Source organism: Marinospirillum alkaliphilum DSM 21637 (assembly GCF_900119735.1).
GTDB classification, from domain to species: domain Bacteria; phylum Pseudomonadota; class Gammaproteobacteria; order Pseudomonadales; family Halomonadaceae; genus Marinospirillum; species Marinospirillum alkaliphilum.
The window spans coordinates 620461-665623 of record NZ_FPJW01000001.1; the positions used below are offsets into that span (position 1 = coordinate 620461).

Consider the following 45163-nt stretch of genomic DNA (forward strand, 5'->3'; position numbering starts at 1 on the left):
TTACAGCTGGTGGCTGGCACAGCAGGGTAAAAGTGATGCACTGCTGGATGAAGTGAACGAAGTATTGCAACCAATGAGTCAGGCGCGGGCTGTATTCTGGTTGTTGCTGGGCTTGCTGGTGCTGGTGGTCAGTGCCCGGTTGTTGGTCTGGGGTGCGGTTGCTATCGCGCAAACCCTGGGTGTCAGTGATTTGGTCATCGGACTGACGCTGGTGGCCATAGGCACCAGTCTGCCCGAGTTGGCGGCCAGTATCGCTGCCGCCCGTCGCAATCAGGCGGACCTGGTGATCGGTAATGTGATCGGTTCAAACATCTTTAACTTGCTGGCGGTACTGCCGATTCCCGCCTTGCTGGTGGTTGGCTCTCTGGACCCTGCGCTGGTGTGGCGTGATTTGCCGGTGATGCTGGGTCTGACGCTGTTGTTGCTGGTGTTTGCAATCGGGCGTCAATGGCAGGGGCGCATCAATCGTTACGAAGGTGTGGCCCTGCTGATGTGTTTTGTGGGCTACCAGTGGTGGCTGTTCGGTTGAATCTGTCGGGCAGTTGCTTAGATAAAGGTGATGCCCACGGCAAACAGCTGCTCCACTTCGCGAATCTTGCGCTTGTCAACCAGGAACAGGATGACCTGGTCGCCGGAGCGGATCACCAGATCGTCATGGGCAATCAATACTTCCTTTTCCCGCACCAGTGCGCCAATGGTGACACCTTCCGGCAGTATAATCTGCTCAATGGCACGGCCCACTATTTTTGAGCTTTTTTCGTCTCCAATGGCCACTGCTTCAATGGCTTCAGCAGCGCCGCGGCGCAGTGAGTGGACATTTTTGACCTGACCGCGACGGATGTGGGTCAGCAGGCTGCCGATGGTGGCCAGTTGGGGTGAAAAAGCGATATCCACTTCACCGCCCTGTACCAGATCAACATAAGCGGCATTGTTGATCAGGGTCATGACCTTGCCTGCCCCCATGCGTTTGGCCAGCATGGAGGACATGATGTTGACTTCATCGTCATTGGTTACCGCACAGAAGATATCGGCATCCTCGATGCTTTCTTCCTGCAGCAGGTTCTTGTCGGTGGCAGTACCGTTGAGTACCACTGTACGTTCCAGCTTGTCAGCCAGTTCCGTACAGCGTTGTGGCGAGTATTCAATCAGTTTGACCTGGTACTCATGCTCCAGGCTTTCTGCCAGACGCTCACCAATGTTGCCGCCACCGGCAATCACAATGCGCTTGTAGCTGTGGTCAACCCGACGCATTTCACTCATTACTGCGCGAATGTCCTGACGAGCGGCTAGAAAGAATACTTCGTCATCCACCTGGATCACTGTATTGCCCTTGGGAATCAGTGCCTGATTCTGCCGATAAATGGCAGCCACGCGAGTGTCTACATTGGGGATGTGCTGGCGCAAGGCTGACAGCTCCTGACCAATCAGCGGGCCGCCATGGTGGGCTCGAACGGCCACCAACTGCACCAGGCCACCGGCAAAATCCAGCACCTGCAGTGCACCGGGATATTCAATCAGGCGGCGAATGTGGTTGGTCACCACCTGCTCGGGGCTGATTAATACGTCGATATCAAAACCGCGTTCGGTACGAAACAATCCCTTGCGTGACAGGTAGGCTGCTGAGCGTACGCGGGCTATTTTGGTGGGGGTGTTGAATAGTGCATGAGCCACCTGGCAGGCCACCATGTTGACCTCATCCGAGTTGGTCACGGCAATCAGCATGTCTGCATCTTCACAACCTGCCTGACGCAGCACTGCAGGGAAGGAGGCCTTGCCTTGAATGATGCGGATATCCAGCTTGTTCTGCAGATCCCGCAGGCGGTTGGGATCACTGTCCACTACGGTGATGTCGTTTTCTTCCCCGGCAAGGTTTTCAGCCAGGGTGCCACCCACCTGACCAGCACCGAGAATGATGATTTTCATCGTAAAACTCCTTAGGCCCGCCAGAAGGCGCGAGTGAACAGGATCATGAAGGTGACAATTTCCAGGCGACCCAGAATCATACCGAGGCACATCAGCCATTTACCGGCATCTGGCAGGCTGGAAAAATTGCCAGCCGGGCCCACGGTATCACCCAGGCCGGGACCCACGTTGGCTACAGCTGTAACTGCCGCGGTAAAGCTGGTGATGAAGTCCAGCCCCATAAAAGACAGTGCCAATGCCAGCGCTGCAATGGTGGCAAAAAAGAAAAAGGCAAACGCCACCATAGAGCGGATAACGTCATCCGGCACAGGCTTGCCGTTGTAACGCTGGGAAAACACCCCTCGGGGATGCAGTAGAGTCATCATCTGGTTGCGCATCAGCATCAGCGATAGCTGGTGGCGGAATACTTTAAAGCCACCGCTGGTGGACCCGGAGCAGCCGCCAATGAACATCAGGTACAAAAAGAAGATAACGGCAAAGTTGCCCCAGGCATTGTAGTCGCTGGAGGCGTAACCCGTGGTGGTGACGACTGAAACAATGTTAAAGGTGGCGTGAGTCAGGGCTTCAAACCAGTCCCAGCCCTGTTGGGTCATCAGGTAGAGGGTTAAAATGCCGACCGCACTGATCAGGATCTTGAACAGGGCTTGCACCTGGCTGTCCATCAGCATGGGCATCGGGCGCCCCTGAATCAGGTGTACAAAAAGCACAAAGGGTAAAGCACCCAGAAACATGAACAGGATGCTGATCCATAAAATACTGGGTGTATCAGCAAAGTGTCCCATGGATGCATCATAGTTGGCAAAGCCACCAGTGGCAGAGGTGGTCATGCCATGCACCACGGCATCAAACAGATTCATGCCAGCCAGCCAGTAGCTGAAAACACACAGCAGTGTCAGGCCCACATATACCTTGCCAATGGCTTTGGCCAGGGTGCCTGAGCGAGGCATGGCTTTTTCCGACCAGTCAGAGGACTCCGACTGGAACAACCGCATGCCACCGACCTGCAGGAAGGGGAGGATGGCCATACCCATGACAATGATACCGATGCCACCTAACCATTGCAGGATCGCACGCCACAGCAGGATGCCGTGAGACATGGTGTCCAGTCCGGACAGGATGGTGGCACCGGTGGTGGTGAGACCGGAAACCGTTTCAAAAACAGCATCAGAAATACTTAGATCGGTGGAGCCAAACAGCAATGGAATGGATGAAAACAGGCTCAGTACCAGCCAGCTTAACGAGGTCAGCAGAAAAATCTGGCGGCCTCGAAGGTTAAAGGGGGCTAAAGAGCCGACCACCACCATCAGACCACCGCTGACCAGGGTGATGGCCATTGAATAGAAAAAAATCTGCATGTCACCCTGCTGCCCTTCAATGGATAGCAGAATGATCGGGGCAAGCTTGAAGGCACCCAGCAATAGCAGCAGCAGGCCCAGAAGTTTAATGATAGGGGCCAGCCATTCAAACCAGTGACGAAGTGGGGATACCTGTTGGCGCCGACTGGAACGACTTTCAGTTTTGGGTATGGTGTGTCTGGACGAAGTGGCCTGCATGAGGATTCCTGACGGAGCGCCTTGTCGTTTTTTGGGGTAGCTTAACGCGGGTGCAGCATTATGACCAGTAACAGTCGCCCAATCGGGCATTATACCTGGGTGTTTTTGTAAACACTCGTTTGAAAATACTTTCGATCAGGCTAGACTGACTGTTTTCCCTGTTGCTGATGGCAGCAACAAGCAGGAGTGCAAGATGCAGACCCGTACCCCAATCAAGATTCGTGGATATCATCTGGACCTTTATGGTCACGTCAACAATGCCCGCTACCTGGAGTTTCTGGAGGAGGCGCGATGGGACTTCCTGGAACAGCAGGTGGACATAGCTACCTTCACCGGCTCCGGTCTGGGATTGGCCGTGGTGAACATCAATATCAACTATCGGCGTGGTGCTTATGTTAACGAAGAAATTGAGGTGGTGACCACGCTGGCTCGCATTGGCAACAAGAGTGCCGTGATGCACCAGGATGTGGTGCTGAAGGGTACAGATGTGCTGGTAGCAGATGCTGACATCACTTTTGTGGTGACCGATCAGAAAGCACAGAAAGCAGTAGCGCTGGAAGGTGAGCTGCGTCAGGTGCTGGAGCAATGGCAAACGCTACAACCGGCTATCTGAAGCGGCAGGCTTTAATGCAATTGTCATCCAAGCGAGTATAATGCGCCCTCAAAATTGCCAGGCTGCAGGATTGCAGCGGGAAACTGCAGGGGGAGACAAGCAATGAGTTCCTTGGATAACAAGGTACCAGTCATCACGCTGGATGGGCCAGGCGGAGCCGGTAAGGGAACGGTCAGTATGTTGCTGGCCCGTGAACTGGGGTGGCACCTGTTGGATTCTGGTGCGCTGTACCGGTTGGTCGGACTGGCTGCTGAGCATCACGGTGTGGCGCTGGATAACGAAGCTGCGCTGGGTGTGTTGGCGGAACATCTGGATGTGCAGTTCCTTACTGCGCGTGAGGATCTGGTGCAGGTGGTGCTGGAAGGTGAGGATGTCAGTCATGAGTTGCGTACCGAGCGGGTAGGCGGTTTGGCATCGCAGGTGGCCGCATTACCGGCCGTTCGCCAGGCGTTATTGGCCCGCCAGCGAGCCTTTCGTGAGTTTCCAGGACTGATTTGTGATGGTCGGGATATGGGCACAGTGGTGTTTCCTGAGGCTCCCTTGAAAATTTACCTGACCGCCAGCGCTGATGAACGTGCCCGCCGCAGGCTGGAACAGTTGCGCGCCAAGGGCGTTGCTGCTAGTCTATTGGACCTTAAAAATGACATTCTGGAGCGTGATGCGCGTGACATGAATCGCACAACAGCGCCACTGCGACCTGCAGATGATGCTGTTGAAGTGGACACCACGTCGCTGAATATCCCGGATGTCGTCGATTTGATTCTTGCTGAGGCGAAAAGCCGCGGCTTGATATCCCAGGCATCCTCCGCCTGAGAAGTGTTCAAGTCGAAGTAGTACGGAGGTCATTCGGGACGGTGTCATAGTTTGTCGGGGTCCTTTAATCTGAAAATCCCGTCAGGCTTAACCGGCGTCAACACCCCCGGATGGAAATCATCAGGCCCGCGTTTGCTGGTGGCGCGGAGGGCGGCAATTCCGCCGCATTAAAGACATTTAATTGAGTGAAATTCATGACTGAATCCTTTGCCGAACTCTTTGAACAAAGCTTGCAGACCGTCAACATGGAGGTGGGCTCCATCATCCGTGCGACCATCGTTGATGTGGATGGTGACTGGGTTACCGTAAACGCGGGCCTGAAGTCTGAAGGTGTGATCCACCGTAGCCAGTTCGAAGGTACTGATGTACTGAACGTGGGTGACGAAGTGCTGGTGGCTCTGGAAACCGTGGAAGACGGTTTCGGCGAAACGCGCCTGTCCCGTGAAAAAGCACGTCGTGCCGAGTCCTGGATCGAACTGGAAGCAGCTTTCGAGAAGAACGAAGTCGTCAAGGGTATCATCAACGGCAAGGTCAAGGGTGGCTTCACTGTTGACATCAACACCATCCGTGCCTTCCTGCCTGGTTCTCTGGTGGATGTACGTCCGGTACGCGACACTGCCCACCTGGAAAACAAAGAGCTGGACTTCAAAGTTATCAAGCTGGATGCCAAGCGTAACAACGTTGTTGTTTCTCGCCGTGCTGTGCTGGAAGCTGAAAACTCTGCTGAGCGCGAGCAACTGCTGGCTAACCTGGCCGAAGGTCAGGAAGTCAAGGGTATCGTCAAGAACCTCACTGACTACGGTGCCTTCGTTGATCTGGGCGGCGTAGATGGCCTGCTGCACATCACTGACATGGCCTGGAAGCGTATCAAGCATCCTTCCGAGATCGTGGCAGTTGGCGACGAGATCAATGTCAAGGTGCTGAAGTTCGACCGCGAGCGCAACCGCGTTTCTCTGGGTCTGAAGCAACTGGGCGAAGATCCGTGGATCCAGATCAAGGCCCGTTACCCGGAAAACTCCGTGATCAAGGCCCGCATCACCAACCTGACCGACTACGGCTGTTTTGCCGAGCTGGAAGAGGGCGTGGAAGGTCTGGTACACGTTTCCGAAATGGATTGGACCAACAAGAACGTCAACCCGAAAGCTGTTGTCAGCCTGGGCGACGAAATCGAAGTGATGATCCTGGACATCGACGAAGAGCGTCGTCGTATTTCCCTGGGTATCAAGCAGTGCCGTGCCAATCCGTGGGAAGAGTTCTCCGGTAAGTACAACAAGGGTGACAAGGTCACCGGCGCGATCAAGTCCATCACTGACTTCGGTATCTTTGTTGGTCTGAATGGTGGTATCGACGGTCTGGTTCACCTGTCTGACATCTCCTGGAACGAAACCGGTGAAGAAGCCGTGCGTCGTTTCAAGAAGGGTGAAGAAGTTGAAACCATCATTCTGTCCATCGACCCTGAGCGCGAGCGCATTTCCCTGGGCATCAAGCAGCTGGAAAGTGATCCGTTCAACGAGTTCCTGGCGCTGAATGACAAGGGTTCCATTGTTAAAGGCAAGGTGGTTTCCATTGAAGCCAAAGAAGCTGTTGTTGCGCTGAACGATGAAGTTCAGGCTGTACTGAAAGCCTCTGAAATCAGTGCTGAGCGTGTTGAAGATGCACGTAACGTTCTGAACGAAGGTGATGAAGTTGAAGCCCGCATCATCAATGTTGATCGCAAGAACCGTGTGATCAGCCTGTCCATCAAAGCCAAAGAAAAGGCTGAAACTGAGCAAGCGATGGCTGCCCAGCGTGATGCCCAGGCTGAAATGGCTGGTCCGACCACCATTGGTGATCTGATCAAGCAGCAGATGGAAAACCAGAACTGATTCACTGAAATCAGTCTGTCAGAAACCGTCACCCCAAGGGGTGGCGGTTTTTTTTTGCCTTCAGCATGGCTATGCTGATACCAGCAGCTTTTGTAATTCAGTTGGGAGGGCATCATGCATTACCCTGGTCTGCTGGTCCTGTGCCTGAGTCTTGTACTGGTTTCGCCAGTTCTTCAAGCGCGTGTACTGGAGAGTGATCTGTATCCTTTGCAGGTTGAGCAACTGACAGATGGCTTGGAAAATCCCTGGTCACTGGTTTTTTTGCCGGAAGGTGAGGTGCTGATTACTGAGCGCCCAGGTCGTTTAAGACGCTTGATTGACGGCCAGTTAATGCCACAGCCAGTCAGTGGACTGCCACCGGTGCATCCAACCGGTCAGGGTGGTTTGCTGGATCTGGCCCTGCATCCTGATTTTGAACAGAACCGGTGGCTGTATTTCAGTTATGTCGATCGCAATCGCGAGGGTTATACCACCCGGGTTGCCCGAGGTGTTTATCGTTCAGGTCGGCTGTCTGCAGTGGAAGTGATTTTTACCGCCGAACCACGCAGCAGTGGTGGGCGGCATTTTGGCAGTCGCCTGGTGTTTGATCATGAGGGGTATTTATACATCACCATCGGTGATCGAGGTGAGATGCAGCGCGCACAAGATCCTGCTGATCATGCCGGCAGTGTCATTCGGCTGCATGCTGATGGCCGAATTCCAGATACAAACCCTGGTGTATTAAAGTCTGGCTGGCGGCCTGAAATTTATGCCATTGGCACCCGTAATGCCCAGGGGATGGCGCTGCATCCTGAAACGGGTGAGGTCTGGTTGCAGGAGCACGGCCCTCGCGGCGGTGACGAGGTGAATCGTATTCAGGCAGGGCTGAACTATGGCTGGCCTGAAGTGACTCATGGCCGCAATTACACCGGCACATCCATCACACCGCATCAGCATTTGCCCGGTATGGAGTCACCACTCTGGCACTGGACACCTTCCATTGCACCTTCGGGCATGATGTTTTACACCGGTGAATTATTTCCAGCCTGGCAAGGTCAGTTACTGGTTGGGGCTTTGGCAGGCAGGCTGATTTCGCGGCTGGAGGTCAGTGGCAGCGGTGATGACTGGCAGGTTGCGGAGCAGGAAAGATTTTTTCAGGTCATGAATGTACGGGTCAGGGATGTGCGTCAGGCACCAGATGGCAGTATCTGGGTGCTGACGGATGATCGAAACGGTCAGTTGTTGCGCTTGAGTCCTGCTGACAGGCTTTAAAGCTCAACCGCCTTGCGCACATGTACACCCCAGAACAGGAAGGGCTGCAGGGGTTTTAACAGATCACTGGAGAGTACTTCAACAATGTTGAATTCTTCCAGCTTGGTATCTCTGGGCGGTGGGTGCATATAAACCTGGCCGCTGATGGCACGAATCCCGGCGCAGATGGGGTGGTGAATACTCTCGCTGCGCTCAGTGACTACGGCGGTATCACCATTTTTCAGTTTCACAGCGGTGCCAGGCGGATAAACACCAATTTGATTGAGAAAGAGCTTGGTCAGTGCCGGACCAACCAGCGTGCCGCGCTCACTGAAAATCTGCCGCAGTGCAACTTTCACCGGCAGTGCCTGACGGTATTCACGTTTGCCGATCAGGGCGATGTAGATATCAGCCAAGGCCAGCAGGCGAGCTTCATTGGCAATCTCGTCGCCTTTCAGGCCTTTAGGGTAACCGCTGCCATCCAGGCGCTCGTGGTGATGAAGCACGGCACGTATCCACATTGGATCTTTAACGCCTATTGCTTCAAGCAGTTCCACCGAGCGCTCCGGGTGGTTGCGAATCTGTTCACGCTGTTCATCCGTTAGAGGTGATTTCTGGCGGTTCAGTTTGTCCTGGACTGTCAGCATGCCAATATTGGCAGTAAGTGCTGCCGCAAGGGTGCAGAATAGCTGTTCGCCATGCATTTTCAGCTTTTGTGCCACCACGGCAATCAGGATGGCACACTGGATCGGGTGATAAATGCTGTAGGAGCCTTCTTCAGCACGTGGCCAGTGTACGGTGCCCAGGAGGGCTTCCGGTGCTCTTTCGGCGAGTCCTATGATCTGGCTGCAGATCATGCGAATGTCGCGCTGAAAGGCCTCAGGAGCACCCGGCGCACCGCTTTTGAGGTGGCGAAATGTGCGGGAGAGCTGATCTTCCAGTTCCAGCACTTCCAGAAATGGGTTAACGTTTGCGCTGTAACGGAAAGGTTTGAATTCGCTGGAATAATCAACGCGGTCACTGGGGTCGCGCTTGACCAGGCCGCGAGCCAGCAGCAGTTCAATCTGCTCCTGATTGCCAATTACGGCTCCTTTGGAGAGCAGTAGCCGACCCCCTCTGGTGTAAATATCCAGAGTAGTTTTTCTGCCTACGGCCAACTCACTGGGGCGTAATTTTTCCAGCATCTTTATTACTCGTAGATAAAAACGGCAACAATCATGAGGTTAGTCCTTTCTCTGTTGTGCGTCTGTTGTTTTTGGATGCGCTGCCGTGAATTCCTGTACAAAAAATGCCATAAACAGCTGCACTTTGATACATACGACTTGCAATAAAGTGTTAAATAATGTCATGCATTTTTGACAAGGTTTTCATACTTTTTTTGTGTGGTCTTGACTAAAATCTGTACATTATGGATATCCAGAGAAGTCAAGCTTAACTGCCGAGGTCTGCAATGCAACAGGTGACGGAAAACAACAGCAAGGACAAGGCCATGCCAGAGCAGGCTTCTGAACCCAATTATTGTATTGCCCTGCAACCCATCTGCAACGCCAATATGCGGCATGTTGCTGATGAGCTTCTTTATCGCTCCAGTGCAACCGCCACTTTTGCCAGAGTTGAAGATCAACTGATGGCAACCGCTCGTGTGGTTAATGCCGCCTTTTTTGAAACCGGCCTGGAAAAACTGATCGGTAACCGCAAGCTGTTTTTTAATGCGCCACGTGAATGGATCCTCAAGCCTGAACTACTACCGCCTAATCCTGATCAAGTGGTGGTAGAGGTGCTGGAAAGTGTCACGGGTGAACCTGAAATTCTGGCGGCGTTAAAAAAGGTTCGCCGCCTGGGTTATGACGTTGCGTTGGATGACTTTATTCTTAATGATGCTACCCGCCCATTATTGGATGTAGCCAGTATCATCAAGGTTGACTTGTTTGAACCGGTTCGTGATGAGGATATTCAGGAATACTGTGATCGAGGCATACGTTTGCTTGCCGAGAAAGTGGAAGACCTGGATACCTTCAAGCGCTTTAAAGAGATGGGGTTTGAGCTGTTTCAGGGATATTTTTATGCGCGCCCTGAGGTTCATGCTGAAACTTCGCGTAAAGGTCGGGGCAATAATCGCAGTGCACAAATACGCATCCTGAGTGAGTTGCAAAAAGAGGAGCCAGATTATCGCATTCTGGAAATGCTGATTGCCCAGGATCCTCAGTTGACCTTTATGCTGTTGAAGTATGTAAACTCAGCATTGTTCCGGCGCGCCAATGAGATCACCACCATTCATCAGGCACTCAACACTTTGGGCTTGGAGCGGGTACGCAGCATTGTTACCACGGTCATGCTGGCTAATAACGGACCTGCCAGCCGCCTATTACTGCCACAGGCATTAACCCGTGCACAAATGTGTGAAAAGCTGGCTTATGGCATGAGTCAGTTGGATCCTCGTTCAGCCTTTATGATGGGCTTGATGTCGATGATGGATGTGCTGATGGGCATGGAAATGCAGCCCTTGATGGAGCAGTTGCCACTGAGCTCTGAAATCAAAGGCGCAATATTGCGGCGTGAAGGGCGACTCGGTCAGTTGTTGAATCTGGTTCTGGCTTTTGAACATGCCCGTATGGGTAGCAAGTCACCTGATCTGGTGGCTCGACTCAATCAAGCCTGGTTGGAAAGCCAGACCTGGTCCAACGAGGTGATGAGTCAGGTGGAATATTGATCAGGAAACTTCAGGCTTTCTTGATCCAGTAGCGATACACTTCACTATTTTCATCCTGCAGCAGTAACTCTTGTTTCAGAAACTGGCAAAACCTGGGAATGTCCCGCGTTGTTGCCGGATCTGTGGCGATCACCAACAATACTTCGCCTGCATCCACTTCATCCAGCTTGCCATGCAATAACATCACGGGCTCTGGACAATAAAGTCCTGATGTATCCAACTGGTGCTGGTGTTCGGGAGCGACTGATTCCGGCATGGGGTTTCCTCTGGAAAAAATATCGGGGCAGGCATAAACTTTATTTTATTTTCAGTGATTTATTCTTTCAGGGCAAGGTAGAGGCCGACAGGAGAAGAGCATGATCAAGGTATTGATAGAGCGGCAGTTGCTGGAAGGGCTGGATGAAGAGTATGGTCATGCAGCAAAAGCCTTGTTGCGAGGCTGCATGGAAATGCCTGGCTACATCTCTGGCGAATCCTTAAAAGATATTCAGCGCCCCACGCATCGGGTGATTATTACCCTGTGGAAGAATGAACAGTCCTGGAAGGACTGGGAGAAGTCTGCAAAGCGGCAACAGCTGTTGGCAGGCATCTGCGGCTTGCTGGCCGCAGATGAGAAAGTCACCTTACTGGCTCCTCTCTGAGCCGGTGATGCGGGGTTGGTTTATTTGCCAACCCTGACTGCCAGCACATCGCAGGGAGCACCATGCAACACGCCGCTGGAAACAGACCCCAGCAGCAGTTGTAAACCATGGCGGCCATGGCTGCCTACAACAATGAGATCAACTTCTTGCTCTTTTGCCAGGCGATGGGTTTCACTGTCCGGCATGCCAACCAGGATATGGCGATTGTCTTCCGGAATATTCATGTCCTCCAGCAGCTCATTCATGCGCTTTCGGGCATGAGCGTCCAGTTGATCCTGGATGCTGGTCAGATCCATTGGTATATCACCACCGTAGGCAAACCCCAGGGGTTCAAGGGTGTGCACTACAGAAATCCTGGCCTGATTGTTACGGGCCGCAATTTCTTTGGCGCGCTGGAGAACTTTACGGGATTCGTCGGAGAGGTCGATGGCGACCAGAATATTTCTGTAGTCGTTACTCATGATGCTTTCCTGTTGCTGGATCGGTGAATTCACTATAAACCAAAATTCGAGGTCATGTCATTGAGTCCCTTCTGGTGGTTTGTTCTTGCTGCGATACTGGTTTTGTCACCCATGAGTATGCTGAAACCCAGTCCGCGCCAGAAGCGTCTGGTGATGCTACGGGAAAAAGCTCGCCATCTGGGAATCAGGGTTACGCTGACTTCCCAGCAACTGGATCCGGGTTTGAAGCTGGAAGGTGCAGCTTACCGTTGGTTGCGCCCTGCTGATGCGCCGGCAATGCCTGGTTATTTGTGTCTGTTGCGGTGTGAGGAGGGGCGGCAGCGCGGGGCACTGTGGACTGATGGATGGGAGCGGGTGCGAGGTGCGCCTGAGTTGTTGACAGAAGCTCAGCGTCAGTTGCTGGATCATTTTTTAACGCTTTTGCCCGCAGATGCACACGCTGTTGAGTGGGGGAGTGCTACGCTGAGTTTCTGGTGGCATGAGCGAGGAGATACCGGGTTGCTGGAGGTGTTGCACCCTGTGGTACAGGCAATGCTGGCTGAACCGGTGCGCCCGGTGCCACGCCCTAATCTGTCCAATCGATTAGCAGGAGGAAGTTAAGATGACTTTATTCGCAGAGCACCATTCCGGGCAGCGCCTTGTTGATCCGGATGCTTTTCCCTTGCCGCCTGAGCTGGAGTTGATGGATGGTGCTTATGCAACAAGGGATGTGCAGCGACTGGTGCTTGGTGGCGGGTGTTTCTGGTGCGTTGAGGCCGTGTTTAAATCTTTGACTGGCGTCCTCTCTGTCACCTCGGGTTATGCTGGGGGTAGTGCTTCAGATGCCAGTTACCCGCTAGTTTGTACCGGTCAAACGGGGCATGCAGAAGTGGTGGAAATTTGTTATGACCCAGCACTGATCCGGCGTGGGCAGTTGTTACGGGTGTTTTTTTCTGTGGCGCACAACCCCACTCACCTGAATCATCAGGGAGCCGATCATGGTCCTCAGTACCGTTCAGTGGTGTTTTATACCAGTGAAGCGGAGCGCAGGCAGGTAGAGAGCTATATCCATGAGTTAAATCGTCTGCCTGCCTGGTCAGCGCCCATTGTGACTTTTGTGGAGCCTTTGGATGCTTTTTATCCTGCCGAGCAAGAGCATCAGAATTATGCTGCGCTTCATCCGGGACAGCCTTATATCCAGGCCGTGGCTTTGCCAAAAAAACAATCGGTGGAGCAGTTTTTTCAGGCTTTATTAAACAAATAAAAACGGGTGAGGGAATTTTTCGCACATGCGATTAAGGCTAAAGTTGCACTTTTACCCTCTTGGTCAGCCAACCCAATCAACCTAAACTCGGTGTTTGGCTGACTTGGATTATTGCCAGATTAAGTAGCGCAATAATTAAGAAACGGCTGATTAGCTGATAATAAAAAGCAACACACAATAAAAAAGACAGACAGGGGCTTCAGAATGACCAACTCTCTACGGCTGCTTGGGTGGCTGTTTCTGCTGGGTACGCTCGGTTTAGTCTGGCTGGTGGGTGATGCCTCCTGGACTTTGCCCGTTGCCAGCTTATTGCTGTTATTGGCAGGAGGCCTCTTATCTTTTTCCCCGGCTGCTGGTGCGGGCAAGTCAGGAAAAACAGTTGATGATCCTTTGGTGCAGATTTACAAGGCTCGATCGGCCGATCTGGAGCAGATCAACAGCCAGCAACTGGATAAACCGGCAGCAGAATACCTCTCGTTAAAGAAAATGGCAGCTCAACTGGCAGGTCGTGCCAGCTTGACTGCCATTTCCACCGCTGAAGTCTCACACCATGCTGATGTGATGGATAAGCGTCTGGATTGGCAGGAGAATGCAGTATCCAGCATTACCCATACCATGGGCTCCATTTCCGTGGCCATTGAGCAGGTATCCGTTAATGCCGGCAATGTTGCTGCCATGGCTGCACATGCACGGGATGACAGCTTCCACAGTCGTGATGCCCTGGCTTCCCTGATGAAGGACATGCGAGATCTGTCAGAGCGCTCTGAGCAGGCTCTGGATTTGATTGAGCTGCTGAATGAAAAGAGCTCCAGTATCCAGAAGGTCACTCAGGTGATCGAAGGCATTGCGGAACAGACCAACCTGTTGGCACTGAACGCAGCCATTGAAGCTGCGCGTGCCGGTGAGCATGGTCGTGGTTTTGCTGTCGTGGCGGATGAAGTGCGCAGTCTGGCAAGTCGCACCTCTGAGTCAACGCGCCAGGTGGAAGAGATCGTACATGAGATTCAGAAGAGCACCCATGAAGTGGTGGATAGCATTGGTCACCTGATGAAGCAGGTGGCTGGTGGTGCCGGAGCCGTTGAAGAGGTGGGTGGTCGCCTGGAATCCATGGCTGGTCAGTTTGATGAAGTGGAGCAGCAGATCAACTCGATTGCGGGTGCTGTGTCAGAAAGTCATCAGCATGTGCAGCAGATCGCGGGGGAGCTGGTGCAACTGACCGAGCAGATCACCAGTGGTAATGGTGACATGCATCAGTTGGCCAGACAGGCTCAGCAGTTGATGGATGCTGCAGAAAGCATTAATGCCGAGTTGGCCGTTCAGCGCATCGACTCGCGTCATCAGCAGGCTTACAAGCTGGCGCGCCAGGCTGCAGATCGGGTGTCTGAAATGCTGGAACAGGCGGTGCAGCGCGGTGACTTTTCCGAGCGAGACCTGTTTGAGCCTGATTACAAGCCGGTACCGGGAACTGACCCTGTGAAATACCGCACGGCTTTTGATGCCTTCACCGACAAAAACTTGCCAGGGTTGCAGGAGCCACTGCGCAAATCCTTTCCGGGTGGTCTTTCATATGCCATTGCTTTTGACCGCAAGGGTTATGTGCCAACCCATAACGACGATTATGCCCATGATCCGACCGGTGATCCGGCCGTTGATCTGGTGAAAAGTCGCAGCAAGCGAATTTTCAAAGATCCAACAGGCAGTCGTTGCGCCCAGAATACCCGTGAGCTGCTGGTGCAGACCTATAAGCGGGATACTGGGGAAGTGGTGCACGACCTTTCCGTACCCATTTTTATTCGTGGCAAACACTGGGGTGGTTTTCGGGTGGGCTACGCACCGCAAAGCTGATTGATCAGGCCCATAAAAAAATGCCGACTCCATAGAGTCGGCGTTTTTGTTTGGCGGACAGGTCTCAGTTTCAGACGCAGCCCTGCTGGATCATGGCATCAGCAACCTTGCGGAAGCCGGCAATGTTGGCACCCAGCACCAGGTTGGTGGGCTGATCAAACTCTTTGGCAGTTTCATGGCTGCGCTCAAAGATGCCTTTCATGATGCCTTGCAGGCGAGTGTCAACTTCTTCAAAGGTCCAGCGGGTCATGCTGGCATTCTGGGCCATTTCCAGTTGGCTGGTTGCAACGCCACCGGCATTGGCAGCCTTGCCCGGGCCATAGGCAATGCGTGCGTCCAGGAACAGGTCCACCGCCTCTGCTGTGGAGGGCATGTTGGCACCTTCACTGACACAAACCACGCCATTGGCCAGCAGAGCCTTGGCATCAGCAGCAGTCAGTTCGTTCTGAGTGGCAGAAGGGAAGGCTGCCTGAGCTTCAAAGCGCCATACCGCGTGGCCATCCTTGGGGTAATCAGCAACTGGGATGTAGCGGGCTTTCGGATGGGCTTTAACATACTCTTCCAGCGAAACGCGGCGTACTTCTTTCAGGTCTTTCAGCAATGGCAGGTCAATGCCATCGGCATGATAAATGGTGCCTTGCGAATCGGAACAGGTCACCGGCAGTGCGCCCATCTGATAGAGCTTTTCGATGGTGTAGATGGCTACGTTACCAGCACCGGAAACCAGGCAGGTTTTACCATCCAGGCTGTCGTTACGGCTGTTCAGCATGTTTTCAGCAAAATAAACCGCACCATAACCGGTGGCTTCAGTGCGCACCAGTGAACCACCCCAGTTCAGGCCTTTGCCGGTCAGTACACCCTCATAGCTGCCGGTCAGGCGCTTGTACTGGCCGTACATGTAGCCGATTTCACGACCACCCACACCAATATCACCAGCTGGTACGTCAATGGTGTCGCCGATGTGGCGATAGAGCTCGCTCATGAAGGATTGGCAGAAGCGCATGATTTCTGCGTCGGAGCGGCCCTTGGGGTTGAAGTCGGAACCGCCCTTGCCGCCGCCAATGGCCAGGCCGGTCAGGGAGTTCTTGAAGATTTGTTCAAAACCAAGGAATTTGATGATGCCGGCGTTAACGCTGGGGTGGAAGCGCAGGCCACCCTTGTATGGGCCAATGGCAGAGTTGAACTGTATGCGATAACCCTTGTTGACCTGAATTTTGCCTTGGTCGTCCATCCAGGTGACACGGAACATGATCTGGCGCTCAGGCTCAACAATACGCTCAACGATGCTGGCTTCACGATAACGTTTGTCGCTATCCAGAAGTGGGCGGATGGACTCAAGCACTTCTTCAGCAGCCTGATAAAACTCAGTCTGAGCCGGGCTGCTTTTCTGAAGGCGGGCAAGGGTATCGTGAACGTAGGGCATGAAGGTTCCTTGGTAGATTGAAGTAGTTGGCATGCTTTAAATGCATGCTCCAGTTTTGTGCAAAAATTTGCCGATATTGAATCAGCCATGCAAAAAGCAGCTATTCTCAATCCCTTGTATGACGCGCTCCTTAAAACCACTGCTTTTTAAGGTGCATTAATATAGCGCATCACAATACTATGCGTCTAGAGTATGCACTATGCTGGTGCGGCATGGGCTGATTGGCAGCAAACGAAAAAAAAGCAGCCATCAAGGCTGCCTTGTATGAAGGGGGAGGTCTCAGCTGTTTTCTAATATTTCCTGCAAGGCTGTGATCAGTGCCTGATTTTGTTCTGGCGTGCCCAGGGTGATGCGTAAAAAGGCATCAATGCGGGGTTTGTTGAAGTGGCGTACCAGCAGTGCGCGCTCCCGCAACTGTTGGGCCAGCCAGGCGCCCTCGTGGGCCGGATGGCGGGCGAACACAAAGTTGGCACCGGAAGGCAGTACTTCAAAACCCAGTTGAGTCAGTGCCTGGCTTAATGCTTCCCGTGAGTCCATGACCTTACGGCAGCTTGCACGCATGTGGTCAGCATCCTGCACTGCGGCAATGGCTCCAGCCAGTGCCAGACGATCCAGTGGGTAGGAGTTAAAGCTGTCTTTCACACGATTCAGTGCTTCAATCAGGTCTGGATGCCCTGCAGCAAAACCAACACGCAGGCCGGCCAGCGCCCAGGATTTGGAAAAGGTCTGGGTGACCAGCAGGTTGGGGAACTCTGGAATCAGGGTCAATGCTGACTCGGTGCCAAAATCAACATAGGCCTCATCAACCAGGACCACTGAGTTGGGGTTGTTTTCCAGCAGCTTACGAATGGCATTCAGTGGCAACGCCTTGCCGGTGGGGGCGTTGGGGTTGGGGAAAATAATGCCGCCGTTGGGCTGATTGTAGTCATCCGGGTTGATGCTGAAGTCCTGGGTCAGCGGAATCTGGCGGTACTCCACTTCGTAAAGCTGGCAGTAAACCGGGTAAAAACTGTAAGTGATATCCGGAAACAGCAGGGGCTGCTGCTGTTTTAACAAGGCCTGAAACGCCAGTGCCAGCACTTCATCCGAGCCATTGCCGACAAAAAGATGGTCGGCTGTCAGCCCGCAGTAGTCTGCCAGCACGTTTTTTAAATCTTGTGCCTGAGGATCAGGATAGAGTCTTAGTGTATCCTGCGCAGCATCGCGAATCGCCTGAAGGGCACGTGGTGAAGGGCCGTAAGGGCTTTCATTGGTGTTCAGTTTGATCAGGTTGGGGATTTTCGGCTGCTCTCCGGGAATATAGGGGGTCAGGCGGTGAACAATTGGGCTCCAGAAGCGGCTCATGAAATAACCTTTTGTGCGTCATTGGCAAAGTAAAAGAAGAGAAGATTAAACCCTATGTCTGGGAAAACTCAACGTCTGGATAAATTTCTGTCGACCACCACTGGTTTGACTCGCAGTCTGGCTAAAAAAGCACTGCATCGGGGTGAGGTGAGTGTTAATGGTGTGGTGGAGAAAAATTCCGGACGCCAGGTGGCTTCGGAAGATCAGGTGTGCTGGCTGGATCAGCCGCTGGTGGAAGTGGGTTTACGTTATCTGCTGCTGAATAAGCCGGTGGGTTATGAGTGCAGCAGTAAAAGCAGTCATCATCCACTGGTGACGGACCTGTTGCAGGATCTTCCTGCGCTGGAACGAATCAACCCGGTGGGGCGGCTGGATGTGGATACTTCCGGCCTGATGTTGCTGACGGATGATGGTCAGTGGCTGCACCGCATCACTTCGCCGCGTCATCGCAAGCCCAAGGTATACCGGGCGCTGCTGGCTGAGCCGCTGGTGCTTGATGCTGAACAACGAGTGCTGGAGGGGCTGCTGCTGGAGGGTGAAGATACACCAACGCTACCGGCCATTTTGCAGCGTCTGGAGGATCAACAGGTGCGCCTGACCATAACGGAGGGGCGTTATCATCAGGTGCGCAGGATGTTTGCAGCTTTGGGTAATCATGTGCAGGCACTGCATCGAGAGGCGATCGGTGATTTGTGGCTGAATGAAAGTGAACTTGCACCCGGGCAGTGGCGCGAACTGACGCAGGAAGAGGTGCAGCAGCTTGGGGCTGCTGGGTAAGGTTTTTTCAGGGGCTTCGGGTTATACTCGCTGCCAGGGTAACATCAGGTTGACTGACAAGAAGGAATTGGCATGAAAAATCGCCTGCTGATCGAGCTGGAAACACTGCGCAAAAGCATTAATCGAGACATTATCAACCCGATGGTTCCGGAGTTGGCGCTGGAGGATTTGCGTCCGTTATTAACCATGGTGGCGCGTGCGCGCGCAGATTACGTCAAGGAACTGCTGGACCTGGCGAGTCGCACAGGTTCTGATGCGCCAACCCTGGAAGCGGTTCACGAGTTGCAGAATCGCCGTATTGTTTTCCAGGAGTTGGTGGATGCTGTGAATGCACTGGAAACAGTGATACAGCGTGAGTACATGGATGTAAAAACGGGTCGTAATAAATAGTCCCGGTTAAAAAGTACACTTAATCACCCGCCGGGCAGGCGGGTGGTGTTTTTAACGGGCAGTTCCCGTGAGACTGCTTTTCCATTAAGTTCGTATCCTCTCTTCCCTGTAGTCGGGCGGCACAGCTCAGTGCCCTGGCTGCTTCTGCCTTGCATTCAGTATGTTGCGTTAATACTTGTCCAAAATTGTGCCAGGCTGCAACCAGGCCGGGCTCCAGTAGCAGCGCCTCGTTTAACAGTTCAGCGACTCTGGCGGGGCGTTCAAGCTGGTATTCAATATTGGCCAATAGCAGGCGTGGTAAAGGTGCTTCAGGCCAGCGCAGCATGCTGACTTGATAAGCTGTGGCCGCTATCTCGGGTTGGCCAGCTAGCTCCAACTGATGGATGGCTTTCAAGCTGGTGGTCAGCTCTGTGGATACGGGTAGTTGGTCTGGTGGCAAGAGCAGCCAGGCCCAGTTGCCACCGCGCTGCCAGGTGTGGTGAAAGGTTGAAAAGTCAGTGACATGATTTTGCCGGGTGCCGGAGTTGAGATAAAACACCCGCTGTTCCAGGTCGTAACCACTGATGACAGCAAAGTGCCAGACAGGTTGCAGACTCAGGCCAAGGTTTTGAAAGACCAGCACTGGGTGTCCGGCAGCAACTTCCTGCAGCAGTTGTTGGTGGGTCTCCAGTGGGTAAGGGATCAGGCCCCGCTGACGGGCACTGGCTAACAACTCTATTTGTAATGAGCCCTGGCGTGCCGGTAAATAAACCTGGTCAATCAATTCCTCCGGTGTGATATCAATATCCTGAAAAACCAGGAGTGTGGCCAGTGCAGCGGGCCCACACTGGAACGCCTGTTGTGGGAAAAAAGGCAGGGTTGTGATGAGGTGCCGGGTGGGTAAGGCCTGCCCGTCCGGTGTGGTGGGCGGCACGGTGGATTGAGTGGTGCACCCGATCAGCCATGCCGTCAGTAAAAGCAGCAATAGACCGTAGCGGGGTGTTTTAATCATTGATACTGCGGACAAAAGGGAAAATGTCTGTAGCACCCAGCATGTCGGTAATAACAAACAGCACAAAGACGATCAATGCAGCACCCAGTAGGCCTGAGCCAGCGGGTAGCTCGTCCAGTTGTTGTTCCAGTAATGCAATTTCTTCCGGGGTCAGGCGACTGATGCGCTCTTCAGCCAATTGTGGCGCAACACCAAGGCTTACCAGTTGCTGTTGCAGTGTTTGTTGGCGTTCTGTCAGTGAAGCTGTGGTGCTGGCCGTCAGGGCGGACTGCTTGTTTGATGGTTGCTGCTGCTCCAGAAGCTGCTGATTGCTGATCATTGTTGCCTGTAGTGGTGAAAGCATTAACAGGCTGATCAGTACAAATGCCAGGGTTTTGAAAAAGAATTTCATGGTGTCGACTCCGGGGAATGAGTTTCATCAAACTATCAATTTTGACCAAAAAAGCAAGAACGACGCTAGCTGGCAACGGGGCTGGTGTTCTTTGTTGCCACCAAAAAAACCAAAAGCAGGCAAGAAGCATAGCCTTCTGCCGAGGCTGTGCTAGAATGCGCGCCCATGATACTGAGCTGAGTACAGGAATAAGGTGACTTATGGCTTCTACCCTGGCCTTTATTTTCCCCGGACAGGGCTCCCAACAGATCGGGATGCTTGCTGAACTGGCCGAGCGTTATGCGGTTGTGCGCTCAACTTTTGAAGAGGCGTCCACTGCGCTGGGTTACGACCTCTGGCAACTGGTGCAGGAAGGTCCGGCAGAACAGCTGAATCGTACTGATATCACCCAGCCGGCCATTCTGGCTGCCAGCGTTGCTGTATGGCGCGTCTGGAAAGAACTGGAAGGCGCACGTCCTGACTGGGTTGCCGGTCACAGCCTGGGTGAGTATTCTGCACTGGTTTGCAGTGGTGCGATGGATTTTGCTGACGGCCTGCGCCTGGTGCGTGCCCGTGGTGAGTTCATGCAGGCTGCAGTGCCACAGGGGCAGGGTGCCATGGCGGCTATCCTTGGTCTTGAAGCTGCACAGATTGAGCAGGCCTGTGCTGAAGCGGCACAGGGTGAAGTGGTTGCTGCAGTTAACTATAATGCGCCTGGTCAGATCGTGATTGCCGGTTCGGTAAAAGCGGTTGAGCGTGCCATTGCGGCCTGTCAGGCTGCGGGTGCCAAAAAAGCCATGCCGCTGCCGGTCAGTGTGCCTTCTCACTGTGAGTTGATGCGTCCTGCTGCAGAAAAACTGGCCAACGAATTAAACCTGATTCAGTTGAATAGGCCGCGTGTTCCGGTGGTGCAAAATGTTCATGCTGCCCCGGAAACTGAAGTGGCAGCCATCCGTGAAAACCTGGTGGCACAGCTTTATCGCCCAGTGCGCTGGATTGAAAGCATCGAATTCATGGCGGCCCAGGGTGTGGATACCTATGTTGAGTGTGGCCCTGGCAAAGTGCTGGTCGGTCTCAACAAGCGTATTGTCAAATCAGCCCGCTCACTGGCAGTGAATGATCCGGAATCGGTTCAGGCTGCACTTGAACTGCTGCGTGCAGAGTAACGGAGGACGCAATGAGTCAGAATTTGGAAGGTAAGGTTGCATTGGTTACTGGTGCCAGTCGTGGTATCGGTCGTGCCATTGCGCTGGAACTGGGGCGTATGGGTGCCACTGTTATTGGTACTGCTACCAGTGAATCCGGTGCTGCCAATATAACCGAGGGTTTGAAGGCTGCTGGTGTGACAGGTGAAGGCATGTTGCTGAACGTCACCGATGCCGAATCTGTTGAAACGGTTATCAAGGCGATCACTGAAAAGTATGCTGCACCGCTGATTCTGGTAAACAATGCCGGCATCACTAAAGATAACCTGATGATGCGTATGAAAGACGAGGAGTGGGATGATGTTATCGACACCAACCTCAAGTCTGTTTACCGCACCAGCAAGGCCTGCCTGCGTGGCATGACCAAGGCACGCTGGGGTCGCATCATCAATATCAGTTCTGTGGTTGCCACCATGGGTAATATGGGGCAGGCCAACTATGCTGCTGCCAAGGCCGGTATGGAAGGTTTTACCCGTTCGCTGGCGCGTGAGCTGGGCTCTCGTAACGTCACTGTGAATGCTGTGGCACCGGGCTTTATTGCCACCGATATGACCGAGGTGTTGCCGGAAGCTCAAAAGGAGTTTCTCAAGCAGCAGGTGCCGCTGGCACGTCTTGGTCAGCCGGAAGAAATTGCTGCTGCAGTGGGCTTTCTGGCCAGTGAGCCGGCTGCTTATATCACCGGTGAAACCCTGCATGTTAATGGCGGCATGAACATGCGTTGATTTTCTTCGGGGTGGACTTTTTTAACTGGAAAACCTGTTTTCCTGTTGCAACAGTCCGCTCCGGTTTATAAACTACCGTGCAATTTCTACCAATCGCACGGCAAGACTCTAACCAGGAGTAACCTAACGTCATGAGTACCATCGAAGAGCGCGTAAAAAAGATCGTCGCCGAACAACTGGGTGTTAAAGAAGAGGAAATTCAGAACTCTTCCTCCTTCGTCGAGGACCTGGGCGCTGATTCTCTGGACACTGTAGAGCTGGTTATGGCTCTCGAAGAAGAATTCGAGACCGAAATTCCGGATGAAGAAGCCGAGAAGATCACCACCGTACAGGAAGCCATCGACTACGTTCTGGCTCACCAGTAAGCTTCTCCGGACTCAGGTCCATCAGGTACAAAGCCTCCTGGCTTTGATACTTGCCGAAAACCGCTTCACCTCAGGGTGCAGCGGTTTTTCATTTTCTGGGGTATAATTCCCGCCAATTTTTCTGACTCACTGATTCGTATAGGAGAAGGGCATGTCGCGCAGACGAGTGGTAGTGACGGGCATGGGGCTGGTTAGCCCATTGGGAAACACCCTGAAAGAAACCTGGGACGGCATATTGGCTGGCCGCAGCGGTGTGGCACCCATTGAAGGTTTTGATACCTCTGCCTTCAGTACCCGCTTTGGTGCGCAGGTCAAGGGCTTTGATGTTGAGCAATACATGCCGATCAAGGATGCCCGCAAAATGGATACCTTTATCCAGTACGGCATGGCCGCTGCGGTGCAGGCCATTGAAGATTCCGGGCTGGAGTGCACTGAAGCCAATGCTGACCGCATCGGTTGTGCCATTGGTTCCGGTATTGGCGGTCTGCCAATGATTGAAAAGAACCACGAATCCCTGCAAAAGGGTGGTCCTCGCAAGATTTCTCCCTTCTTTGTGCCGGGTTCCATCATCAACATGATTTCCGGCAATCTGGCCATCCGTTATGGCTACAAAGGCCCAAACATTGCCATTACCACCGCTTGCACCACCGGTACCCATAACATCGGTTATTCAGCGCGTACCATTGCTTATGGTGATGCAGATGTGATGGTTTGTGGCGGTGCCGAGTGTGCCAGTACTCCACTGGGTCTGGGTGGTTTTGCTGCTGCCCGTGCGCTGTCTACCCGCAATGACGACCCTCAGGCGGCCAGTCGTCCCTGGGATAAAGACCGTGACGGTTTTGTGTTGGGTGATGGTGCTGGTGTGCTGGTGCTGGAAGAGTACGAGCATGCCAAAGCTCGCGGTGCTCGTATTTATGCGGAACTGACAGGTTTTGGCATGAGTGATGATGCTTATCACATGACGCTGCCACCGGATGATGGGCGCGGTGCTGCTGCTTCCATGCGTAATGCCATCCGTGATGCCGGACTGAACTCAGAAGTCATCAACTACATCAATGCTCACGGCACTTCCACACCGGCTGGTGATATTGCTGAAAGTCGTGCGGTGGAGTCTGTGATGGGTGCAGCAGCCAGCCAGGTGGCTGTCAGTTCCACCAAGTCCATGATCGGTCACCTGTTGGGCGCTGCTGGTGCGGTTGAAGCGGTGTTCAGCGTATTGGCCATTCGTGATCAGGTCGCACCACCGACCATCAACCTGGACAACCCGCAGGAAGGCTGCAATCTGGACTATGTGCCGAACACTGCACGCCAGATGAAAATTGACCATGCCCTGTCCAATTCCTTTGGATTTGGTGGTACCAACGGCAGTCTGATTTTCAGCAAGATCTGAGTGCTTGATGAGCGGCCAGACTGTTATTTTGCTGGACGGCCACGCACCTTCACCGGCTGATCTTGACTGGTTGTTGGTCAGTCGAGCACTGGCTTTTGGTGAGGGTGTTTTTACCAGCCTGCGAGTTGCTGACGGGCAGGTGGTATTCCTTGAGGATCACCTCTGGCGTTTGCAGTCTGGTTTGCAAGCCTTACGCCTGCCGCTGGATGTGATTGACTGGATGCTGCTGCAACAAGAAATGCAGCAGTTGGCCACTCAGCAGCAAGATGGCATGGTCAAGGTCATGCTATTGGCAGGCCCCGGTGGGCGAGGTTATCAGCGCTCACCAGATCTGGTCTGGCACCGCTTTCTTCATGCTCGCCCACTTACCATCCAGTCAGAGGCCTATCAAGGCATCAGTTGCTGGTGGCAACCCTCTCCTGGTATTGCTGCTGAAACCAGCAGTAAACACCTGAATCGTTTAACTCAGGTGTTGGCATCCATCAATTGCCCCAGCGGCTACAATGAAGCTCTGCACCATGATGAAAAGGGTCAGATCACGGAGGGAATTGCCCGTAACGTGTTCTGGTTTGCCAGGGGGTGCTGGCATACCCCTGCATTGGCAGCGGGCCCTTTGGCAGGTGTGATGCGTCGCCAGATATTGGCAACACTGCAGGACGAAGGTGTTGAGGAAGGTTTTTACCAGCTGCAGGATTTGCTGGATGCAGAAGAAGTATTGCTTTGCAACAGCCTTCAGGGTATCTGGCCGGTTACAGAGCTGCATGGCACAGCAGGCTGTCTGGCGCGCTGGCGGGTGGGGCCACAAACCCGCAGATTAATGGCAGACTTCCATCCTTCGCTGGGGCTTCCCCTGATCTGACAGGCAGGTGACATGATCAAAAAGTTTTTTTCAGGTATTGGCTTGTTGCTGCTGTTTGTAATGGCTGTTGCTGTTGCCGGCACTGCCAGCTGGTTTTTCAAACACCTGAACCCCGAGTTGAACCTCGAATCATCCCAGGTGCTGGAAGTGGCACCCGGGCGCAGTTTCATCAGCCTGCTGAATCAGTTTGAGCAGGAAGGTGTGATTGCCACTGCGCTGCCAATGCGGATCTGGCTGCGGCTCAACAGTGATGTGGCTCCCATTCGTGCAGGTGAGTACCGTCTTGAATCGCCTTTGACCCTGCGAGAGCTGCATCGTCGCATGCAAGCCGGTGAGGTCATCACCTATCGTCTGACATTGCTGGAAGGCTGGACCTTTCGTGAGTTTCGTCGTGCTCTGGCACAGGCTGAAAAGCTGGAAGCAGTCACCGCTGAGTGGTCTGAAGCTGAAATCATGGAAGCGGTGGGCATGCCGGGAGAGGCGGCAGAAGGCTGGTTTTTTCCGGATACCTATACCTACCACAAAGGCATGAGGGATCTGGATCTGCTCCGGCTGGCCAATCGCCGTATGCGGCAACTCCTCGAAGAAGTCTGGGACACTCGCCAGGCAGGCTTGCCTTACCGTAATGCTTATGATGCCTTGATCATGGCCTCCATCATTGAGCGTGAAACCGGCGCACCTCATGAGCGTCGGGACATCTCGGGTGTGTTTGTGCGTCGACTGCACAAGGGCATGCGCCTGCAAACAGATCCAACGGTTATTTATGGCATGGGTGAGCGTTATCAAGGGCGCATCACTCGCAGCGACTTGCGTGAAGCCACGCCCTGGAACACCTATGTGATTCGTGGTTTGCCACCGACACCGATTGCCATGCCGGGTGAGGCGGCCTTGCGTGCCAGTGTTGATCCGGCTGAAGGCGAGACGCTGTTTTTTGTGGCCCGGGGCGATGGCACCCACCAGTTTTCCCGCACCCTGGAAGAACACAACCGAGCGGTGCGCGAGTTTCAGTTGAATCGGCGTGAAGGCTATCGCTCCTGGCCTGCAGCACCAGATAACCAGGGTGCCGGGGGTGGTGAAAATGAATAACCGGCATGGCCGCTTCATCACTCTGGAGGGTGGGGAAGGGGTCGGCAAGACCACCAACCTGAATTGGCTCTGTGAGCAGTTAACGACTGCCGGTATTCCTTTTATCCGTACCCGTGAGCCAGGCGGTACCCCACTTGCTGAAGCGATTCGTGGATTGCTGCTTAACCGGGGTGATGAAACACCTGCAGACATCACCGAGCTGTTGTTGATGTTTGCGGCGCGTGCCCAGCATCTGGCAAGAGTCATTCAACCAGCTCTGAATGCCGGTCAGTGGGTGGTCTGTGATCGCTTTACGGATGCCACCTATGCTTATCAGGGTGGCGGGCGGGGTCAGGATCAGCAGGTCATAGAGCAGCTGGAATCACTGGTGCAACAAGGGCTGGAACCAGACTTGACGCTACTGCTGGATATGCCAGTGGAACTGGCTTCTCAGCGTGTTGACCAACGTGGACAGCAGCGTGACCGCTTTGAACAGGAGCAGCAGGCATTTTTCCAGCGTGTACGTGATGCCTACTTGCAGCGAGCCCTGGAGCACCCCCTACGTTTTCGGGTCGTGGATGCTTCACTGGCCTTGCCTCAGGTGCAGGCACAGTTGACTGAGTACCTGCAGCCACTGTTGAGCGAGTGGATGAATGAGGTAAGCGACTGATGAAGCCTGCTCAGGCATTACCCTGGCATGCCGAGATCTGGCAGCAGTGGATGCAACAATTGCATGAAGGCCGCCTGCCGCACGCACTGTTGATTACCGGCCTGCCTGGGCTGGGCAAGCGTACGCTGGCGCGTGCACTGGCGCATCAGGTGCTTTGTCGTCAGCCTGATGGCGGTCATCCCTGCGGCCATTGTCAGGATTGCCAGTTGTTGGCCAGTGGTTTTCACCCTGACTTGCACCAACTGGAACCTGAAAGTGAAGGCAAGGCGATCAAGGTTGATCAGGTGCGGGAAGTCAGCAGTCAGGTGCAGAAAACAGCTCAGCAGGGGGGCTACAAACTGGTTTTGCTCTGGCCTGCTGAAGCCTTGAATATCAATGCTGCCAATGCATTGCTGAAAACCCTTGAGGAACCTGAACCGCGTACTTTGTTTCTGCTGGTCAGTGACCGGCCTTCCGGTTTGCCCGCCACATTACGCAGTCGTTGCCAGCAGTGGGCAGTGAAAGCGCCGACTTTAGTCGAGGGTCAGGCATGGTTGCGTGCTCAGTTGAGTGAGGACCAGAGCCCGCAGATACTGTTAAAAGCGGCCAGTGGCCGCCCCTTGCAAGCGCTGAAACTGGCTGAAGGTGAAGCAGAACACCAGCGACAGGCAATCCAGCAGGTGATTGAATCGCTGGTGCGAGGCGCTGATCCAGTGGATCTGGCGGCACGTCTTAAAAGCATTCCTTTAAGAGACTTGTTAAACTGTCTGCAAGCCTGGCTGGCGGATAGCCTGCGTTTGAGGCTGCTGGGTGATGCTGCTGTGCAGGACAGCCGTCAGTTGCCCCTGTATCAGCAGTTGAATGCGCTGTTGGGTGTCCGGCAGTTATTAAATCTGGAACAGGGGCTGCGCCAACTGCATCTGCAGCTTCAATCCAATCCGAATACTGAGCTGTTTTTAGAAAACCTTTTGATCAGCCTGACACAGGAGATGGGTCATGAGTGAAGTCAAACCCTTGACGTTGGTTCTGAAAGACAAGCAGTCCTTGAATGCTCATTACATGCCTTTCCTGAAGCGGGGTGGCCTGTTTGTGCCCACCAGCCGTACCTTCCGGCCCGGTGATCTGGTTCATGTTACGGTGCAGATGCCAGAGGATGAACCGCCGCTGGAAATAACCGGCACCATGGTCTGGCATACCCCAGTTGGTGCCCAGGGCCGTAAATTGCCTGGTGTAGGTGTTCATTTTGTGGAAGATGAGGATTCTCCGCGCCGTTATATCGAAGGTCTGCTGGCAGGTTTGCTGAACAGCGATAAACCCACACATACCATTTAATTGTAAAAACTGGAGAACTCATGTGGTTGGTTGATTCCCACTGCCATCTGGACATGCTGAAATTGTCTGCAACCCGCAGTGGTGAGGCCACTGGTCTCTCCGGAGTGCTCGATACCGCACGTCAGCGGGGCGTTGGGCACTTTCTCTGCATCAATGTGAATCCCTGGCAGATCAGCCACCTGCGCGACATCAGCAAGCCCTTTGATGATGTCAGTCTGACGCTGGGGTTGCATCCCTTGCACGAACCCGAACAGCCGGTATCGACTGAGCAGTTGATTGAGTGGGGGGCTGCAGCCGATATCGTGGCACTGGGTGAAACCGGGCTGGATTATTATTACGGCGCTGAACAGCAGGCACTGCAGAAAGACTATTTTCAGCGCCATCTGGATGCTGCGCTGGTGTTAAACAAGCCTGTGGTGGTGCATACCCGTGACGCCCGTGAAGATACCCTGGCATTGCTGAAACCCTTCTGTGAAAAAGGGGGGCAGGGGGTCATCCACTGTTTCACCGAGGATCTGGACTTTGCCCGTCAGGTGATTGGCATGGGCCTGTATGTGTCCTTTTCCGGCATAGTGACCTTTCATTCGGCGGATGCCTTGCGTGAAGTGGCTGCATTGGTCCCGCTGGATCGTTTGCTGGTGGAAACCGACTCTCCCTATCTGGCACCGGTACCGCATCGCGGCAAGCAGAATGAGCCAGGTTATGTTCGTGATGTGGCTGAGTTCATCGCCAAACTGCGTGGTATTGATGCTGAATTCCTGGCGCAACAGACCACAGAAAACTTCTTTCGCTTGTTCCCACTGGCCCTGCGCCAGTCTGCGGCCACGTCTCGTCCCCTTGCCTGAGTGAGCAAAGGCAGGTAATCTGGTGACTGAAAAAGATAAAAAAGTCACATTCTGAGGAGCAGGACATGGCTGAATCACCAGTCGAAAAACAGGCCCGGCGGGTCAGAGAGTTCCGGCAGCGTGAAGCCCGCATACTCGAAGCTGCACTGGAGCTGTTCCTGGAGCAGGGTGAAGACAAGGTTACGGTGGAAATGATTGCCGAAAAGGTCAACATCGGCAAAGGCACCATCTACAAACATTTCAGCACCAAGGCAGAAATCTACCTGCGCCTGATGCTGGATTATGAGCGTGAAATGGCGGCTTTGTTCAAACTGCCGAACATTGCTGAAGACAAGGAAGCCCTGTCTCGCGCCTATTTTGAATTCCGCATGCAGGAACCGGCCAAGTACCTGTTGTTCAACCGGCTGGAAGAAAAGCTGGTGAAGGCCAATGTGATTCCAGACATGATCGAGGAGTTACACCGCTTCCGGGCGCAAAACCTGGAAAGCCTGTCCGATCTGATTGGCGGACGCATGGAAGCGGGTCTGCTGGAAGAAGTGCCACCCTATTTCCATTACTGCGCCTCCTGGGCCTTTGTGCACGGTGCCGCAGTGTTGTATCAATCCGAGTTCTTTCAGGATGTGATTCAGGACAAGGATGAGTTTTTCCGCTTTATGATGGATATTGGTGTGCGCCTGGGTAACCGGGGTCAGCGTGGTAAAAAACGCACTGAAAACCCAGTGGGCCAGCCTCCAGTCAGTCACTGATGTCTTTATCCATCCTGCAACAACTGGCAAGCCGCATCGAGCAAAACCCCGGTGAAAAGGGTTTGCCACCCATCCATGCCTGGCATCCTGAACGGGTGCTGGATATCGGTCTTGGCATTGATGCTCAGGGTCGCTGGTTTCACCAGGGCGACCCTTTTGAGCGTACGGCTTTGGTTCGTTTGTTTTCCACACTGCTCAGGCGTGATGCAGATGATGAATATTATCTGGTGACACCGGTGGAAAAAGTCCGTGTTGCGGTGGCCGAAGTGCCTTTTCTGATCGTCACGGCAGACCTTCAACAAACAGCAAACACCCCTCAGATCAGCCTGACCAGTAACGTCAGTGATACTTTTCTGCTGGATGCAGACCATCCCCTGCGTGTGGTGACCGATGAAGCGGGTCAGCCACGCCCTTATGTGCGTGTGCGTGACCGCCTGGAAGCCAGGATTTTGCCTCAGGTGTTTTATCAGCTGGTTGATGCTGCACAGATGGTGAGTATCAAGGGTCGCAACTGCCTGCAGTTAAACAGTTGTGGCTGCGCTTTTGTACTGGGTGAACTGGACTCATGAGCGCACGGTTGACGCCTGAGCAGCAGGCGGTGATTCAGCATACCGAGGGCCATGCACGGGTACGTGCGGTGGCGGGTTCCGGCAAGACCACCACGCTGGTCGAGCGGGTGGTGCAACTGCTGCGGCAGGGTGTACCTCCGTCACGTCTGCTGGTGGTGATGTATAACCGGGCTGCCCGCGAAGATTTCCAGCAAAAACTCCAGCATCGTTGTGCCGAAATCCTGCGTGAAGAAGGCCTGCAGCTGTTGTTGCCGGATATACGCACTTTTCACTCTCTGGGGCATCGTTTAACCCAGACTTTCTGCCGCTGGGGTGTGTTACAGCCTCGCCAGCTGCAGCAGGAAGACTGGATGGTGGATCGACTGACCCGTCAGGCCCTGAACCAGCTGGCTGAACAGCAGGGTGAAGAAGCCCAGGCCTGGCTGGAAGAAGATGCACTGGAAGCCTTCAAGGCCTTCTGTACGCTGGTTAAAAGTGGGTTGGATGAACCGGAACAAGTGTTGGAGCGTCTGGAGACCGGCCAGAAGCACTTCACTGCTGCTTTTGAAGCGCTGGAAAACCTGCTGGAAGAACAGCGACTGATGTTTTTTGATGATCTCTTGTGGCGTCCGGTGCGGCTGTTGCAGCAACAACCGGCGTTTATTAACCGTTTGCAGGGGTATCTGGATCATCTGATCGTGGATGAATACCAGGACATCAATGAAGTGCAGCAGGTGCTGTTAAAAAGCCTTGCTGGCCAGGCCCAGGTGATGGTTGTCGGGGATGTGGACCAGTGTATTTATGAGTGGCGTGGTGCCCGTCCTGAATACATGCTGCGGCGTTTTCAGCAGGATTTTTTACAGGTCAGGGACTACCCACTGACCCGTACCTTCCGCTTTGGTCACGGTCTGGCGCTGGCCGCCAATCAGGCGATCTGCCATAACCGTGAGCGCCCTGATCAATTAACCCTGGCGGCAGACACCAGCCCGCCCACCTACCTGCAGCAGGGGCAGGGCGCTGAGTGGTTACTGGAGCAACTGGATGGCTGGCGGACAACACATCCGCAGGGTCAGGCCGCAGTGCTGGTGCGCAGTTGGTCACAGAGTCTGGATGTGCAACTGGCCTTGCTCAAGGCTCATAAACCTTTTTCGCTGGCACGCCAGGAACACTTTATTTTCAATCGTCCGCAGATTCGCGGCCTGCTGGCTTATGCCCGGTTGGCACTGCACAGTCAGGAAGGCATGCAGATCAACTACAGCCACCCGGATGCACAGCAGGATTTTTACCAGTTAATCAGCTTTCCCACACTCTACCTCAGTGAGCAGGAGCGCCAGGCGCTGTTACAGGCTCGCATTCAGGGGAAAGCCGCTTTGTCAGCCTGCATTGAACGCATGCCTGCGGCAAGGGCGCGGCGCATCAACGAGCGCCTGAAAGTGTTGCAGCGTCTGGCTCGACTGGCCACCCGCCTGCAACCGGCTGCTTTTATTCGCCGTGTGTTGCAGGAAACCGATGCACTGGAGCAGCTACGCAAAACAGCATCCAGCAAAGAAGCTGCGGAAGAAGCCTTGCGACTGATTGAAGGGCTCAGGCGTTATGCTGAAAAAAGTGCCGCTGAAAATCTGCAGCAATGGATAGAAGAGCTGGAGCTGGCACGTCAGGAGGGTATTGCAAATCAGTCCGGACAACAGCAGCCGGGTGTGGTGATCCTCACCGTTCATGCGGCCAAAGGGCTGGAATGGGACTGGGTGGCCGTGTATGGCCTGAATGAAGGGGATTTTCCCTACACCTCCGGTTTCAGTCGCTTGACACCGGCTGAAGAAGAGGCCGAGCGTCGGCTGTTTTATGTTGCCATGACGCGTGCACGTCATTGGTTGCTGTTAGTGCGCAGTGATGCCACCGGGCAACCCAGCCGTTTTCTTGCCGAAGCAGCTCTGGAGGATGCCCGGCAATTGGCTGCCTGCCTGGAGGTTCAGGCAGAAACAACCAGGCCTTCAACCTTGCAGGTACGTGATCCTGCACTGCTGCGCCGTTACTGGCAGGCGGTCAGTGAGCGACCCCTGCCAGAACTGCAATCTGCTCCAGTAGCAGAGTCTGGAGTCAGTTAAGCCTTTCGCAGTTAAGCACCCCAGCTGTTCAGGCGCGCCCGGGCATACTCAGCCTGCTGACCGGAGCCACCCTGTTGCAGAAAACTCTGGAAAGCTGCTGTTGCTTCCGGGATCTGCTGCAGGCGCTCATGGCTGACACCGATGAAAAAGTCGGTGTTGGGATTGCCAGGCAACAGGCGCTTGTACGTCTGAAAGCGATTCAGTGCTGCATCCGGTTTGTTTTGCTGCAGTAATGCAACACCGGAAAGGTGCTGTGCCTGAGCTTCTTGCGGATAAACGCGGATGGCGTCCTGTAACCAACGATCAGCCTGGTCATAACGCTCCTGCATCATCCAGGCTTTGCCCAGCATCACCAGCCCGGTGTAATCCTGTGGGGCCACTTGCAGCGATGACTCCAGTGCGGTTACCGCATCAGCATGGCGTCCCTGGCCAAGGTGCATTTCTGCCAGTTGCTGGCGCTGGATGGCAGAGCTGATACGGCGCAGCCCAGCGGTATTGTCCATGTAACGCTCGCGGTGCATGGGTTTGCTGCGATGACTGGCATAACGGCCGGTGGCCTCACGCTGGGCATCCCGGTAACGCTCGGAACTCATCGGATGCGAAGAAAACATTTGTTCAATGGCGCTGGGCTGGCTGTTCGACAGGCTTTGCAGCATGTTCATCAGGTCAACCATGCCATCCGGTGAATAACCGGCACGTGTCATGTATTCGATACCCAGTGAATCAGCCTGGCGCTCATCGGAACGGCTGTAAGTTGCCAGCAGGGCACCGGCAGCAATACCGCCAAGACCCAGCGCCAGGGCGGTGGTGGTATCACTGGTACGACTGCCGATAGCAACACCAGCCCCTGCAACAGCAACACCTGCCAGGGTTTGTTTGGTCATGCGCTGGGCCGTATGACGAGCCGTCACATGGCCTACCTCGTGACCAATTAAAGCCGCCAGCTCTGCTTCACTGTCCATGGCCAGTAGAATACCGCGCGTGATGCCAATGGTGCCGCCAGGGAAGGCGTAGGCATTGATGTAGTTGGCATTCAGAGCGTTATAACTGTAATCCACTTCCGGTCGATGGGAGCGGCGACCGATGGATTGACCGATGCCGGCAACATAAGCCTGAAGTTGAGCATCCTGCGTCACACCATAGTCAGCGGAAATCTGGTGTGGTGCATGTTGCCGGTCAATTCGGCGTTCATCAGAGGCAGACATCAACACCAGTTCACGCTTGCCGGTGACCGGGTTCACCGAGCAACCAGTCATCACACCACCACTGGCAATGGCCATCAGCCACAGCAACTGCCGACGGGTCAGCTTGCCATCGGCCAGATTCATGGATTGGAGTTCCTGATCTTTCATCTGTTGTGTCCTCTTTAACAGTATTGAAACCTGATCCAGTTGACTTCCGGTTCAGGATTGAAGGCGGCACAGGTTGTCACATATGACTGCAGCAGCCACGGCCACGTTCAGTGATTCTGCAGCACCAAAGGCTGGAATGGTGATTCGGTGGGTTACAAAGGGTGCCAATGCACTACTGATACCATGGGCTTCACTGCCCATCAACAACACACCGCCCTGGCCAGCACTCTGGAAATTATGGATGCAAGCGCCATCCAGATAAGCACCTAACACCTGGGTATCTTGTGGCAGGGATGCAAAAAAGGCATCCAGTGGCTGATAACTGACGGCAACCCGTAAAAAAGACCCCTTGGAAGCGGCAATCACCTTGGGATTAAACAACTCCGCTGTTTCCGGAGAACACACCAACTGGCGAATGCCATACCAGTCAGCAATGCGCAGCAGGCTGCCGAGATTACCGGGATCATTGATACCATCCAATGCCAGTATCCAGGGGTTTTCAGCAAGGGAGGTGAAGCTGGCAGTGGCAGGGCAGTTGACCACCGCCAGTGCCGCATCATTGCTGATCAGGGTACTGATGCTGGTCAGTTCATCTGCTGTGCATGCTACGGCAGTGATGCCAGCCTGCCGGATCAGGGCGCTGTAACTGTTAATGAACTCAGGGGTGGCATAAAGGGCCTGTACTGGCCAGTTGGAAGCCAGTAATTCAGCCACCACCTTTTCACCTTCCACCAGAAACCGGCCTTCTTCACGACGCATTTTTTTGCGGTGCAGGGCACGCACCTGACGGATCTGGTTCTTGCTGAGCATGGCAGTCACTTGATGGCTGTAAAAGCGGCCCATTATCAGCCAATCAGGGAGTGAAGTCATCAGGCCGGTGGATTCCGACCTGATGACTGAGGGAGGTTACAGCCGGTGTTTCAGAGCGGCTGCTGGCGATTGCGGCGTAATTTACGCAACAGTGGCAGCAAGAGTGACAGGGCAGCCAGCAGCAGTAGGGTGAGTGCTATGGGTTTACTGAGAAAAATGCTCCAGTCACCGCCGGAAATCTGCAGTGCCCGGCGCATGGATTCTTCCATCAGTGCACCAAGAATCAGGCCCAGAATCAGTGGTGCAGCCGGGAAGCCGTAAAGCCTCATGGCCAGACCGATCAGACCAAAAATCAGCAGCATCACCAGATCAAAGGTATTAAAACTGATGCCATAAACACCTACCATGCAAAAAATCAGGATCAGTGACAGCAGCAGCGGGCGAGGGGCATCCAGGATTCTGGCAATGTAGGGAATCAGTGGCAGATTCAGCACCAGCAGGAACAGATTGCCGACATACATGCTGGCAATGACTCCCCAGAAAACCTCCGGGCGTTGTTCCAGCATCATCGGGCCAGGTGTGACTCCCATCACCAATAAGGCACCAAGCAATACGGCTGTGGTTCCTGAGCCAGGTACACCCAGCGTCAGCAGTGGCACAAAGGAGCCACCACAGGCTGCATTGTTGGCAGCCTCCGGTGCTGCAACACCCTTGATATTGCCTTTGCCGAAGGTATTGCCATCCTTTGCCAGGCGTTTTTCCATGCTGTAACCCAGAAAGGAGCCAATGGTGGCACCGGCACCGGGCAACACCCCGGTGAAAAATCCCAGAATGGAGCTGCGGCCGATGGGGGCCGCAATCTCTTTCACTTCTGCTCCGCTGAGCTTCAGTGACCCGATCTGATTGCGGGGTGTATTTTTTCTCTGCGGGTTCAGCAGCATGTAAAAGACTTCTGCCAGGGCAAAAATACCCAGGGCCACCACCAGAAAATCGATCCCTTCGATCAGTTGCAGGGTGCCGAAGGTGTAGCGTTCAGTCCCGGTCTGCAGATCCATGCCCACAATCGAAATCATCATGCCCAGCACAGCAGCAATCAGGCCTTTTATCAGGGATTTGTCAGACAGGCTGACCACTGCCGTGAGCCCCAGCACCATCAGTGCAAAATATTCGGTGGGACCAAAGCTGACAGCAACCTTGGACAACAGCGGAGCAATCAGCATCAGACCAAGAATCGACAGGGTTCCACCGATAAAAGAGGCATAAGCAGCAATGGCCAGTGCCTTGCCGGCCTTGCCCTGGCGGGCCATGGGGTAGCCATCAAAGGAGGTTGCCACCGTCCCGGCCACACCAGGTGCATTCAGCAGTATTGAAGAAGTGGAGCCGCCGAAAATGGCACCATAATAAACCCCGGCCATCAGAATCAGACCCGTGGCCGGAGGCAGATTAAAAGTGATCGGAATCATCAGTGCCAGTGCACTGATCGGGCCCAGTCCTGGCAACATACCGATCAGGGTTCCGGCAAATACACCGATGAATACGTACATCAGGTTGATCGGATCCAGCGCGATGCCGAACCCGAACATCAAATTATTCAAAGCATCCATCATTCAGTAACCTTGGAAGCGAGATGTCAGGGTTCAGAAAGGCAGTGGACCGGTGGGCAGGTAAATGCCCATCACCTTGCTGAGCAACAGGTAGAGCGGCAGTACCACCAGGCACATGGCCAGCAGGTTGATGCCATGGCGACGGTAGCCATACAGCCATGCAAGCCCTGTACCCAGTAGCAGGGATGCCAACACAAATCCAAGCGGCTCAATCAACAGGGCATAAACAGGAATACTCACGGCTGTAAGACCCAGTTGCACAATTTCTTTGCGGCCACTCACCGGATGTTGTGATGTTGTCTCGGAATCCTGCGGCGCGGCTGCCGCAGGTTTTTCCAGAAACAACAGTAAGGACAGCCCCAGCATCAGGAAGCCCAGCAACTTGGGAAAGGCATCGGAGTCCACTGGTCTCGGAATCGCAAAGGCTGGAATCTGGAATGCCAGAATCAGGTAACCGATCGAGAAGGCCAGCAGTAACAGAGCCAGCAACTGGTTGATGTTGAGTCGAGTCATGATGGATTTCCTCAGCGCAGCAGGCCCAGCTCAGCCAGTACCGAACGGAACTGATCCTGTTGCTGGTCAAGGAATTCGCCGAAAGTGGCACTGTCCTGCCAGGCATCCAGCCAGCCAAGACGCTCGGTGGCTTCACGCCAGCTGTCAGTTTCCATCATCCGGGAAAACAGCTGTTCGTAATAACGCACGGCTTCAGGGCGCATGTTTTTGGGGCCCATCACACCACGCCAGATATCAAAGGTGTAATCAATGCCCTGTTCACGGTAGGTGGGCACAGCTGCCAACGGGCCTTGCAGGCGCTCAGGTGCAGAAACTGCAATGGCACGCAGTTGACCACCGGCCAGTTGTCCCTGGGCTTCGCCAGCACCAGTGATGACCGCTTCGATGTGTCCACCCAGCAGATTGGTCATGGCCTCACCACCACCGGAGAAGGCGATGTAATTCACCTGTGCGGCAGGAATGCCTGCAGCAGATGCAGCACCAGCCAGTGAAATGTGGTCCATGGATCCGGCAGCAGAGCCACCGCCGACACTCAGACGCGGATTGGCTTTGATGGCTGCAAACAGATCATTGGCGGTCTGATGCGGTGAGTCCTTGTGGACCAGCAGGATCGAGTAGTCGGTGATCAGGCGGGCCAGCGGTGTGAAATCCTGATGGTTAAAACGGGACGTGCCGGCCAGTGGTACCAGAATGATTGGTGGGCTGGTGGCAAAGATCTTGTGGTCATTGCGGTTGTCGCGGGCAATCTGTGCCCAGGCCACAGCACCGCCACCACCGGGAATGTTGATGGGCGCCAGGTTACGATCCGCCAGGCCTTCGGCCTGAATCACCGCAGAGGTGGTGCGAACCAGGGTATCCCAGCCGCCGCCGGGATTGGCCGGGGCAATGTATTCAATGGCGCGGGTTGGCTTCCAGTCAGAGGCATGCAAGGCAGGTGCAAGCAGAGTGGCACAGGCAAGCGCCACGGCAGACAGGGTTTTCATGGAATCTCTCCGTCGTTTGTTGTCGTTATAAGGTGTAACGGAAAGAAATTTAAGAAGCGGGGTTCAGTTCAACAAGATTGTGACCATTGAATGCAAAGGATGCATAAAGTGCTTAAAGTTCATTTTGTTCATGAGCGGGCCTGTAGCCCTCTCAAATCAGGCGATAACAGCGTTCGGGGCGGCCTACCTCGCCATAATCCAGTTCGGCGTGGAGCTGTTGCTCGGCAACCAGATACTCCAGATAACGGCGAGCGGTGGAGCGGCTGACACCCGATGCCTCAGCCAGTTGCAACGCAGTCATGCCGCCTGGGTGTTGTTGCAGGATTTCCAGCAACCGATCCAGTGTCAGGCGATCAATGCCCTTGGGCAGGCGACGGGTATCACCGGAAGGTTTGCTGCTGCGCCGCAAGGCCTGATCCAGCTCATGCTGTGACACTTCCTGTTTCAGTGCCATGAAACTGTGTTCGTCACAAAAGCGTTGCAACATCTGCTGCATGCGCTCCTGTTCCACTGGTTTGATCAGGTAATCAAAAATACCGCCGCGCAAGGCTTCCTGAATGGTTTCTACTTCCTTGGCGGCAGTAACCATGACAATTTCCAGATGGCGGTATAACCGGCGAATTTCCCACAGCAGTTCCAGTCCTTGTACATCCGGCAGGTAAGCATCCAGCAGTACCAGATCAATATCAGCGGCCTTGCCGGACAGGCACTCCAGTGCTTCCTGGGCGCAACTGGCCCGTGCCACCACATGAAAGCCCTTGGCCTGCTCAATGAACTGCCGGTTGATGTCGGCAATGCGAAAATCATCCTCGATGATCAGCACACCAAAATTTTTATTCGTCATGAGGTGTTTCATCTTCTGTTTTGCAAATTCTTGTTTTATCGAAGCGGATGACAAAACAGGCACCACCCAGCTCACTGTCTTCAAGGTATAGCTCACTGTTCAGTGTTCGACACAGACTGTTGACCAGTGATAGCCCCAAGCCCTGATGTTGACCGGTTTTGGTCGAGAATCCCTGCTCAAACACCAGCCTGCGCATGGCATCAGGAATACCGGGGCCATTGTCTTCCACTTCCAGCAACAGCAGGTTGCCCAGATCCACAACCGCCAGTCGTACCCTTGGTTGATCACCCTGACACTGGCGAGCTGCATCCAGGGCGTTGTCCAGTAGGTTACTGAGAATTTTCAGCAGGGCATCCTGGCCGCGTGCGCTGAGTGGCAGTTGCAAGCTACTGTCAGCATCCATTTCCAGTTGTACACCCAGTTGCTCGGCGCGCAGCAGCTTGCCCAGCAGCATGGCACTGATCACCGGGTCTGACCAGTGCTGCAGTACTGATGCAACCTGTTGCTGCGCCAGCTGTTTGTCCTGATGAATCAGTGCCAGGGCCTGTTCGGTCTGTCCCAGCTGCAGCAGCCCGGAAATGGTGTAGAGGCGATTGGAAAACTCATGGGCCAGTACCCGCAGGTAGCTCACATCAGCATTGGCTTCCTGCAGTGCACGTGATAGTTCCAGCAATTCCTGCTGGCTACGGAAAGTGGATACCGCACCGGCCACCTGGCCTTGTGCATCACGAAAGGGAATGCGGTTGACGATGTAGGGCGTGCCCCGGATCCAGATCAGTTGATCCAGTTGCTGTTGCCCGGTTGCCAGTACTTCAGGCAGGCTGGACTCGGGAATCAGCTCGGCAATTCGGTGCCCGACAGCTTCAGAGGTGTCATCCAGTCCCAGAATCCGTTGGGCAGTCTGGTTCACCTCAGTGATTTCACCTTGCGGGTTCACTGCAATCAGACCTTCATGGATGGACTGCAGGATGGTTTCCTTCTCACCGACCAGCTTGGCAATGTCCTGGGGTTCCAGCCCCAGAATCAACTTTTTGACGTGCTGAGCTATCCAGACAGCACCGGCCAGGCCTGTCAGTAGTGAAACAGCCAGCAACACCCAGCTGAAATAAAGGGCGTCACGGATCAGACTGCTGACCTCATCCAGCAGAAACCCCACTGACACTACACCAATGATGTCGCCTTCCGCATTGATGACTGGTGTTTTACCGCGAATGGCCACGCCCAGCGTGCCTTCAGCAACGGAAATGTAGGACTCTCCGCGAAGCAGTGCCGGTTCATTGTCATCACCGGACATGCGTTGCCCAATGCGTTCCGGAACCGGGTGGGCATAACGGATTTCCTGATGGTTACCGACCACCACGTATTCCGCGCCAGTAGCCAGACGTATGCCTTCGGCAAGGGGTTGAATGACAAGGCTCGGTTGTTCCCGTTCAAATGCTTCAATCAGTTCCGGCAGGCTGGCCACGGCTTTGGCCACACTTAGCGCCCGCAGCCCGATTTGCTCTTCCAGCAGGCTGGCTTTGCTGAAGTTCAGATAACTGCCCTGCAGGGTCAGCATCAACACCAGCAAACTGCCGATCAGAGCCATCATTTTTGAGCGTAGGCTCAGTTGCATGGTGTGCCTCTGCCAGTGATGGATAGCCAAGGGTTGTTTTCTGAACATGATATAAGAAGCGGACCTGATGTAAACTCCGGCAAGGTTTTTCCACTCCATCTCAGACAAGGGCAAGGCAGATGACACAGATCGGCACACCATTTTCATCCACGGCAACCCGGGTATTGCTGCTGGGCAGCGGTGAACTCGGGCGGGAAGTGGTCATTGAATTGAAACGGCTGGGCTGTGAAGTGATTGCGGTGGATCGTTATGCCAACGCACCAGCGATGCAGTTGGCTGATCGCAGCCATGTCATCAGCATGCTGGATGCTTCAGCCCTGCGGGCAGTGGTGGAGCAGGAGCAACCCCACCTGATTGTGCCGGAAATTGAAGCCATTGCCACGGCAGAACTGCTGAATCTGGAGCAGGAGGGTTATACCGTTATCCCCAGTGCTCGGGCGGCACACCTCACCATGAACCGTGAAGGCATCCGCCGCCTGGTTGCTGAGGAACTGGATTTGCCGACGTCTCCTTACCGTTTTGCTGCCACGGAAGTGGAATACCAGAGCGCCATTGCTGAAATCGGTCTGCCTTGTGTGGTGAAACCCATCATGTCCTCTTCCGGCAAGGGTCAGAGTCTGGTGCGCGGTGCGGATCAGGTACAGGCCGCCTGGGACTATGCTCAAGCGGGTGGTCGGGCAGGCAAGGGCAAGGTGATTGTGGAGGGATTCATCGACTTTGATTACGAAATCACCCTGCTGACAGTGCGCACTGCATCCGGCACCTGTTTCTGTGAACCCATTGGCCACCGCCAGGAAAAAGGGGATTACCGTGAGTCCTGGCAGCCGCAGCCCATGTCTGCAGCGGCACTGGACAAGGCACAAGGCATCGCCCGCAAGGTCACGGATGCACTGGGTGGTTGTGGCCTGTTTGGTGTGGAGCTGTTTGTGAAAGGGGATCAGGTGTGGTTCAGTGAAGTGTCACCACGCCCGCATGATACCGGCATGGTCACCCTGATCTCCCAGAACCTGTCCGAATTTGCCCTGCATGCCCGAGCCATTCTGGGGCTGCCGATTCCTGTCATCCGCCAGCATGGCCCTGCTGCATCCGCCGTGTTGCTGGTGGAAGGTCATTCCAGTCAGATGGCTTATGAAGGGTTGGCTGAAGCATTACAAGAGCCGGATACCGACCTGCGCCTGTTCGGCAAACCGGAAGTACAAGGGGAGCGACGACTGGGTGTGGCACTGGCACTGGATCAGAATGTGGAGCAGGCGAAGGAAAAAGCCCTGCGGGTGATTTCCAGAATCCGTGTGAATCTATAAAATCAGCGCTCTTTTTCTGACAAACCCCTGCTGGAGCACAAGACATGTTGAAGGTGAACGAATATTTTGATGGCAAGGTGAAGTCCATTGCCCTGAATAACAGCGAAGGCCAGCTGACTGCCGGTGTGATGGAAGCCGGTGATTATGAGTTTGGCACCAGCCAGCAGGAAGAAATGACCGTGGTTTCCGGTGCACTGCAGATCCAGTTGCCAGGTGAAAGCAGCTTCACCACCTACAGTAAGGGGCAGCGTTTTAACGTGGCGGCAGGTGTGAGGTTTCAGGTGAAGGTGGTTGAGCAGACGGCTTATCTCTGCCGTTATTTTGACTGATCAGCCCATTTTGCCTTGCCTGAGCGCTGTACATGACACAGGTCGGCTCTGGTGATTGTGCTTGCTGATACAGCGTTGAAATGGCAATAAAAAAAAGGAGGCCTCAAGGCCTCCTTTTTGTTTTTACGTCTTTTGTTTTTACCCCTTACATGTTGGGGTAGTTGGGGCCGCCGCCGCCTTCTGGTGTTACCCAGATGATGTTCTGTGCGGGGTCCTTGATGTCACAGGTTTTACAATGCACGCAGTTGGAGAAGTTGATCTGGAACCTGGGTTGCCCCGCATCATCTTCCACCACCTCATACACACCGGCCGGGCAATAACGCTGTGCTGGCTCGTCGTATTTTGGCAGGTTCTCACGAATTGGCAGTTCCGGGTCTTTCAGGCGCAGGTGTACCGGCTGATCTTCTTCATGCACGGCGTTCGACAGAAACACGGAAGACAACTTGTCGAAGCTCAGTTTGCCATCGGGTTTCGGGTAGTCGATCTTCTTGCATTCACTGGCCGGTTTCAGCATTTCATGATCCGGCTTGGTGTCATGCAGGGTGATCGGCAGCTTGCCGCCAAAAATATTCTGGTCGATGAAGTTAAATGCACCGCCCAGGAAGGTACCGAACTTGTGCATCGCCGGACCAAAGTTACGAGAAGTCTTCAGCTCAGCATAAGCCCAGCTGGCTTCCCACTTGTCGGTATAGCTTGTCAGCTCCTTACCACCTTCATCACCGCCTTTTAATGCCTCAAATACGGCTTCAGCGGCCACCATGCCAGACTTCATGGCGGTGTGCACGCCCTTGATCTTGGAGAAGTTCAGGGTGCCTGCATCACAACCGATCAACAGGCCGCCAGGGAAGGTCATTTTTGGCAGGCAGTTATAACCACCCTTGGTGATGGCGCGGGCACCGTAAGAAATGCGTTTGCCACCTTCCAGATACTGCTTGATCACCGGGTGGTGCTTCAGGCGCTGGAACTCATCAAAGGGCGACAGGTGCGGGTTGGAGTAGGAGAGGTCAACAATCAGACCCACTTCCACCTGGTTGTTTTCATCGTGGTAGAGGAAAAAACCGCCGCCAGTATCGCTGGGCAGCGGCCAGCCAGAACCGTGTACCACCAGGCCCTGCTCATGCTTGGCCGGGTCGATGTCCCACAGCTCCTTGATGCCAATACCGTAGTGCTGTGCATCCTTGCCTTCATCCAGCTTGAACTTCTCGATCAGGCGCTTGCCCAGGTGGCCACGGACACCCTCAGAGAAGAGGGTGTACTTGGCCCGCAGTTCCATGCCTGGTGTGAAGCTGTCTTTCTGTTGACCATCAGCGCCAATACCCATATCACCGGTGATCACACCCTGCACTTCGCCCTTCTCACCATAGATGATTTCAGCAGCAGGGAAGCCAGGGAACACGTTAACTTCCAGGGCTTCGGCCTGCTCAGCCAGCCAGCGGCACAGGTTGCCAACACTGACAATGTAATTGCCGTGGTTGTGCATGGTCTTGGGAACAGCAAAATTCGGTAGTTTGCTGGCAGCAGTTTCACTGCGCAGCAGGTAAACGTCATCACGAGTGGCTGGAGTATTCAGTGGCGCACCCAGCGCTTTCCAGTCGGGGATCAGTTCATTCAGGGCGCGAGGCTCAATCACTGCGCCTGACAGAATATGGGCACCTACCTCGGAACCTTTTTCCACCACACAGACTTCCAGCTCCTGGCCGGCCTCGTTGGCTTGCTGCTTCAGGCGAATCGCGGCAGACAGGCCTGCAGGCCCGGCACCGACGATCAGCACATCAAATTCCATAGATTCGCGTTCCACGGCTTTCTCCTCAAATTGCACAGGCTTGTTATCTTTGTTTCACTCGGCTAGAGTGTATTTAAAACGGTCGTTTGCTTCCGGTCAATACCCGGGTCCAGTGAAAGACCTTGAAGCTCAAGAGTCAAGCCTTGTCACGGGATTTTAAGACGGTGTCATTATAAGCTTAAAAATGTGACCGGTCAGTTTACGGCCAAGTTTGACTGAAAGGACGCTTGCAGTCATCATTCGCAAGTCATCTAACAGCATGTAACTTTTTTATGAGGCAGGCAGCAGTGATGTTGCCTGCAGGTTTCAACCACAGAGAAAACGGAGAATCCATGAAGGTTCTTGTCGCTGTCAAACGTGTCGTTGATTACAACGTCAAGGTTCGTGTCAAAGCGGATCAGTCAGGCGTTGACCTGACCAATGTCAAAATGTCCATGAACCCCTTCTGCGAAATCGCCGTTGAAGAAGCGGTACGCCTGAAGGAAAAAGGCATTGCCACTGAAATCGTTGCTGTTTCCATCGGTCCTAAAACCGCTCAGGAACAACTGCGTACCGCCATGGCGCTGGGTGCTGACCGCGGTATTCTGGTCGAAACCGATGAACAGCTGGGCTCACTGGCGGTTGCCAAAATCCTCGCCAAGGTCGCTGCAGAAGAGCAACCGCAGATCCTGATGATGGGCAAACAGTCCATTGATACCGATAACAACCAGACCACCCAGATGCTGGCTGCGCTGACCGGTTATGCCCAGGGCACCTTTGCCTCCGAGCTGACTGTTGCAGGCGACAAGGCCACCGTGAAGCGTGAAATTGATGGGGGTCTGCAAACCGTTGAGCTGAAACTGCCCGCCGTGATCAGCGCTGACCTGCGTCTGAACGAGCCGCGTTATGCCAAGCTGCCGGACATCATGAAAGCCAAGAAAAAGCCGCTGGATACCAAAACCCCGGCTGACTATGGCGTGGACACGGCTTCCAAAGTCAAAACCCTGAAGGTTGAGCCACCGGCAGAACGTGCTGCGGGCATCAAAGTGGGTAGCGTGGAAGAACTGGTCAACAAACTGAAAAACGAAGCGAAGGTGGTCTAATGAGCATTCTGGTTATTGCTGATCATCATAATACTGATCTGACCCCGGTGACTGCCAACGTGGTGGCTGCGGCCAAAGCCATCGGTGGTGACATTCATGTGCTGGTTGCCGGTGCGGGTGCTCAGGCTGCTGCTGATGCTGCGGCCAAGCTGGAAGGTGTGAGCAAGGTACTGCTGGCTGATAACGCTGCTTACGGCCATCAGCTGGCTGAAAACGTGGCTGCACTGGTTGCTGAGCTGGGCAAGGGTTACAGCCACATCCTGACCGGTGCCACGGCCAACGGCAAAAACATTGCCCCACGCGTTGCTGCACTGCTGGATGTTGAGCAGATTTCTGAAATCATCGCTGTCGAAAGCGCTGACACCTTCAAGCGTCCCATCTATGCCGGTAGCGCGATTGCCACCGTGCAAAGCAGTGATGCCATCAAGGTGATCACCGTACGCGGTACAGCCTTTGATGCCGTGGCTGCCACTGGCTCTGCTGCCGTTGAAGCTGTTGCTGAAGCCAAGGATGCTGGCCTGTCCAGCTTTGTCGGTGAAGAGCTGGCTGCTTCTGACCGTCCGGAACTGACTGCCGCCAAGGTGGTGGTTGCTGGTGGTCGTGGTGTGGGCAGTGCCGAGAAGTTCGACATCATCTACAAGCTGGCTGACAAGCTGGGTGGTGCTGTGGGCGCTTCCCGTGCTGCGGTGGATGCCGGTTATGTCCCCAACGATCTTCAGGTCGGTCAGACCGGCAAAATCGTTGCACCGGAGCTGTACATTGCTGCCGGTATTTCCGGTGCCATCCAGCATCTGGCCGGTATGAAAGACTCCAAGGTCATCGTGGCCATCAACAAGGACGAAGAAGCCCCGATCTTCCAGGTGGCAGACTACGGCCTGGTGGCAGACCTGTTCGAAGCCGTACCGGCGCTGGAACAACAGCTCT

46 protein-coding genes (1 of these 46 cut by a window edge) are annotated in these 45163 nt (G+C 54.3%); 29 read left to right on the plus strand and 17 right to left on the minus strand.

Going from position 1 to position 45163, the window contains the following annotated elements:
• Positions 1-529, plus strand: partial view of a calcium/sodium antiporter gene (locus tag BT114_RS02955; RefSeq protein ID WP_072324790.1) — the 3' portion only. It extends 422 nt beyond the left edge of the window; 529 of the gene's 951 nt are visible here — the last part of the coding sequence; its start codon lies beyond the left edge, outside the window; its stop codon occupies positions 527-529.
• Positions 530-546: 17 nt separating this feature from the next.
• Here BT114_RS02955 and trkA read toward each other — a convergent pair whose 3' ends face one another.
• Together trkA and BT114_RS02965 are read right to left on the minus strand one after the other, a co-directional pair.
• A complete protein-coding gene (gene trkA, locus BT114_RS02960; protein ID WP_072324791.1) occupies positions 547-1923 on the minus strand; it encodes a Trk system potassium transporter TrkA in 1377 nt (458 codons plus the stop codon).
• Positions 1924-1934: 11 nt separating this feature from the next.
• The gene (locus BT114_RS02965; RefSeq protein ID WP_084661824.1) at positions 1935-3476 is read right to left on the minus strand and encodes a TrkH family potassium uptake protein; all 1542 of its coding nucleotides are present in this window, start codon (positions 3474-3476) and stop codon (positions 1935-1937) included.
• Positions 3477-3669: 193 nt separating this feature from the next.
• Here BT114_RS02965 and BT114_RS02970 point away from each other — a divergent pair, with 193 nt between their 5' ends.
• The 4 genes from BT114_RS02970 to BT114_RS02985 all read left to right on the plus strand — a co-directional run bounded on the left by BT114_RS02970 (position 3670) and on the right by BT114_RS02985 (position 8018).
• Positions 3670-4089 (plus strand): acyl-CoA thioesterase, encoded by a 420-nt coding sequence (locus BT114_RS02970; protein ID WP_072324792.1) that lies wholly within the window; start codon positions 3670-3672, stop codon positions 4087-4089.
• 102 nt (positions 4090-4191) lie between these two features.
• On the plus strand, positions 4192-4902 hold the full coding sequence (gene cmk, locus BT114_RS02975; protein WP_072324793.1) for a (d)CMP kinase: 711 nt from the start codon (positions 4192-4194) through the stop codon (positions 4900-4902).
• Positions 4903-5096: 194 nt separating this feature from the next.
• The gene (rpsA, locus tag BT114_RS02980; RefSeq protein WP_072324794.1) at positions 5097-6767 is read left to right on the plus strand and encodes a 30S ribosomal protein S1; all 1671 of its coding nucleotides are present in this window, start codon (positions 5097-5099) and stop codon (positions 6765-6767) included.
• Positions 6768-6881: 114 nt separating this feature from the next.
• Complete coding sequence (locus BT114_RS02985; protein WP_072324795.1) at positions 6882-8018, plus strand: PQQ-dependent sugar dehydrogenase; 1137 nt, start codon at positions 6882-6884, stop codon at positions 8016-8018.
• Here BT114_RS02985 and BT114_RS02990 read toward each other — a convergent pair.
• Complete coding sequence (locus BT114_RS02990) at positions 8015-9181, minus strand: HD-GYP domain-containing protein (protein WP_072324796.1); 1167 nt, start codon at positions 9179-9181, stop codon at positions 8015-8017. The genes BT114_RS02985 and BT114_RS02990 overlap by 4 nt on opposite strands.
• A 266-nt stretch (positions 9182-9447) precedes the next feature.
• On the opposite strand from BT114_RS02990, the gene BT114_RS02995 reads away from it, so the two are divergent.
• Positions 9448-10707: an EAL and HDOD domain-containing protein gene (locus tag BT114_RS02995; RefSeq protein ID WP_218163440.1), complete on the plus strand. Its 1260-nt coding sequence runs from the start codon at positions 9448-9450 to the stop codon at positions 10705-10707.
• Positions 10708-10717: 10 nt separating this feature from the next.
• Here BT114_RS02995 and tusA read toward each other — a convergent pair whose 3' ends face one another.
• Complete coding sequence (gene tusA / locus BT114_RS03000) at positions 10718-10963, minus strand: sulfurtransferase TusA (protein ID WP_072324797.1); 246 nt, start codon at positions 10961-10963, stop codon at positions 10718-10720.
• A 100-nt stretch (positions 10964-11063) separates the two neighbouring features.
• On the opposite strand from tusA, the gene BT114_RS03005 reads away from it, so the two are divergent.
• Entirely contained in the window at positions 11064-11348 is a 285-nt protein-coding gene (locus BT114_RS03005; RefSeq protein ID WP_072324798.1) for an antibiotic biosynthesis monooxygenase family protein, read from the plus strand.
• Positions 11349-11368: 20 nt separating this feature from the next.
• On the opposite strand, the gene BT114_RS03010 is transcribed toward BT114_RS03005, so the two are convergent.
• On the minus strand, positions 11369-11809 hold the full coding sequence (locus tag BT114_RS03010; protein ID WP_072324799.1) for a universal stress protein: 441 nt from the start codon (positions 11807-11809) through the stop codon (positions 11369-11371).
• Positions 11810-11920: 111 nt separating this feature from the next.
• On the opposite strand from BT114_RS03010, the gene BT114_RS03015 reads away from it, so the two are divergent.
• The 3 genes from BT114_RS03015 (at position 11921) to BT114_RS03025 (ending at position 14897) form a co-directional block, all read left to right on the plus strand.
• A complete protein-coding gene (locus BT114_RS03015) occupies positions 11921-12409 on the plus strand; it encodes a hypothetical protein (RefSeq protein WP_072324800.1) in 489 nt (162 codons plus the stop codon).
• Position 12410: 1 nt separating this feature from the next.
• Positions 12411-13052, plus strand: a complete 642-nt coding sequence (msrA, locus tag BT114_RS03020; protein WP_072324801.1) for a peptide-methionine (S)-S-oxide reductase MsrA — start codon at positions 12411-12413, stop codon at positions 13050-13052.
• A 204-nt stretch (positions 13053-13256) separates the two neighbouring features.
• Positions 13257-14897, plus strand: coding sequence for a methyl-accepting chemotaxis protein (locus tag BT114_RS03025; RefSeq protein ID WP_072324802.1), 1641 nt, complete (start codon positions 13257-13259; stop codon positions 14895-14897).
• 70 nt (positions 14898-14967) lie between these two features.
• On the opposite strand, the gene gdhA is transcribed toward BT114_RS03025, so the two are convergent.
• A complete protein-coding gene (gene gdhA / locus BT114_RS03030; RefSeq protein WP_072324803.1) occupies positions 14968-16320 on the minus strand; it encodes an NADP-specific glutamate dehydrogenase in 1353 nt (450 codons plus the stop codon).
• Positions 16321-16599: 279 nt separating this feature from the next.
• Complete coding sequence (gene hisC / locus BT114_RS03035) at positions 16600-17664, minus strand: histidinol-phosphate transaminase (protein ID WP_072324804.1); 1065 nt, start codon at positions 17662-17664, stop codon at positions 16600-16602.
• 54 nt (positions 17665-17718) lie between these two features.
• Between hisC and BT114_RS03040 the strand changes: the two genes are divergently transcribed.
• Both BT114_RS03040 and BT114_RS03045 read left to right on the plus strand, forming a co-directional pair.
• Positions 17719-18441, plus strand: a complete 723-nt coding sequence (locus BT114_RS03040) for a pseudouridine synthase (RefSeq protein WP_072324805.1) — start codon at positions 17719-17721, stop codon at positions 18439-18441.
• A gap of 72 nt (positions 18442-18513) precedes the next feature.
• Positions 18514-18831, plus strand: coding sequence for a hypothetical protein (locus BT114_RS03045; RefSeq protein WP_072324806.1), 318 nt, complete (start codon positions 18514-18516; stop codon positions 18829-18831).
• Positions 18832-18850: 19 nt separating this feature from the next.
• Here the strand turns inward: BT114_RS03045 and BT114_RS03050 are convergent, their stop codons facing one another.
• Positions 18851-19822 (minus strand): PA2778 family cysteine peptidase, encoded by a 972-nt coding sequence (locus BT114_RS03050; protein ID WP_072324807.1) that lies wholly within the window; start codon positions 19820-19822, stop codon positions 18851-18853.
• The gene (locus BT114_RS03055) at positions 19815-20213 is read right to left on the minus strand and encodes a DUF6627 family protein (RefSeq protein ID WP_072324808.1); all 399 of its coding nucleotides are present in this window, start codon (positions 20211-20213) and stop codon (positions 19815-19817) included. The genes BT114_RS03050 and BT114_RS03055 overlap by 8 nt, the downstream gene beginning before the upstream one ends.
• 200 nt (positions 20214-20413) lie before the next feature.
• Here BT114_RS03055 and fabD point away from each other — a divergent pair, with 200 nt between their 5' ends.
• From fabD to BT114_RS03120, 13 genes are all read left to right on the plus strand, one after another.
• Positions 20414-21358 (plus strand): ACP S-malonyltransferase, encoded by a 945-nt coding sequence (gene fabD / locus BT114_RS03060; RefSeq protein WP_072324809.1) that lies wholly within the window; start codon positions 20414-20416, stop codon positions 21356-21358.
• Between the two features lie 11 nt (positions 21359-21369).
• Complete coding sequence (gene fabG / locus BT114_RS03065; protein WP_072324810.1) at positions 21370-22119, plus strand: 3-oxoacyl-ACP reductase FabG; 750 nt, start codon at positions 21370-21372, stop codon at positions 22117-22119.
• A gap of 131 nt (positions 22120-22250) precedes the next feature.
• Entirely contained in the window at positions 22251-22484 is a 234-nt protein-coding gene (gene acpP / locus BT114_RS03070; protein ID WP_072324811.1) for an acyl carrier protein, read from the plus strand.
• A gap of 151 nt (positions 22485-22635) precedes the next feature.
• Positions 22636-23874, plus strand: a complete 1239-nt coding sequence (gene fabF / locus BT114_RS03075; RefSeq protein WP_072324812.1) for a beta-ketoacyl-ACP synthase II — start codon at positions 22636-22638, stop codon at positions 23872-23874.
• A 7-nt stretch (positions 23875-23881) separates the two neighbouring features.
• On the plus strand, positions 23882-24733 hold the full coding sequence (locus BT114_RS03080; RefSeq protein WP_072324813.1) for an aminotransferase class IV: 852 nt from the start codon (positions 23882-23884) through the stop codon (positions 24731-24733).
• A gap of 12 nt (positions 24734-24745) precedes the next feature.
• Complete coding sequence (gene mltG / locus BT114_RS03085) at positions 24746-25819, plus strand: endolytic transglycosylase MltG (RefSeq protein ID WP_072324814.1); 1074 nt, start codon at positions 24746-24748, stop codon at positions 25817-25819.
• Complete coding sequence (gene tmk, locus BT114_RS03090; RefSeq protein ID WP_072324815.1) at positions 25812-26468, plus strand: dTMP kinase; 657 nt, start codon at positions 25812-25814, stop codon at positions 26466-26468. Before mltG ends, tmk begins: the two co-directional genes overlap by 8 nt.
• Entirely contained in the window at positions 26468-27451 is a 984-nt protein-coding gene (locus BT114_RS03095) for a DNA polymerase III subunit delta' (RefSeq protein WP_072324816.1), read from the plus strand. Before tmk ends, BT114_RS03095 begins: the two co-directional genes overlap by 1 nt.
• Positions 27444-27779: a PilZ domain-containing protein gene (locus tag BT114_RS03100; protein ID WP_072324817.1), complete on the plus strand. Its 336-nt coding sequence runs from the start codon at positions 27444-27446 to the stop codon at positions 27777-27779. Before BT114_RS03095 ends, BT114_RS03100 begins: the two co-directional genes overlap by 8 nt.
• A gap of 20 nt (positions 27780-27799) precedes the next feature.
• Positions 27800-28624: a TatD family hydrolase gene (locus BT114_RS03105; protein WP_072324818.1), complete on the plus strand. Its 825-nt coding sequence runs from the start codon at positions 27800-27802 to the stop codon at positions 28622-28624.
• A gap of 65 nt (positions 28625-28689) precedes the next feature.
• On the plus strand, positions 28690-29370 hold the full coding sequence (locus BT114_RS03110) for a TetR/AcrR family transcriptional regulator (RefSeq protein ID WP_072324819.1): 681 nt from the start codon (positions 28690-28692) through the stop codon (positions 29368-29370).
• Positions 29370-29939: a DUF1285 domain-containing protein gene (locus BT114_RS03115; RefSeq protein ID WP_072324820.1), complete on the plus strand. Its 570-nt coding sequence runs from the start codon at positions 29370-29372 to the stop codon at positions 29937-29939. The genes BT114_RS03110 and BT114_RS03115 overlap by 1 nt, the downstream gene beginning before the upstream one ends.
• Entirely contained in the window at positions 29936-32023 is a 2088-nt protein-coding gene (locus BT114_RS03120; RefSeq protein WP_072324821.1) for an ATP-dependent helicase, read from the plus strand. The genes BT114_RS03115 and BT114_RS03120 overlap by 4 nt, the downstream gene beginning before the upstream one ends.
• An 11-nt stretch (positions 32024-32034) precedes the next feature.
• Here BT114_RS03120 and BT114_RS03125 read toward each other — a convergent pair whose 3' ends face one another.
• The 7 genes from BT114_RS03125 to BT114_RS03155 all read right to left on the minus strand — a co-directional run bounded on the left by BT114_RS03125 (position 32035) and on the right by BT114_RS03155 (position 39744).
• Positions 32035-33375, minus strand: coding sequence for a M48 family metalloprotease (locus tag BT114_RS03125; protein ID WP_084661826.1), 1341 nt, complete (start codon positions 33373-33375; stop codon positions 32035-32037).
• Positions 33376-33426: 51 nt separating this feature from the next.
• Complete coding sequence (locus BT114_RS03130; RefSeq protein WP_072324901.1) at positions 33427-34185, minus strand: TrmH family RNA methyltransferase; 759 nt, start codon at positions 34183-34185, stop codon at positions 33427-33429.
• A 110-nt stretch (positions 34186-34295) separates the two neighbouring features.
• Entirely contained in the window at positions 34296-35789 is a 1494-nt protein-coding gene (locus BT114_RS03135) for a tripartite tricarboxylate transporter permease (protein ID WP_072324902.1), read from the minus strand.
• A 33-nt stretch (positions 35790-35822) separates the two neighbouring features.
• The gene (locus BT114_RS03140; RefSeq protein WP_072324822.1) at positions 35823-36302 is read right to left on the minus strand and encodes a tripartite tricarboxylate transporter TctB family protein; all 480 of its coding nucleotides are present in this window, start codon (positions 36300-36302) and stop codon (positions 35823-35825) included.
• A gap of 11 nt (positions 36303-36313) precedes the next feature.
• Complete coding sequence (locus BT114_RS03145; protein ID WP_072324823.1) at positions 36314-37285, minus strand: tripartite tricarboxylate transporter substrate binding protein; 972 nt, start codon at positions 37283-37285, stop codon at positions 36314-36316.
• 151 nt (positions 37286-37436) lie between these two features.
• Complete coding sequence (locus BT114_RS03150) at positions 37437-38129, minus strand: response regulator (RefSeq protein ID WP_072324824.1); 693 nt, start codon at positions 38127-38129, stop codon at positions 37437-37439.
• Positions 38119-39744 (minus strand): ATP-binding protein, encoded by a 1626-nt coding sequence (locus BT114_RS03155; RefSeq protein ID WP_245770375.1) that lies wholly within the window; start codon positions 39742-39744, stop codon positions 38119-38121. Before BT114_RS03155 ends, BT114_RS03150 begins: the two co-directional genes overlap by 11 nt.
• 119 nt (positions 39745-39863) lie before the next feature.
• Between BT114_RS03155 and purT the strand changes: the two genes are divergently transcribed.
• Together purT and ppnP are read left to right on the plus strand one after the other, a co-directional pair.
• Positions 39864-41045, plus strand: coding sequence for a formate-dependent phosphoribosylglycinamide formyltransferase (gene purT / locus BT114_RS03160; RefSeq protein ID WP_072324826.1), 1182 nt, complete (start codon positions 39864-39866; stop codon positions 41043-41045).
• Positions 41046-41089: 44 nt separating this feature from the next.
• Positions 41090-41374 (plus strand): pyrimidine/purine nucleoside phosphorylase, encoded by a 285-nt coding sequence (gene ppnP, locus BT114_RS03165; protein ID WP_072324827.1) that lies wholly within the window; start codon positions 41090-41092, stop codon positions 41372-41374.
• A gap of 145 nt (positions 41375-41519) precedes the next feature.
• Here ppnP and BT114_RS03170 read toward each other — a convergent pair whose 3' ends face one another.
• Entirely contained in the window at positions 41520-43157 is a 1638-nt protein-coding gene (locus BT114_RS03170) for an electron transfer flavoprotein-ubiquinone oxidoreductase (RefSeq protein WP_072324828.1), read from the minus strand.
• Positions 43158-43489: 332 nt separating this feature from the next.
• On the opposite strand from BT114_RS03170, the gene BT114_RS03175 reads away from it, so the two are divergent.
• A complete protein-coding gene (locus tag BT114_RS03175) occupies positions 43490-44239 on the plus strand; it encodes an electron transfer flavoprotein subunit beta/FixA family protein (RefSeq protein WP_072324903.1) in 750 nt (249 codons plus the stop codon).
• Positions 44239-45163, plus strand: a 925-nt coding sequence (locus BT114_RS03180) for an electron transfer flavoprotein subunit alpha/FixB family protein (protein ID WP_072324829.1), incomplete at its 3' end; no start/stop codon positions are given. The genes BT114_RS03175 and BT114_RS03180, both read left to right, overlap by 1 nt.

Excerpts from the sequence above, each read along its gene's own strand:
- trkA (WP_072324791.1), bottom strand. The coding sequence starts at position 1,923 with ATGAAAATCATCATTCTCGGTGCTGGTCAGGTGGGTGGCACCCTGGCT.
- BT114_RS02965 (WP_084661824.1), bottom strand. The coding sequence starts at position 3,476 with ATGCAGGCCACTTCGTCCAGACACACCATACCCAAAACTGAAAGTCGT.
- BT114_RS02970 (WP_072324792.1), top strand. The coding sequence starts at position 3,670 with ATGCAGACCCGTACCCCAATCAAGATTCGTGGATATCATCTGGACCTT.
- cmk (WP_072324793.1), top strand. The coding sequence starts at position 4,192 with ATGAGTTCCTTGGATAACAAGGTACCAGTCATCACGCTGGATGGGCCA.
- rpsA (WP_072324794.1), top strand. The coding sequence starts at position 5,097 with ATGACTGAATCCTTTGCCGAACTCTTTGAACAAAGCTTGCAGACCGTC.
- BT114_RS02985 (WP_072324795.1), top strand. The coding sequence starts at position 6,882 with ATGCATTACCCTGGTCTGCTGGTCCTGTGCCTGAGTCTTGTACTGGTT.
- BT114_RS02990 (WP_072324796.1), bottom strand. The coding sequence starts at position 9,181 with ATGCTGGAAAAATTACGCCCCAGTGAGTTGGCCGTAGGCAGAAAAACT.
- BT114_RS02995 (WP_218163440.1), top strand. The coding sequence starts at position 9,448 with ATGCAACAGGTGACGGAAAACAACAGCAAGGACAAGGCCATGCCAGAG.
- tusA (WP_072324797.1), bottom strand. The coding sequence starts at position 10,963 with ATGCCGGAATCAGTCGCTCCCGAACACCAGCACCAGTTGGATACATCA.
- BT114_RS03005 (WP_072324798.1), top strand. The coding sequence starts at position 11,064 with ATGATCAAGGTATTGATAGAGCGGCAGTTGCTGGAAGGGCTGGATGAA.
- BT114_RS03010 (WP_072324799.1), bottom strand. The coding sequence starts at position 11,809 with ATGAGTAACGACTACAGAAATATTCTGGTCGCCATCGACCTCTCCGAC.
- BT114_RS03015 (WP_072324800.1), top strand. The coding sequence starts at position 11,921 with ATGAGTATGCTGAAACCCAGTCCGCGCCAGAAGCGTCTGGTGATGCTA.
- msrA (WP_072324801.1), top strand. The coding sequence starts at position 12,411 with ATGACTTTATTCGCAGAGCACCATTCCGGGCAGCGCCTTGTTGATCCG.
- BT114_RS03025 (WP_072324802.1), top strand. The coding sequence starts at position 13,257 with ATGACCAACTCTCTACGGCTGCTTGGGTGGCTGTTTCTGCTGGGTACG.
- gdhA (WP_072324803.1), bottom strand. The coding sequence starts at position 16,320 with ATGCCCTACGTTCACGATACCCTTGCCCGCCTTCAGAAAAGCAGCCCG.
- hisC (WP_072324804.1), bottom strand. The coding sequence starts at position 17,664 with ATGAGCCGCTTCTGGAGCCCAATTGTTCACCGCCTGACCCCCTATATT.
- BT114_RS03040 (WP_072324805.1), top strand. The coding sequence starts at position 17,719 with ATGTCTGGGAAAACTCAACGTCTGGATAAATTTCTGTCGACCACCACT.
- BT114_RS03045 (WP_072324806.1), top strand. The coding sequence starts at position 18,514 with ATGAAAAATCGCCTGCTGATCGAGCTGGAAACACTGCGCAAAAGCATT.
- BT114_RS03050 (WP_072324807.1), bottom strand. The coding sequence starts at position 19,822 with ATGATTAAAACACCCCGCTACGGTCTATTGCTGCTTTTACTGACGGCA.
- BT114_RS03055 (WP_072324808.1), bottom strand. The coding sequence starts at position 20,213 with ATGAAATTCTTTTTCAAAACCCTGGCATTTGTACTGATCAGCCTGTTA.
- fabD (WP_072324809.1), top strand. The coding sequence starts at position 20,414 with ATGGCTTCTACCCTGGCCTTTATTTTCCCCGGACAGGGCTCCCAACAG.
- fabG (WP_072324810.1), top strand. The coding sequence starts at position 21,370 with ATGAGTCAGAATTTGGAAGGTAAGGTTGCATTGGTTACTGGTGCCAGT.
- acpP (WP_072324811.1), top strand. The coding sequence starts at position 22,251 with ATGAGTACCATCGAAGAGCGCGTAAAAAAGATCGTCGCCGAACAACTG.
- fabF (WP_072324812.1), top strand. The coding sequence starts at position 22,636 with ATGTCGCGCAGACGAGTGGTAGTGACGGGCATGGGGCTGGTTAGCCCA.
- BT114_RS03080 (WP_072324813.1), top strand. The coding sequence starts at position 23,882 with ATGAGCGGCCAGACTGTTATTTTGCTGGACGGCCACGCACCTTCACCG.
- mltG (WP_072324814.1), top strand. The coding sequence starts at position 24,746 with ATGATCAAAAAGTTTTTTTCAGGTATTGGCTTGTTGCTGCTGTTTGTA.
- tmk (WP_072324815.1), top strand. The coding sequence starts at position 25,812 with ATGAATAACCGGCATGGCCGCTTCATCACTCTGGAGGGTGGGGAAGGG.
- BT114_RS03095 (WP_072324816.1), top strand. The coding sequence starts at position 26,468 with ATGAAGCCTGCTCAGGCATTACCCTGGCATGCCGAGATCTGGCAGCAG.
- BT114_RS03100 (WP_072324817.1), top strand. The coding sequence starts at position 27,444 with ATGAGTGAAGTCAAACCCTTGACGTTGGTTCTGAAAGACAAGCAGTCC.
- BT114_RS03105 (WP_072324818.1), top strand. The coding sequence starts at position 27,800 with ATGTGGTTGGTTGATTCCCACTGCCATCTGGACATGCTGAAATTGTCT.
- BT114_RS03110 (WP_072324819.1), top strand. The coding sequence starts at position 28,690 with ATGGCTGAATCACCAGTCGAAAAACAGGCCCGGCGGGTCAGAGAGTTC.
- BT114_RS03115 (WP_072324820.1), top strand. The coding sequence starts at position 29,370 with ATGTCTTTATCCATCCTGCAACAACTGGCAAGCCGCATCGAGCAAAAC.
- BT114_RS03120 (WP_072324821.1), top strand. The coding sequence starts at position 29,936 with ATGAGCGCACGGTTGACGCCTGAGCAGCAGGCGGTGATTCAGCATACC.
- BT114_RS03125 (WP_084661826.1), bottom strand. The coding sequence starts at position 33,375 with ATGAAAGATCAGGAACTCCAATCCATGAATCTGGCCGATGGCAAGCTG.
- BT114_RS03130 (WP_072324901.1), bottom strand. The coding sequence starts at position 34,185 with ATGCTCAGCAAGAACCAGATCCGTCAGGTGCGTGCCCTGCACCGCAAA.
- BT114_RS03135 (WP_072324902.1), bottom strand. The coding sequence starts at position 35,789 with ATGGATGCTTTGAATAATTTGATGTTCGGGTTCGGCATCGCGCTGGAT.
- BT114_RS03140 (WP_072324822.1), bottom strand. The coding sequence starts at position 36,302 with ATGACTCGACTCAACATCAACCAGTTGCTGGCTCTGTTACTGCTGGCC.
- BT114_RS03145 (WP_072324823.1), bottom strand. The coding sequence starts at position 37,285 with ATGAAAACCCTGTCTGCCGTGGCGCTTGCCTGTGCCACTCTGCTTGCA.
- BT114_RS03150 (WP_072324824.1), bottom strand. The coding sequence starts at position 38,129 with ATGACGAATAAAAATTTTGGTGTGCTGATCATCGAGGATGATTTTCGC.
- BT114_RS03155 (WP_245770375.1), bottom strand. The coding sequence starts at position 39,744 with ATGCAACTGAGCCTACGCTCAAAAATGATGGCTCTGATCGGCAGTTTG.
- purT (WP_072324826.1), top strand. The coding sequence starts at position 39,864 with ATGACACAGATCGGCACACCATTTTCATCCACGGCAACCCGGGTATTG.
- ppnP (WP_072324827.1), top strand. The coding sequence starts at position 41,090 with ATGTTGAAGGTGAACGAATATTTTGATGGCAAGGTGAAGTCCATTGCC.
- BT114_RS03170 (WP_072324828.1), bottom strand. The coding sequence starts at position 43,157 with ATGGAATTTGATGTGCTGATCGTCGGTGCCGGGCCTGCAGGCCTGTCT.
- BT114_RS03175 (WP_072324903.1), top strand. The coding sequence starts at position 43,490 with ATGAAGGTTCTTGTCGCTGTCAAACGTGTCGTTGATTACAACGTCAAG.